The following is a 57,671-nucleotide window of genomic DNA, read 5'->3' on the forward strand; positions in this document are numbered from 1 at the left end:
CGGCGCGGCCGAACCGATGCCGGTACGGACCGTGCGGGTCTCGGGGTGCAGCGCCAGGCCGAACGCGCAGACGGCGATGACCATCGCGTTGCGGGTGCCGACCTTGGAGTACTGCTGGGGCCCGTCCGCCTTCTTCACGTGGACGGTCTTGATGAGCTCGTCGGCGGCCAGCGCGTTGCGCTTCACGCCCGTGTAGAACGCGTCGATCGGGATCAGCCGGGAGCCGCGCACGGACTCCACCTCGACCTCGGCGCCCGCCGCGAGCAGCGCGGGGTGCGCGTCACCGGCCGGGGACGCGCAGCCGAGGTTGCCGCCGACGCTGCCGCGGTTGCGGATCTGCGGGGAGGCGACCGTGTGGGAGGCGAGGGCGAGGCCGGGCAGTTCGGCGCGGAGGTTCTCCATGATCTGCGTGTACGGGACGGAGGCGCCCAGACGGACCACGTCCTCGCCGACCTCCCACTCCCGCAGGAGACCGATGCGGTTCAGATCGAGGAGCTGGTCGGGCCGGCGGTGGTCGAAGTTGATCTCGACCATCACGTCCGTTCCGCCCGCGATGGGGACGGCCGTGGGGTACTCGGCCTTCGCGGCGAGCGCCTCCTGCCAGCTGGCGGGGCGAAGGAAGTCCATGCGGGGCTCTCATTCGTCGTTCGAGTGGGGCACGTACGGCCCCGGGGCGAAGCGCCTGCACACACCGGTCCCATGAACCGTGGTGACCGGACCCAAACCGATTTCCGTGGAACGACCCCAACGTAGAGCCCGCCTGTGCGCTCCGCGCCGTCCGCCGGGCCGGCGTGGACGAGCGGTTCGCTCCTGAGCCGGCCGGAGGACGGCACGGACCTCGCCGCCGCCGTGCGGAGGGAGGGCGGGGGTGGCATCCCCCTGGCGGTTCCGGTCGGCGCAGAAGATCATCAGGGTTATGACGACGCGACACATCGAGTTCGAACGACTCCACAACTTCCGTGATCTCGGGGGCTATCGCACGGCCGGCGGCGCCACCGTCGCCTGGGGCGCGCTCTACCGGGCGGACTCGCTCGGCAAACTGCGCGGCGCGGACTGGGACCGGTTCCTCGGCCTCGGCATCCGCACCGTCATCGATCTGCGCTACCCGTGGGAGATCGAGGCCAAGGGCCGGATACCGGAGCCCGAGCGGTTCACGTACGCCAACCTCAGCATCGAACACCGGCCCTACGACCAGGCCGAGATCGACCCGGACCTCGACCCCTGGCGCTTCCTGGCCGACCGGTTCGCCGAGGTGGCGCAGGACGGCGTCCGGGAGATCCGCGCCGCGATCGAGCTGCTCGCCGAAGGCCCCGGGCCGGCGGTCTTCCACTGCACCTCGGGCAAGGACCGTACCGGGCTGATCGCCGCACTCGTCCTGACCCTCCTGGACGTGGACGAGGAGCAGATCCTCGCGGACTTCGCGCTGACGGAGCTGGCCACCGTCCGGCTGACGGCCGACTGGCACGCGGCCAACCCCGGCCGCACCATGCGCTGGCCCTCCTACGGGCGCGCCCCCGCCCAGGTGCTGCGCCTGACCCTCGCCGACCTCGCCACCCGCTACGGCTCCGTCGGCGCCTATCTCTCGGAGCAGGTCGGCGTCACCCCCGGGACCACGGCCCGGCTGCGCGCCCGCCTGCTGAACTGACCGGCGGCCACCGGGCGCGACGGGGCGGGGCGGGACGCCTCGCCCCGACGCGGCGGCGGGCGGCGTTCAGTGCGCCGTCAGGAGCCCGGCGGCCGCGAAGGCCTCGTACGTGGGCGGTGCGTCCAGTGCGCCGACCTCCGTGAAGTAGCGGGTGGTCGCCTGTGCGGCCCGGCCGATGGCCGTGGTGGTCACCTCGGCCGGATGGGCGTCGGCGATGATCTCCTGCGCCTCGGCGGCGGCGAATCCGGCGTCCCCGAGGGCGTCGGCGACGGCCAGGTAGTCCGGTTCCAGGAACGCCGTGATGAGCGAGGGGACCAGCGGGCCGATCCGCCCGCGCGCCGACCCGTCCAGCGCCTGCCAGAAGAACTCGAGGAGGCTGCGGAAGTAGGCGTGGTGCTTGCCCTCGTCCTCGGCGTGGTCCTGGACCAGGTCCCTGACCGCTTGCGGCAGCCGCTTGTCCCGGGGGAGGTCGGAGAGGATGGAGGAGATGAGGGTCTCGCTCACGATGGAGAAGACGAGGTCGGCCGCTCCGCGCAGGTCGTGGTCGAGCTCCGCGCGGATACGGTCCAGCCGCTCCATGAAGGCCGGCCGGTCGGGCAGGCAGGCGGCGAAGCCGGTGCGCGCCTCCACCTGGCGGGACAGGTCGTCGGAGAACTGCGCGTGCCAGGCCTCGTCCGTCGTGATCTTGAAGGCGTCCTCCCGCATGGCGGGCGGCAGGTGGAGTCCGCTGCGGCCCCGGCTGATGTCCATGGTCACGGGCATCACGGCGACTTGTTCCAGCTCGGTGGTGAAGTAGAGGTACTGGTGCAGCCGTTGGGTGAGGATCCGCTCGGCCACCTCGTCCGGCCGGGACCGTACGAGCGGATGCGCGACCACCGGCATCAGTTCGGGCGGGAAGTAGAGCCGGCCGGGCTCAGAGGGGTCCAGCACGCGCGGCGGCTTCACGCGCACGCTGGCGCGGGCGTCCCAGAGGGCGAACCTGCTGCGGTACCGGGCCGCCGGCGGCGATTCGGGGTCGGCCAGCTGGGTGAGGGCCTCGCGCAGGTGCGGGCGGGGCGCGGTCGTCTCCATGCCGGGCCTACGGGTTCGCGCTGATCGGATCGGCCTCTTCGCGGCCGGCCCGCTCCTGGACGGGCCGCAGGTGCCGGACCTCGGGGACGGCGAGCACGCCCAGGCAGGAGACGGCCATCAGCGCGGCCGCCCCGTAGAGCGCGGCCTCGGCTCCGACGGCGAGGGCCAGGGGTCCGGCCAGCGCCATGCCCAGGGGGCTGAGGGCGGTGGACAGCAGCCAGTCGTAGGCGGAGACCCGGGATATCCGGTCGGCGGGGACGTGCTGCTGGACGGTGGTGTCCCACAGGGTGCCCATCAGGCCGAGGGCGAAGGACATGACGGCGGCCCCCGCGGCGATGAACGCGGTGTGCGCGCCGAGCGCGATGAGGGCCAGCGGGATGGCTCCCAGCGCCAGGCAGAAGTTGGCCACCACCAGCGGCCGGGAGGTCTTGACGCGCAGGGAGAGCAGCGCGCCGGTGAGGGCGCCGACCGTCGCGCCCTGCGCGATGACGCCCCAGGCCACCTCGCCGCCGGCGCCGGTGATGACCGTCGCCGCTCCGACGGTGAAGTAGACGGTCCGGGAGAGGTTCCAGCAGCCGTGGGCGAGGAAGTTGCTCCACAGCCAGGTGCGCCCGCGGACCTCGCCCCATCCTTCGCGGAGGTCCTTGAGGAAGGTCCCGCGCGGCGGCGCCGCGTGCTGGATGCGCAGTCGGCTGAGCGTCAGGACGTTGACCGCGAAGGTCGCGCCGTCCAGCACCATGGCCCAGCCGGGGCCGACGGTGAGGGCGATGGTCGTGGCGGCCGCCGGCCCCACCAACATCGCGGTGCGGCGGGACACGGCCATCAACGCGTTGGCCCGCTGCAGGAGTTCGGGCTCGACCGTGGACGGGACCAGGCCGCTGGAGGCGGGCAGGAAGAAGCCCGTGGCCGCTCCGACGCAGCCGGCCGCGAGCATCAGTTCGCGGAGGCCGGCGTGGCCGGCGATCAGCTGGAGGCCGATGTAGACGTGCGCGACGCAGCGGATCACGTCCGCGGCCATCATCACCTTCTGCCGGGGCAGCCGGTCGGCCCAGACGCCGCCCACGAGGAGGAAGAGACCTTCGCCCACCGCGGCGCTGGCCAGGACCAGGCCCAGGTCGGTGGCCGATCCGATGTCCCGCACCAAGGCCAGGGTGAGTGCGACAGGAAATATGGCGCTGCCGGCGTAGGAAAGGGTCTGACCGAACCAGAGAAGACGGAATCTGTTATCACCCAAGGGGCCGCTCGGAGCCCGTGACTTGCGCAGATTCATGATCACGACTGTATCACTGCCACTCCGGGGAAACACGTGTTGATTTCGTGTCGACATGCCGGTAGGAGCGTGCCGGACGGCCCGGCATACCGTTCGGTTCCGGGCATGTCCGATTCTTCCGCGCCATCTCGTGTGATCTTCCCCGCACTCCCCGTCCCCGGCCAATGGGAACCGGTGGCCGAATTAAAGGAATGCCGCGCGCAACCCCCCTCGGGCCCCCCTCGGGGGGCCTCTCAGACCTCATCAGGTCAGCTGCAAACGGGGGTTGACGGATGATCTACCAGGCCGTAACAATGCTGTCGCCGGTCGAGACACGCCTTTGACGTGGGTAGATCTGGTTTGGGGGCACGTCGGCACAGGGTCGGCGAAGGCGACCGTCTCGGTTTGCGAACGGGGCGGTCGATGGGGGCGGCATTCGCGCCGGAATATTCCATTCCGACGTTGCTGCCCCACGGCGACCGCTTAGTCCTTGCGTCCTCTATTCCTTTTAAGAATGGAGGTGATTACGCATGAAGAAGTACATCAAGCCGTCGGCCAAGAAGGTCGACTTCGGCACGGTCATCGCGATGACCAAGTAAATGCCTTGCCGAGTACGCGTCACGCCCGTCCGGGCGTGACGCGTACCCGCTTTTCTCCCGGGTCACCGCCCGGGGCACGACGAAGGTGAATTACATGTGCGGAATCGCCGGTGTTGCCCGGATCGACGGCGGCATGCTGACCCCCGCTGCCGACGAGCTGCTGCGCGACGTGGCGTGCACGCTCGCCCACCGCGGCCCCGACGACGAGCGGCTGCTGCGCGAGGACCAGGTGGGCCTCGCCTTCACCCGGTTGTCCCTGGTGGACCCCGTGGGCGGAGGTCAGCCGCTGGTCAGTGAGGACGGCTCCGTCGTCCTGATCGCCAACGGCGAGGTCTACAACCACCGTGAGCTGGCGGCGTCCCTGCCCGCGGGCGCCCGTTTCAAGACGCAGTCGGACTGCGAGGTGCTGCTGCACCTCTACCAGCGCGACGGGCTGAACTTCCTCGACCGGGTCAACGGCATGATCGCCGTGGTCCTCTGGGACCGCAAGCGCGGCAAACTCCTCTTCGCCCGCGACCGGTTCGGCATCAAGCCGCTCTTCTACCACCGCAACCGCGAGCGGATCGTCTTCGCCTCCGAGATCAAGGCGCTCTTCGCCGACCCCGCCACACCGCGACGGCTGGACTGGAGCGGCGCGCTCGCCGACTACGGGATGAGCTCGGCGCCCGCCCTCGTGCACGAGCCCGTCAACACCTGGTTCGAGGACATCCACCTGGCCCCGGCGGCCACGGTGATGGAGATCGACCTCAAGGACGGCGCCACCCGCGAGCACCGCTACTGGTCGCTCCCCGGTGCGGCCGCCGATTCCGACGCCTCCGACGAGGAGTACATCGCGCGCTACCGGGACCTCCTCGCGGAGTCCGTACGCGACTGCGCCATGGCCGACGCCGAGCTCGGCCTCTTCCTCAGCGGCGGCGTCGACTCCTCCGCGGTGGCCGCGCTGGCCGGCCAGAGCGGGCTGCGGACCTTCAGCGTGCTCACCGGGTCGACCGTGCTCAACGGCGACGCCGAGTGGAGCCACCGCGCGGCGCGGCTGCTCGGCGTACCGAACGAGCAGATCCTCTTCGACCGCGACCGGGTGCCCGGGATCGAGGAGTGGAAGAACCTGCTCTGGCTCACCGAGACGCCCCTGTGCAGCCCCGAGCAGTTCTACAAGTACGAACTGCACCGCCACGCACGCCTGCGGCATCCCGAGATCAAGGGCATGCTGCTGGGCGCCGCGGCCGACGAGTTCAACGGCGGCTACGCCATCGGGTACGCCGGTGGCGGCGACTGGGACGACTTCCTCGCCAACATCGGCGCCATGGCCCGCCGCACCTCCCTGGACGAGCAGCCCCGGATGGCGGGCTGGTGGGAGGTCTCCGACCTGCCGCTGCTGAAGGACGCGGCCGTGCGCGGCACCCGGGACGACGGCTTCGCCGACCCCTACGACGCGTTCGTCGCCTGGAAGTACCGCAGCCTCCAGCAGTACAACGTCTGGCACGAGGACCGCACGGCCGCGGGCAACAGCGTCGAGGCCCGCGTGCCGTTCCTCGACCACCGCCTGGTCGAGCTCGTGACCTCGATCCCCGCCGCCCGGCGCGCGAACCTTCTCTGGGACAAGCGGATCCTGCGCGAGGCGATGGTCGGCATCCTCCCCGAGGAACTGATCCGCCGCCCCAAGGTCCCCTTCTTCCACGGCGAGGGGCAGCGGCACACCTACCGCACCTTCACCCGCATGCTGGCGCAGGGCGGCGACGCTCTCCTCGAGGAGGCGTTCTCCTCCGAGCGGGCCCGCGAGTTCATCCACCAGGACGGCGTCCGCGAGAGCCTGCGGCGCCTGGAGCGCGACCCCGAGAACGGCAGCGTCGAACACCTGCTGCGGCTGGTCAACCTCGGTCTGCTGGAACGCATGACCGCGGAGCTGCCCGTCCACCCGGCGGCCGCTTCCAAGGCCCCGCAGCCCGTGACCCATCCGTACGCGGACTGGGAGGACGCCGAGGAGCAGATCCGCGAACTCACCCTCCAGCGGACCCCGGTGGACCCGGAAGCCGTGTACGCGATGCGCTCCGACACCGTGCTCGCCTGCGCGCCGGCCCAGCCCGGCACCTGGTACCTGCTGGTCGACGGAACGTGCGAGTTCGTCCTCGACGAGGACGAGGAACCCGCCCTGACCGCGCTGCTGCGCTCCCTGGACGGAGAGACCTCCCTGGAGAAGGTGCTGGCCTCCGCCGGCCTGTCCCTGGACGGGCTGCGACCGCAGCTGGAAGACGTGCTCGACCTCGGCCTCGTCGTCGAGGCCGCCCCGAAGGGAGCCGTCCGTGTCCGATGACCACACGCACCAGGTGGAGGAGCTGCGCACGCTCGGCCTGCTGCCCGCCTCCTGGGTCTGCGTCTTCGAAGCCGGCTCGCTGGTCCGGGGCTGGGGCAACGCCTCCAGCGACGTGGACCTGTACGTGATCTCCGAGGAGCCGTGGACGGGCCGGGACGCCTCGCGCCATCCGGTACCGCTCACCCCCTCGGTCGTCCTGGGCGAGGAGACCTTCGTCGGCCCGATGCGCTGGGACGTCCGGTACTGGACCCGCGGCCAGGTGGAGCAGGTCCTGGCCAAGGTCGACTGGGCCGCCTTCGAGAAGGGCCCCGAGGAACTCTCGCTGCGCGAGGTCCAGCTGGTCGACCGGCTCGCCTTCGGCGTGCCGGCGGGCGGCCGGGAACTGCTGGCGCGGTGGCGCGCCGAGGCGGAGGCCTCCGCGTTCCGCTCCATCGTCGCGGCCCGCATCCTGAACATGGCCGACTCCCGCATCGAGGACGCGGTGGGCCAGCTGGAGGCCGGTGACCTGGACAGCGCCGTGCTCTCCGCACGGGCCGCGTTCCACTACACGGTCGACGCGCTCCTCGCCTCCGAGGGCGAGTGCGGCCCGGGCGAGAAGTGGCGGGCGCGCAAGCTGCGGGCCACCGCCCCGGCCGTCCTGCCGTTCGACACGTACTGGGCCCTGGAGACGATGCGGTCGTTCGACCCCGGCCGGCCCGGTCTCTGGATCAACGAGGTGCTCACGGTCTGCCGCGGCATCGCGATGGAAGTGGACATCTGATGAGTACGACCGGTCCGGTGACCCGCGCGTCCGTCCCCACCGTCCGCCCCGACATCCGGGTCCGCAAGATCCGCGGCGCCCTGGTGGTCGCGGTCCCCGAGCAGGCCTTCGAGCTCCCCGAGACGACGGCGTTCATCTGGAAGCGGATCGACGGGGTGCGCTCCGTGGGCCGCATCGGTGAACTGCTCGCCGAGGAGTACGAGATCGACGTGGAGACGGCCGTCGAGGACACCGTCGAGGTCCTCGCCGAGCTCGTCGCGTACGGGGCCGTCCGTGTCTGACGCACCGGACGCGTCGGCCGCGCCCTCCGTGCCGGATGCGCCGGACGCGTCCGCGGCGACGGCCGCGGACGTGGTCAGGGCCTGGCGCGACCCCCTGTTCCGAGCCTCCCTCGACGAGCTCGCACGCGCCGCGCTGCCCGCCCATCCGGCGGGCGACATCGAGGTACCGGGACTGGACCGGGACTAGCGGGGCGACGGGAACGGCACAACGAGCGGGAACAGAACGAAAGGCAAGACGGTGCTGGACGAATTCCTCGACGACGCGCGCTGGTGGGCGGGGCTCACCCCTGCGGAGCGCCGCCCGGCCGGGGGTCCGGAGCCGGATCCCGGGGAGCTCGAGCGCGGGACCGCTCGGGTCCGCCTGTGGCAGGAGGGCGTGCTCGTCCCCGGGCTGCGCACCGGGCCCGACGTGCTGGGCGCGCGGTGGAACGTCACGCCCGGCCAAGTCGCCCTGCTGGCGGCGGAGTCACCGCGGGAACTGAAGCTGCGGCTCCCCGGCACGCCGGACTGGGTACGCGTACTCGTCGACGCCTGGCAGCGGTTCGCCGGAGCGGACCTCGCCGCGCACCCCGTCCCCCCGGAGGGCGGCGACGTGGCCCCCGGCCGGCTGGACTGGCTGGGTCCGCTGACGGCCTGGGCGCGCGAGGAGCTCCGCGCCCGCCTCGCTCCCGCGCACCGGCTGCTGCCTCACGGGCACCCGCTGTTCGCCCCGGACACCACCACCCTGCGCGCCATGGTCCAGCGCACCATGGCGCTGGAGATCAACGCCGCCCGGCTGGAGGGCCGGCTCGACGGTGCGACCCCCGAAGCCCGCCACGAGGCCTTCGGCGCGCAGCTGCGGGAGCCCGCGCGGGCCCTGGACCTGCTGGCCCGGCATCCCGTACTGGCCCGCGGCCTCGTCGGCCACGTACGGCAGTGGATCGAGGTCCGGGCCGAGTTCGCCGAGCGTCTGAGCGCCGACTTCGCCGAGCTCCGCGCGCGGTTCGGGGTCCCCGGCGAGGGCCTCGGCGACGTCGCCGACATCACCTTCGGTGCCGGCGACGCCCACCGCGGCGGGCGCACGGTGGCCGTCGTCGGCTTCCGCGACGCGACCCGGTACGTCCGGCTCGTCCACAAGCCGCGCAGCCTCGCCGTCGACACCCACGTGAACCGGCTCCTGGACTGGATCAACGAGCGCGGTCCCCGCCACCCCTTGCGGACCTCGGAGCTCCTGGAACGTCCCGACCACGGCTGGAGCGCCTTCGTCGACGCCGCGCCCTGCGCGGACGCGGACGCCCTCGGCAGGTTCGCGTGGCGGCTGGGCGCCCATCTCGCGCTCTTCCACGTCCTGGGCTGCTCCGACCTGCACCTGGAGAACCTGATCGCGGCCGGTGAGCACCCGGCGTTCATCGACCTCGAGGCGATCTTCCACGCCGAGTCCGCGGATCCGGCCGAGGCCGACCCCGTGGACCTGCTGCTGCGCGCCTCGGTCCTCGCCGTGGGACTGCTGCCGCAGCGCGTGGTGCGGGCCGACGCGACCGGGCTGCACGCCATGGAGATCAGTGCCATGGCGGGCGGTCCCGTCCCCGGCGAGCTGGAGATCCGTCCCGAACTCGTCCTCGCCGGCGCCGGCACCGACCGGGTGCGGATCGTCCGCGAGCGGCTCCCCGTACCGGAGTCCGGCAACCGGCCCGTCCTGGACGGCCGGCCCGCCGACCCGTCGGCGATGTTCCCGCGGCTGAGCGAGGGCTTCGAGGACTGCTACCGGCTGCTGCTCGCCGGACGCGACGAACTGCTGCCCGCACTGGACGCGTTCGCCGACGACGAGGTCCGCACCGTCCTGCGCAACACCTCCGCCTACAAGGCGGTCCTGGAGGAGTCCTTCCACCCCGACCTGCTGCGGGACGGCCTGGACCGGGCCTACCTCATGGAGGCGCTGGATCCGGACGGGGAGGGCGATGCGGCGGTCCTGGCGAGCGAGCGCCGCCAGCTGGCCCGCGGTGACGTCCCCTCCTTCACCGCCAGGCCCGCCGGTACGGCGCTGTCCGACGACGACGGCGTGGTCGCGGAGGGCTTCTTCCGGCGCAGCGGACTGGAGACCGCCCGGCGGCGGCTGGCGGCACTGAGCGAGGAACACCTGCGGGAGCAGCTCTGGTTCGTGCGGGCCTCCCAGGCCACGCGCGAGCTCGGCGGGCACGCCCAGGAACGCGGACCGGCCGGCCCGCGCGGGCCGCGGGACACGGCCCCGGAGCCGGACCCGGACGCCGCGCTCGCCGCCGCGTCCCGCATCGGGGACCGGCTGCTCGCGTCCGTCCGGCGCGGCGGGGACGGCGTCGTGGAGTGGGCCAACCTCAACCTGGTCGGCGAGCGGTACTGGGTGGTCGGGTCCAGCGGGCTCGGGCTCTACTCCGGCGTGAGCGGCATCGCCCTGTTCCTGGCGGAACTGGCCGCCGCCACCGGCGTCGACCGCTACGGGCACGTGGCGCGCGAGGTCGTGGACGCCCTGGCCGATCCCGAGGGCATGCCCGAACCGGAGGACCTCCGGGGGATGCCCGTCGGAGGGTACGAGGACCTGTGCGGGGTGCTGCTCCTCCTCGCCCGGGCCGGGCGGCTGTGGGAGGATCCCGCACTCCTCGGCGCGGCCCGCTCCCTCGTGCCCGCGGTACGGCAGAACCTCGAGGACGGCGCGCCCTTCGACCCCTGCGACATCGTGGCCGGAGCCGCCGGAGCCGCGCTCGCCCTGATCGCCCTGGACGCCGCCGGGCCCGGGCAGGCGACCCGCGAGGCCGTGCGCCGGGCGGGCGAGATCCTCCTGGACGGCGACCCGCTGCCCATGGGGGCCCCGGGATTCGGGCACGGACGGGCCGGCCGGGCCTACGCGCTGTCCGCGATCGCGGACCTGACCGGTGAGCCCCGCTTCGCCGCGGCCGCCTCCCGCGCCCTGGCCGAGGCCTGCCCCACGGCCGGCACGGACCCCGGCGCGGGCACGGACACCGGCCCCGGCACGGACGCCGGCGTCATCGCCTGGTGCCGGGGCGCCGCCGGCACGCTGCTGGCCACCGCGCGGCGCGGCGGGGCCGGGCTCGCCGGCCGCCCGGAGCTCTCCGCCGTACGGGATGCCCTGCGGACGGGGGTCGGCAACGACTCGCTGTGCCACGGCACCCTCGGCCTGGCGGAAGCTCTGCGCACCGCCGGTGAGAGCTGCGGCGACCAGGCCCTCGTCGACGAGGCCCGCCGGGCGGCGACGTCAGTGGCGCACCGCGTCCTCGCGGACGACGTGCGCACGGGCGTTCCGCACCGCCTGTGGGTGCCGGGCCTGATGAACGGCGCGGCGGGAATCGGCTACGGCCTGCTCCGCACCGCACTGCCCGGACGCGCGGTGCCCGACGTCCTCCTGCTGGGGACCTGAGGCCGAACCCTCCGAAGGCTCCCGCTCCCCCACCGTGAGAAATGGAAAGAACATGCTCGAACTGCCCGTCATCCGCGAGCTCGTCGCCCGCTGCCTGATCGAGGACCTCGGCCGCGGCGACACCACCACGGACGCGTGCGTCCCGCCCGAGGCCGAGGGCCGCGCGGTCGTGGCGGCCCGGGAGGACCTCGTCTTCTGCGGCGGGGCCCTGGTCCGGGAGGTCTTCGCCCAACTCGACCCGCGGGTCGAGGTGGAGCAGCTGTGCCGGGAGGGCGAGCTGCTCACGGCCGGCAAGGCGGCCGTGGCGCTGGCGGGGCCCGCGCAGTCGCTCCTGAAGGGCGAGCGGCTGGCGCTCAACTTCGTCCAGCGGATGAGCGGGGTCGCGACCTTGACCCGTTCGTTCGTCGACGCCCTGACCCCGGGCTCCGCCACCCGCATCACCGACACCCGCAAGACCACTCCGGGCCTTCGGATCGTGGAGCGGTACGCGGTCCGCTGCGGCGGCGGGTACAGCCACCGGTCCGACCTCGGCGCGGCGGTCCTGATCAAGGACAACCACGTGGCGGCCGCCGGGGGCATCACCGCGGCGGTGACCCGTTCCCGGGCCGCCGCCACCCACGCGACCCGCATCACCTGCGAGGTCGACACCCTGGAGCAGCTGCGCGAGGCGATCGAGGTCGGGGTCGACATCGTGATCCTCGACAACTTCACCGACGAGCAGATCGCCACCGCCGTGGAGTTCACCGGCGGGCTGGCCGTCATCGAGGTCTCGGGTTCCGTCTCCCGGGAGCGGATCAGGGACATCTCCGCCCTCGGCGTCGACGTCGTGAGCATCGGCGCGCTGACCCACTCGGCGCGCGCCGTGGACCTCGGCCTCGACTGGACCGCGTAACCCCGCCCCTTCGTTTCGTTCCACCCGAGTAGGAGGTGCCCGTGCCCAAGGCAGTTCTCGATGTCAGCGTGCGATATCTGGACCAGGACCTCCGGGAGGAATACCTGCAGAGCCTCAGCCTGAGCGACTATCTCTACCAGGAGCCTCCGACCGGCCTTCCGCGCCTGATCGAACGCGACTACGTGAAGCCGGAGTTCTTCGACTGGGCCAACCTCAAGATCGAGGAGGCCGGGTTCGACCCGAAGGAGATCGATCTCCGCTACGCGTCGATCGACGTCCGGCTGGCCCCCCTCCGGGAGTCGGGCCGGCCCCTCTCCTTCCCCTTCATGATCAACTCGGCTTTCACCTACAACGGCCTCAACCTGCACGGACCCTTCGTCGCCGGGCACCAGGCCGGCATCTCCATGGTGCAGTCGCTCTCCGAGGTGAAGTACGCCCGGTTCAACCTCCCGCCGCACCTCGACGGGGTGTTCACCAGCGACGACCAGACCTCGGTCATCGCCCACAGCATCCACGGCATCCGGACGGCCCCGGGCGTGGACGGACTGATAGCCGCCCTGCCCGACCGCGGCCGCGACCCCGAGATGTTCCAGAAGTCGAACATCGCCCGCGTGCTGACCGGAGGCCACATCACGGACGCCGCGCACGACCGGGAGCCGGGCACCACCTGGCCCGGGAACCCGCTGCGCGGCGTACCGTTCAAGATCACGCCCGAGGTGTACGGAGGTCGCATGCCGCTCTACGCGAACGACTTCACGTACTACTCCTTCCTCCGCTCCGGCGTCCACGACGAGCTGCTCCGCGACGCGCGGTTCCTGAGGCTCATCGACCTGATCCGGCGGCTGGGCCCCTCCTTCAAGGCCAACCGGCCCAACGCGTCCGAAGGGCTGCTCTTCAACCCTCAGCGCAACATGCAATTCATCACGGAACTCATCACCCGGAGCGCACAGTGATCAGCATTCCCGTCCCCCTCGCGACCGGCCCCCGGCCCGAGCGGGGGCTGCTCGTCAGCTTCTCCGGAGTCGACGGGTCCGGGAAGACGACGAGCATCAGGCGCCTCAAGGGGACCCTGCGCAGGAACGGCTACCGGGTCCGCGTGTTCAAGCTGCCGAGCAACGAGGCCAAGACGCTCCGTCTGTTCACGGAGTACAAGAAGGACCCGCTGACCGCGGAGTCCGAGGGCCGGGTCGACATCTTCTCGATGTTCCTGGCGGTGACCGGCGACCGGCTCAACACCATCAGGACCAGGATCCTCCCGCTGCTCGACGCGGGGTACGCGGTCATCGTCGACCGCTACCTCTACTCGGCGATCTGCGAGGCGGTCATCTCCTCCAGCGGGTTCACGCCCACCCAGTGGCGCGTCATCTCGGACATCATCTCCGAGTTCCCCACCCCGCACGTGGCGTTCTTCACCCGGGTGAGCTTCATCGAGGCCCGCAAGCGGATCAATTCCCGCGAGGCGGAGCGCGACGATTTCGTCGACCCCGTGCTCTTCAACGAGCGGATCGACGCCTTCGAGATCGTCCGGAGCAAGTTCGAGGGCGTGCTCGTGGACACCGCCCTGGACGAGCACTCCTGCTTCAAGATCGTCTCGCGCGAGGTCGGCCGGCACATGGAGAACGCGCCCGCGCGCCCCTGAGCCGGGGCGCCGCCCGGCGCCGCCGGCCGGCGCCCGCGTCGGCCGGCGCCCCGCTCAGCCGTCCTCGCGGATCGACTCCCGCTCCCAGTCCTCCCGATGGCGCACGTAGAGGGGGGAAGGGGCGACGATCGACCGGGTCTCGGCCGAGCCCTGCCGCAGGCGCCAGCGGACGGTTCCGGTGACCCGTGCGGCGCAGGAGTCGATGAAGCACTGGCTCGCCCTGCGCAGTTCACCGAACCAGCGCCCCTCCAGCGCCTCGCGCACCCACACCTGCTCGAGGTGCATCTTCTCCCGGATGGTCTCCGCGTCCAGCGTCGCCGTCTCCAGGTGGCGGTAGGTCTTCAGCAGGATCTCCGCGGCCGGCATCTCGCGCAGCTCCATGACCTTGCGGCCGCCGGGGAGGTGTTCGAGCCCGCTGTAGCGGCCGATCCCGTGGGCGCCCACCCGGTGGTTGAGGTGCTCGACGAGCATGCGCAGCGGGAGGCGGACCCCGTTGACCAGGACGGGCACGCCGGCCTCGAAGCCGATCTCCACGCCCTCCTCCGGCGTCCCCTCCCCGCGCACGCTCCAGGCGTACAGGTGCTCGGGGACGGTGTGCTCCTCGGGGTCGTCGAGGATCCCGGACTCGAACTCCCGGCACCACAGGTTCGCGTCGATGCTGGCGATCCGCTTGCTCATGTGGACGAGCCCGATCGACTCCAGCTCCCGGGCCTTCTCCTCCCGGTCCACCGGGTCGAGGTCGTAGGGCGTGCCGTACTGGCCCCCGTAGCCCAGCAGGCGGAACGCGCCGTTGAGCCGGCGCAGGGTGTTCTGCGAGCGGTTGGCCGTGTGCAGGACGCCCGACGCGCCGAGGCCGTCCGCCACGTCCATGGCCAGCTCGGCGATCAGCGGCCTGCTCAGTGAGGAGCTGATCGGGTGGGTGCCGAGGTACACGGCCTGCGCGGCGATCGCCGGGCGCACGTACTCCTCGGCGAACCTGGTGCGTCCGTCGACGACGTGCAGGCCGACCCCGAGCTGGTCGGTGACGAGCCGCAGCTCGTCCATGTCCTCGCCGGCGCCCAGGTCGACGCTGACGGCGTGGATGTCGGTGAACCCGGCCGTCGTCAGCCGGTGGAGGAGGTAGCTGCTGTCCAGGCCCCCGCTGAAGAGCGTGACCAGGGGACGCGCGCGGTCGAACCGCTGCGGGGAGAGGTCGGCGAACGACCGGACGAGGGGTCTGGGTACGGAAGCCTTCACCGTGCGGTCTCCTGTTCCATGATGCGCCGCAGCTCCTCGGTGAACTCCGTGAAGACCGGCGCGGTCAGCAGAGCCGCCAGCGGAATGCCGGCGACGCCCAGCCGCTCCCGGAGCCTCCCGACGACGTGGACGACCTTGAAGGAGTCGCCTCCGAGGTCGAAGAAGTCCTCGTCGGGACCGACGGCGGCCACCTCGAGCACCTCGCACCACACCTGGGACACCACGGAGGCCAGCGCCTGGGCCGACGCCGCGGGAGCGACGGACCGCGGGCCGTCCGGCGGGACCCCCTCCGCGACCCGTTCCGGGCGGGCGGCGGCCGCGTCGGCCGCGCGCTTCGCGGCCCACTCCTCCAGCAGGAGGCGGTCCGTCTTGCCGTTCGCCGTCAGCGGCAGCTCGCCGACGGTCTCGATGGCCGTGGGCACCATGTGGTGCGGCAGCCAGGCGCGCAGCAGTTCCCGGACGGCCGGGGCCAGGTCCTGGGTCCGTGCGTCCTCCTCGGGCACCACGAACGCCGTGAGCCTCTTGCCGCTGCCCGTGCCGTGCGCGACGACCGCCGTCTGCCGGACGCCCCGGCACCGGGTGGCGGTGGCCTCGATCTCGCCGAGCTCCACGCGGATCCCCCGGATCTTCACCTGTCCGTCGACGCGGCCCAGGAATTCGAGGACCCCGTCGGGACGGGACCGGACCAGGTCGCCGGAGCGGTAGAGGCGGCCGCCGGGACGCACCGGCGGGCCCTCGAGGAACCGCTGCGCGGTGAGCTCGGGCCGGTTGAGGTATCCGAGGGCGAGGCCGGCGCCGCCGATGTGGAGCTCGCCCGGCTCCCCCTCGGGAACCGGGGCGCCGCTCTCGTCGAGGATCCACAGCTCGGTGTCGCGGATGGCCGCGCCGATGAACACCGTCTCGGGGTCCGGATCGCGCGGGCACACCCAGGCCGTGCAGTAGAGGGTGCACTCGCTGGGGCCGTAGAGGTTGGTGAGCGTGGCCGTGGAGCGTGCGTGGAAGCGCTTGACCAGCTCGGGTGCGAGCGGCTCGCCGCCCGTCAGGACCTGGCGCAGTCCGTCGTAGCGCTCGGCCGGATCGCGGGTCAGCAGGAACAGTTCGAGCAGGGACACCACGCAGTAGAACGTGGTGATCCGGTGGTCGCGGATCAGCGCCGCGAGGTGGTCGGCGTCGCGCTGGCGGCCCGGCGCGGCGATCACGACGGTGGCCCCGGCCAGGAGCGGCCAGTAGAGCTCGCAGAGGTACATGTCGAAGGTGCACACGGTGTGGTGGATCATCCGGTCGCGCTCGTCCATGCGGTGCGTGTCCTGCAGGGCCCGGAGCCGGGAGACCAGGGCCCGGTGGCTGATCAGCGAGGCCTTCGGGCGGCCCGTGGAGCCGGAGGTGTAGATGACCACGGCGGGATCGTCCGCGGACCCGGGGAGGGCTCGCGCATCCGGTCCCGGTACCGGCTCCCGGTCGGACGGGGCCGCGTACTCCTCGTCCGTCAGCACGAGGAGGCCGGGGACCCCGGCGAGGCGGGACCGCAGCGCGGAGGCGGTCAGCAGCACCCGGGGAGCGCAGTCCTCGAGGGTCCCGAGGGTCCGCCGCAGCGGCTCGTTCACGTCGAAGGCCGCGTGGGCGGCACCCGCGAACACCGAGCCGAGCACGGCCACCACGAACTCCACGGACCGCTCGTGGTACACCGCGACCCGGTCCCCGGGACGGACGCCCCGCGCACGCAGCGCGTCGGCGGCCCGCAGGACCCGGTCCCTCAGCTCGCCCGCGGTGAGCACGGTGTCTTCGAAGATCAGCGCGGGGAGCTCGGGGCGGCTGTTCCACCGTTCGAGCAGGAGGACGTCGATCCGGTGTCCGGGATCGGCTGCGGCGGTCGTCATGGAGTGAACCTCACGTCGGGCGGAGCGGTGAGCACGAGAAGGGGGCTGCCGGTGCGGGCCGGCCCCTAGCGGCGGACGGCGGCGAAGTGGTCGAGGCTGCCCGCGAGGGCGTCCACCAGGACCTCGGGATCCTCCGCCAGCAGCATGTGCCCGCCCGGGACCAGGACGCTGCGGACGTCCTGGCTGAACAGGGACCAGTCGGCGGTCCGCTCGTCGGGGCACAGCGCGTCCCCGTCGCCGAACACGGTCAGCAGCGGGCACGCGAGGAGCGGGTCCGGTCCGGACACGTAGCCCTCGACGGCCCGCATGTCCGCCACGACGGCCGGCAGCACCAGCGCGAGCACCTCCGCGTCGCCGCGGAGCGCGGCGGGGACCCCGCCGAACTCCTCGAGGACCTCCAGGACGCGGGCGGGCTCGTCCGTGTCCCGCAGGGAGGGCCGGCCGGGATCCGGCTCCTGCGTCACCGCCCACTGCGAGACGGCCACCAGGCCCGCGACCGGACCGGGGACACGCTCCCCGTCCTCGCGCTGCACGGTCCGTACGGCCTCCAGCCCGATGACGGCCCCCGAGCACACTCCTACGACGATCAGCGGGGCCGTGCCGGGCAGCGAGCGGAGGGTGGCCACGATGTCGTCGACCAGCCCGGGCAGTCCGGGCACCTCCTCCCGGAGCCGCGACTCGCGGCCCGGCATGCGGGCCGTGGCGACGAGCCAGTCGGCCGGCGCGTGGCGCGCGAAGGCCAGACCGCTCGCGGCGCCGCCGCCGGCGTGCGGAACGATCAGGACGCGCAGTGCGGCCTCCTGCGGGGCGGCGCCCCTGATGACGACGTTTCTCGCGGACACGCTCTGTCTCTCCTGGAAGGGGTGTGGACCCTGCGCGCGGGACGCGGAACGCGCCGCGCCCCCGCGCCGGGGTGGTGCCGGCCCGTGGATCAGCCCGTCATGACGAACTCGGTGAGGGCCCGGGTCAGATGGCCGGGGTCCCGGGCCCCGGCCAGCTCGCGCGCCGAGTGCATCGACAGGCCGGCCACGCCCACGTCGACGGTGGTCACGCCCAGCCGGGCCGCGGTGATCGGCCCGATCGACGTGCCGCAGCCCATCGCGTTGTGGGACACGAACCGCTGCCACGGCACGCCGGCGCGCTCGCACGCGGCCGCGAAGGCGGCGATGCCGGTGCCGTCGGTGGCGTAGCGCTGGTTGACGTTGACCTTGATCACGGGACCGCCGTTGGGCAGCGGGTGGGTGTCCGGGTCGTGCCGCTCACTGAAGTTGGGGTGGACCGCGTGCGACATGTCGGACGAGACGCAGAACGAGCCGGCCATGGCCCGCGAGAAGTCCTGGCTCCCGCCCCCGCGGGCATCGACGGAGCGGCTCAGCACCCGCTCCAGCAGCGGGCTCATGGCGCCGGTCTCGGAGCCGCTGCCGCACTCCTCGTGGTCGAAGGCCGCGAGCACGGGGATGCGCGGGGGGCCGTCCGGCCCGGGGTTCGCGGACCGGGCCCCGGCGGCGGCCGCCGTGAGGACGCCGACGCCCGCGTGCACGGACAGCAGGTTGTCCAGGCGCGAGGACACCAGGAACTCCCGCTCCGCGCCCAGGAACCCGGGGGGCTGTACGTCGTGCAGCATCAGGTCCCAGCCGAGGATCTGCTCGGCGTCAAGCTCGGCCGCGCCGGCGACCCGGCGCAGCAGGGCGCCCCGCTCGGTGGCGCCCAGGGACCAGATCGGCTTTGTGTGGCGCTGCCGGTCGAGGGCGAGCCCGTCGTTGACCGTGCGGTCCAGGTGGATGGCCAGCTGCGGTACCCGGAAGAGCGGTTCGTCGATCCTGACGAGGGCGGAGGTGCCGTCGCGCAGGGTGACCCGTCCGGAGATGCCCAGGTCCCGGTCGAGCCAGGTGTTGAGCGGGACCCCTCCGTAGATCTCCACGGCGATCTGGCGCCAGCCCGCGGATCCGGTGTCGGGCGTCGGCTTGACCCGGAGGTTCGGGGAGTCCGTGTGGGCGCCGATGATGCGGAACGGCGCGTGGGCCGGGGCGCCCTCGGGGACGTACCAGGCGACGAGGGCGCCGGCGCGGGCGATGAAGCTGCCGCCGCTGCGGCCGCTCCACTCGTCGCGCTCTCCGAGCTCCGTGAATCCGGCCTTCTCCAGGCGGCGGGCCGACTCGGCGACCGCGTGGTACGGCGAGGTTCCCTCCCGCAGGAAGGCGAGCAGGTCCTCGGCGTGGCCGCGATCGCCGTCGTCGCCCTGGAGGGCGCCGGCGGGCGCGGGGCCGCGGTCGCGGCCGGTGCCGGTGCCGGTGCCGGTGCCGTGGATGGTGTCGGTGTCGGTGTCGTGACTGGTGTCGGTGGCCGCTGTCATTCGGCTTCCGCCTCTCGGGGCGTCGGGTGGGCGCCGTCGGCGGCGAGCAGCGCCGCCATCGGACGGTCGGGGTCGGCGCTCAGATCGGCGAGCAGCGCGGCGTAGGAGGACAGGAGGCCCTCGGCGGTCTCCCGCTCCCACAGGTCGGCCGAGTACTCCAGGAAGGTGCTGTAGCCCAGGTCCGGGTCCCGCCGCGGCGAGAGGCCGAAGGCCAGCTCCGCCCGGCTCACGGGCGGTGCCAGGTCCTCGACGTCCACCCGGAGGCCGGGGATCTCGATGTCGGTGTCGGGGTAGTTCTGGAACGCCAGGACGTACGGGACCCGGTCGGGGACCTCGGTGGCCCCCGCTTCGCGCATCGCCCGCATGATGCGCGCGGTCGGCAGGACGTTGGCCATGACGGCCAGGGCCTCCGCACCCGTCCGGCCGACCAGTTCGGCGAAGGTCTCGTCCGGATCGATGCGCACCCGGACCATGACGGCCGTGGTGGTCAGCGCCACGAGCGATTCGAACTCGGCTCCCTCGCGGTTCGCGTACGGGACGCTCATCAGGACGTCCCGCTCCCCCGACAGCCGCGCCAGGTGTACGCCGAGCGCCGCCGCGCAGACCGCGAACGGGGTCACCCGGCGGGCGGCCGCGAGCGCTTCGACTGCCGTGCGCGCGGCCGCGGGGAGCTGCCCGCGCACGGTGTCGCCGTCGCCGCTGAGCTTCTCGGGCCGGGGGAGGTCCGTGGGGACGTCGACCCGGACCGGCGCGCCGTGCAGGTACGCGGCGCAGTGCGCGGCCCGCCGGGCCTCGACGGCGGCGCTCTTCTCCCTCCGCTGGTGGCGGGCGTAGTCCGTCGGCTGGGAGGCGGGCGCGTCCAGCGCGGGCGCCCGGCCCGCCGCGGCCGCCGCGTACAGCTCGGCGAGTTCGGAGACGAGCAACGAGTGGGACCAGCCGTCGGCGCAGATGTGGTGCAGCGTGAACATCAGCAGCCACTCGTCCTCGGCGACCCGCAGCAGCCTGAGCGGGGCGAGCGTGGTGCGGGTGATGTCGATGGGGGTCTCGGCCTGCCGAAGGCACACCTCGTCGGCCCGGGCGGTGCGCCGGGCGGGCCCGAGGCGGGTGAGGTCGTCGGTCCGGAGCGGCGCCGGTCCGGCCGCGAGCACCTCCTGCCACCAGTCCCCCTTCTCGTCCTGGACGAAGCGCAGGCGCAGGGCGCTGTGGCGGGCGACCAGTGCGGTGAGCGCCGTGCGCAGGGCGTCGGGGTCCAGGGCGCCCCGGAACCGGATCCTGGTCGGCACGTTCCAGATCTGCGGCTGGGGAAAGGAGTAGTGCCCGGCGATCATCCGGTCCTGCTGGTCGCTGACCCTGGCCCGGTCGACGACGGCTCCGTCCGCTCCGTCGCCGGGAGCGGCGGGAACGGCGGGGGCGGCGGGAACGGGAGCGGGAGCGGCGGGAACGGGAGCGGGAGCGGGGCCGACTGACTCGGCCGGCTCGGTGCGACCGGGTGCCCCGGGCGGTGCGGGCCGCTCCTGCGCCGCGCCGGAGGCCAGTTGGCGGGCCATCGCGTCCAGGCGGGGGTCCGCGAAGAAGTCGGCCAGGGAGAAGTCGACGTCCAGCGCCTCCCGGACGCGGTTGACGAGGCGGATCGCCGTGATCGAGTTCCCGCCGAGATCGAAGAAGTCGGCGTCGTCGGCCACCTCTTCCGCCGTGAGGACGGCCTTCCACAGGCCGCGCAGCTCCTCCGTGACGACCGGCTCGGCGCCCCGCCCGGCGTCCCCTCCCCCGGCCCGCGACGCCGCACGCGCCGGAGCCACCCGTGCGGTGTCCCGGACCAGTTCGGCCGCTCCGTCCGTCATGGCCGTGAGGACGCGGTCGAGGTCGTCCAGGTAGCCCGCGGCCGTCCCGGCGTCGAAGAGGTCCGCGTCGTAGCGGATGCGCAGGCGCAGGCCCGAGCGGGTGCGGACGGCCATCAGGGCCATCTCGAGCGGCGCCGACTCCGTCCCGCCGTCGACCTCCCGCGCGCGCAGTCCGGGCAGGTTCACCCGGGTCAGCGGGGCCGTGTCCAGATCGGCCGACACGGTGATCAGCGGCCGCGGGTTGCCCCGGTCCGGGTTGACGGCCGCCAGCAGCGCGTCGAGGTCGACGTACTGGTGGGCGTCCGCGTCGAACAGGGCGTCGCGCGTGGCCCGCACGGCGTCCGTCAGAGCCGTCGTGTCCGTCAGCGCGGCGCGCAGCGGCAGTACGCAGGCGTGGAAACCGACCGTGCCGGCGGTCTGCGGCGTGCGCCGGCCGAAGGTGGAGCCGACGACGAACTCGTCCTGCCCGGACCGTTCGCGCAGGACGAGCTGCCAGGCCGTCAGCAGCGTGGAGAAGAGGGTGACGCCGCGCCGTCCGCTCCATTCCTGGAGCCCGGTGGTGCGGCCGCCGTCCAGCCGGATCTCCGCGGCCGCCCCGCTCCCGGCCACCCGGCGGCCGCGCGGCCGGTCGGTGGGCAGGGCGGGCACGGGCGGCAACGGGGCGAGGTGGTCCCGCCACCACCGCAGGTCGGCCGGGTCCCCGTCGGGTTCCGCGGCGCCGAGCGTGGTGCCGGCGGGCCCGTCGAACCGTGCGGCGCGGCCCTCGACGGCCGCGGAGTAGAACTCCTCGAGGTCGGCTGCGAGCAGGGTGGCGGAGTGCCCGTCGGTGACGATGTGGTGCATGCCGAACACCAGGACGTGCTCCTCGTCGCCGAGGGTCAGCAGGCGCGGGGTGAACAGCGGTCCCTCGGCCAGGTCGTACGGCCGGGTGCTCTCCTCCCGGATGACGGCGGCGACGGCCGCGTCGGCGTCCTCCCCGGTCCGGCCGCGCAGGTCGGTCGGCCGCAGCGCGATGTCCGGCGAGGCCCGGACGACCTGTTGGACCGTCTCCTCCCCGGTGCCCGCCCGGAACACGGTGCGCAGCGCAGCGTGCCGCTCCACGAGGCCCGCGACGGCGGCGCCGAGGGCGCCCTCGTCCAGCACGCCGTGCAGCCGGACCGCCTGGACCTCGTTGTACGCGGCGCGGTCGCCGATCAGCTGGGCGGCGAGCCAGAGCCGGCGTTGGGCGTCGGTCGCGGGCGCGGACGAGTCGGCGGCCGGCCGGGCGTCCTCGTGGTGCCGTGCGCGCAGCGCGTCGAGGTGTTCGAGCCCGGCGCGCATCAGGTCGGCCGGCATCCCGAAGTCGACCAGCGCGGCGATCTCGTCCACGCCCGCGGCGCGCAGGGCCTCCACGATCGGGGTGCAGGTCTCGGGCGTGCCGATCAGGGCGCGTTCGTCGCAGTAGCGGTCGTACGCGCGGCGGAAGAGGTAGTCCAGGTCCTCGTCGCTCGCCGCGGCCACGTCCTGCGGGCCGCCGCCGGCGGCGCCGGCCGCGGAGCGCATCTGGAGCGAGGACCGCAGGTAGCGGATCATCGGCTCCAGCGCCTGCGCGCGGGCGCTCGCGTGATCGTCTCCGAGGTAGGTGTGCAGGAGTACGGTCACCCGGCCCGCGTCGGGATCGAGGCCGTGCCGCTCGCGCACCTCGCGGTAGTGGGCGATGTTCTCGGCGAGCTCCGCGACCGTCTGGTTCATCAGGTTGGTGACGATGCCCAGACCGCGCTCCGCGGCCCGTTCGTAGGAGTCCCGGCGCCCCGAGGTGGCCAGGAACATGGGGGGCTCGTCCTGTACGGGGCGGGGGTGGATCCGGATCCCGGTCTCCCGGCCGTCGCCGCCCGTGCGGCGCAGGGGGCCGCCCCGCCACAGCGTCCGTACGTCGTCGAGGTGGGCGAAGCCGATCTCCTCGCGGCGCGCGAACCGGTCCGGGTGGAGGGCGAAGTCCTGGGCGTGCCAGCCGGTGGCGCAGCCGATGCCGACCCTTCCGCCGGACAGGTTGTCGACGACCGACCACTCCTCGGCGACCCGGACCGGGTCGTGCAGCGGCAGGACCACGGAGCCGGCGTTGAGCCGGATCCGGCTGGTCTCCCGGGCCAGCGCGGACGCCAGTACGGACGGGTTGGGGAAGAGCCCGCCGAAGGAGTGGAAGTGGCGCTCCGGCACCCACAGCGAGCTGAAGCCGCGCTCGTCGGCGAAGCGGGCCGTCCGCACGATCTGCTCGTACGCGCCGGTGGGGCCCGCCCCTTCGGCGTCCGGGTGGTCGCCGAAGAAGTACAGGCCGAAGTCGGGGGCCGGCCGGGGCCGCGCGGGCTGCGGCCGCGGCTGCGGCCGCGGCCGGGAACGCGGGCGGGTGACGGGGAAGAAGCCGCCCTCGCGCAGGGCGCGCAGCGAGTCCTTCACCGCGTCGGACACCCGCTCGACGTCGCCGTCGGTGTGCGCGGTCGACAGGTAGAAGCTGCGCCACTCCCACACGTAGATCCCGCGCAGCAGCAGGTGCTGGTAGAGCAGCTCCATGTCGGCGCGGTGGGTGAAGCGGAACATGGATCCGAAGTGCGCGAGTTCCAGGGGGAATTCCTCGTCGCGGAAGAACGCGTTCAGGTCGTCGGCGAAGGCGCCGGTCCGCGCGTTCAGCCGCTCCTGGAGGCCGGGGCCCTCGGCGGTGAGGTGGGTGAGGACCGCCTTGGCCGCCGCCATGGAGAGCGGGTGCTGCATGTACGTGCCGCCGAAGAACGTGGTCTCGGCCTCGGGGCGGCTGTCGTCGCCGTACCGCCAGAAGCCGCCGTCCACCCCGTCCATGATGTCCGCGCGGCCCGCGACGGCGCCGATGGGGAAGCCGCTGCCGAGCGCCTTGCCGTAGGTGGCGAGGTCGGGGACGACGCCGTAGTGGTGCTGCGCGCCGCGCGGGTGCGGACGCAGGCCGGTGAGCATCTCGTCGAAGAGCAGCACGATGCCGCGGCGCCGGGTCAGTGCGCGCAGGGTGCGCAGGAACTCGGCCGGGCGCAGGCCGGGGTTGCGGCACTGGACCGGTTCGACGATGACGGCGGCGATGGTGTCGCCGAGCGCGTCGATGGTCTCCAGGGCCTCCTGGCTGCCGTACTCCAGCACGAGGAGCTCTGCGACGGCGCTGTCCGGGATACCGCGGGTGACGGGCACGGCGCGGCCGGAGTCCGGGCCGGGGCGGCCCAGTACGGAGTCGATGTGGCCGTGGTAGGAGCCGCGGAACATGACGACGCGGTCGCGCCCGGTGGCGGCCCGGGCGAGGCGCAGGGCGGCCGAGTTGGCCTCCGTACCGGAGTTGGCGAACGCGACGCGCTCCAGGCCGGTGAGGTCGGCGAGCAGCTGGGCCGTCTCGCCGGCCTCGACGGGCCGGGGTCCGAAGCGCAGACCGGAGTCGAGGTGCTCCCGTACGGCGCGGGTGACGAACTCGGGCTCGTGGCCGAAGAGGAGGGCCCCGAAGCCCATCGTGATGTCGGTGTAGTCGTTGCCGTCGACGTCCGTGATCCGCGCGCCGTGCGCCGAGCGGGCCGCGAGCGGGTACAGCGTCTCCTTGGTGGAGCGGCGGAACCCGACGACGGCCCGGCTGTCGGCGAGGACGGCGCGCCGGCTCTGCGCCAGCTCCTTCGAGGTCGGCGTGCGCTCGGTCAGGCGGCGGGCGAGGCCGGCGGCGTGGGCGCGCTGGGCGGCGTCGGCGCCGTCGCCGGCCATGCCGGAGCCCGGGAGGAGCGTGACGCGCGGACCGTGCGGCTCGGGTGCCTGACCGGCGGCCGGGGACGGCCGCGGGGCGGGGGCGGGAGCGGGGGCGGGGGCCGGAGCGGGCCGGGCGGCGGGGGCCGCGAGGCGCTCCTTGGCCGCCGCGAGCTGCGCCGTGAGGTGCCGGGAGAGTTCCGCGGCCCGGTCCGCCGCGCTCGTGGTCATCGGGCGCGCTCGGCGCCGAGCAGGGCGACCGCCTCGGAGAGCTGGACCAGCATGGCGGCCTGCGTCTGGGCCAGTACGTCGATCTGGCGGCGGAGCTCGGCCAGCTCGGACCGGTACGCGGCCACGGACGCGGACTCCGCCGTGAGCGCGGGCACGGGCACGGCTGCCGCTGCCGGTGCCGGAGCCGGTGCCGGAGCGGAGACGGCCACGGGCACCGCGGGAGCCGGCGCTGGCGCGGGCGCGGGCTCCGTGGCCCCCGGCACCGCGACGGACCGCGCCGCGGTCACGAAGGGCGCGGCGGCGGTGAGCGGGGCGGGGCGCGGGGCGGACGCGGGGGCCGCGGGAGCCGCCGCGCCCCTGCGCGAGGCGATCAGGCGGGCGGTCAGCTCCGGCGTCCCCGCGTCCTCCAGTACGTCGCGGACCGCGATCCGTACCCCGAACTCGCCCTCCAGCTGCCTCAGCAGGCCGATGAGCTGCAGCGAGTCCGCGCCGAGGCCGATGAAGGTCTGCCCGGCACCGACCTCGTCGACCGCGTAGCCGAGGTGACGCGCGGTGAGTTCGCGTACCCGCTCGAGTACGTCCTGTTCGGTCATGCCGTCCTCCATGGAGCCTTCGTTCTCGTGTGCGGGGTCCGCGGTGCTGCCGGAGCGGGCCGCGGGACCGGGATGCGGTGGGGGGCCGGTCCAGTACGACCGGTGCTGGAACGGGTAGGTGGGCAGAGGGATCCGCCGTCCCGCACAGCCGTCCAGGAGCGCCGTCCAGTCGATCCCGGCTCCGGCGCAGTGCAGCCCGGCCACGGCGGCCCACAGGCCGTCCGGGCCGCTGCCCTGCTGCTGGGTCGGGAGGCAGGGGGTGCCGGGCACGGCCCGGTGGGCCAGGGCGGACAGGGGCGCGCCGTGTCCGAGTTCGACCAGGACGGGCCGGGCTGCCAGCGTGCGCAGGACGGCGTGGAAGTCGGCCGTCCGCCGGGCCTGGCGCACGAGGTAGCCGGCGTCGGGCAGCCATCCGGGCGGATGCGCCGTACCGTCGAGCCCGCTGACGAACTCGGTCCGGACCGGCCTGAGTTCGGTCTTCTCGGCGGCGGCGCGCCATGCGTCCAGCATCGGGTCGAGCAGGGCGGTGTGGAAGGCGCGGTCCACGGGTAGCGGCTCGCTCGCCTCCCCGCGCACGGCGAGCCAGGCGCGGGCGGCCTCCACCGCCTGCGGACGGCCGGCGACCACGTGCTGGGCGGGCCCGTTGGACACGGCCAGTTCGAGCCGCCCGTACGCCGGTTCCCCGCCCTCGGGCCGGCCGAGGGTGTCGAGGAGTTCGCGCACGCGCTCCAGGGGACTGAAGACGGCCAGCATCGCGCCGGGCTCGGTGTCCTGCATGAGCCGGCCCCTGACGCACAGCAGCCGCATGCCGTCCTCGGCGGACAGGGCGCCCGCGGCGTACAGGGCCGCGTACTCCCCGACGCTGTGCCCGGCGACGGCGGAGGGCTCCACGCCCAGCTGCCTCCAGAGCCGGACCTGGGCGACCTGGAGCGCGAAGATGGCCGGCTGGGCGAAGGCGGTGTCCCACTGCCGGGGGCCCGCACCGTCGACCAGCCGCTCGAGGAAGGTGTCCTCGCCGGTCTCCTCCCGGTGCACGCGGGCGCACTCCCGCAAGGTCTCGGCCACCACGGGGAAACGGCCGGCGAGCGCGGCGGCCATCCCCGGGCGGCCGCTGCCCTGACCGCTGAAGACGAAGGCGGGCACGACCACCCGGTCCGCCTCCACCGTTCCGGTGCGGTAGGCGGCGTTCCCCGTGCTCGCGCCGGCGCGGGAACCGGTACGGGCGGAGTCCGTCAGGAACGCGTCGAGCGCCCCGGCCACGTCCCCGCGGGGCGCGGTGACGACGAGCCGGTGGCGCAGATGGCGGCGGCCGAGCCCCAGGGTCGTCAGCACGTCGGCCGGGTCGAGGTCCGGGCGGCGGCGCAGGGTGTCCCGCAGTGCGCGGGCGCTGTCCTCCAGGGCCCGGGGGCTCTGCGCCGACAGCGGCAGCAGGCCGGGCACCGGGGCGCCCGGGGTCCTGGCCGGGGCGGGCGGGGCCTCCTCCAGGATGACGTGTGCGTTGGTGCCGCCCATGCCGATGGAGTGCACGCCGGCGCGGCGCGGGCCGTCCGCCGCCCAGGGCGAGGCGCGGCGCGGCAGCACGAAGGGGCTGTCCTCGACGCCGAGCAGCGGATGGGGCCGGGTGAGGTTCACCAGCGGGGGCACGGTCGCGTGCCGCAGGACGAGGACGGCCTTGATGAGCCCGGCGAGGCCCGCGGCGCTGTCCAGGTGCCCGATGGCGGGTTTGGTGGAGCCGAGGGCGCAGAAGCCGGTGCGGCCGGTGTGCCGGCGGAACGCCTCGGTGAGCGCGGAGAACTCGATGGGATCGCCCTTGTAGGTGCCGGTCCCGTGCGCCTCCAGGTATCCGATGGTGTCGGCCCCGACCCCCGCGCGGTCCAGGGCGCCGAGCACCGCGTCCCGCTGGCCCGCGACGCCGGGCGCCGCGAAACCGGCCTTGCCCGCGCCGTCGTTGGTCACGGCGGAGCCCAGCAGGACGGCGTGCACGGTGTCCCCGTCGGCCAGTGCCTTCGCCAGCGGCTTGAGCAGGACGGCCGCCACCCCGTTGCCGCCGACCGTGCCGTCCGCCGCCGCGTCGAAGGCCCGTACGGCGCCGGTCGGGGAGATCGTCGATCCCCGGACGTGCCGGTGCCCGGTGACCTGCGGCAGGTGCAGGGCGGCGGAGCCCACCACCATCAGGTCCGCGTCGCCCGCGAGCAGCGCCTGGGCGGCCAGGTGGACGGAGACCAGCCCGCTGGAGCAGGCGGTCGCGACGTTCACCGCCGGGCCTTCGAGGCCGAGCCGGTAGGCCGCCCGGTTGGCGGTGAAGTCGGCGTAGTTGCCGACCTGGATCTGCTTGACCTCGGCCCAGTCCGCGCCGCTTCCCGGCGCGCCGATCTGGGCGGCCAGGTAGCTGTGCAGCGAGTACAGGCGGTAGCCGGTGCTCGCGTACACGCCGACCCTGTCCGCGGTACCCGCGTACCCGCCGTCCTCGAGGACGTGGTGGCAGCACTCCAGGAAGAGCCGCTGCTGGGGGTCGGTCAGGGTGGCCTCGCGGCCGCTCATCCCGAAGAAGGCGGCGTCGAAGCCGTCGATGCCGTGCAGGAGCGCGCTGGATCCCGTGAAACCGGGCTCCCGGTAGAGCTCCTCGGGCAGGCCCGCCGCCTCGAACTCGGCGTCCGTGAAGGGCCGTACGTGCGAGGTGCCGCTGACGATGTCGCGCCAGTACTGCTCGGGCGTGTCAGCGCCCGGAAACCTCAGCGCCATCCCGATGACTGCCACGCGCCGGTCCTGCATTGCCGTTCCCCTCCCCTTCGCTCCCCGCGGCCCTGCGCGACGCACCGCGCTGCCACAGCACCTGGGCCACGAAGACCAGGGCGACGGCGATGGCGGCGCCGTGCGCGACGGCGACCACCGACAGGGGCGTGAAAGAATCGAGCGCCGTGGCGACCACGATCATGCCGATGCCGAAGCCGAGGTTCTCCACGGTGGCCGAGAGGCCGAAGGCGTGGGTGCGCAGCCCGCTCGGCAACGTCTGCAGGTGGGAGGTGTACGCGACCTCGGTGAGCCCGTCCGCCGCCCCCGCGAGCACGGCGACCACGATGGTCGCGGCCCAGGGGAACCCGGCGAAGGCCAGGACGAAGGTGGCCGACATCGCGATGGTGCCGAGCCCGAAGCCGAGGGCGCCGACCGAGCGTTGCGTGCGCCGCGTGTAGCGGCGCAGCACCTGCTGGACGAGGACGTTGCCGACGGCCCACACGCACCAGAAGACGCTGACGAAGACGGCCGGGTCGTCGGTGTCCAGCCGGGTGGAGTACACGGGCAGCGCCGCGTTGTGCGAGGAGGAGCCCAGTGCGTCGACTCCGCGCAGCGCCACCATGAGCAGCAGGGCGGGGGCCGTGGCCAGTGCGGCGAGCGCGGCGGAGGAGCGGACCTTGCCCTTCGCGTTCCCCGTCCCGCCGGCCCGGCCGGCCCCCTTTCCGCCGCTCCCCGCGTCCTGCGCGCCGCCCTCGCCGTCCTCGCCGTCCTCGTCCTCGCCGTCCTCGCCGTCCGGCCGGCCCCGGCCGGTGGGGAGCAGGGCGACGGCGAGGGCGCAGACCAGGAAGGTGACCATGTCCGCGAGGAAGGCCGCGGTGTAGCCCAGCAGGGAGACCACCAGGCCCGAGGAGGCGAAGCCCGCCACCATGGCGAGCGAACGCCAGCTGACCATCAGCGAGTTCGCCCACGTGGTGCGGCCCTCGCCGACCATGTGCGGGACCGAGCTGCGGAACGCGACCATGAACAGGGTTCCGGCGCCGCCGACCGCGGCCGAGACGGTGAACAGCGCGGCCGTGCGGTACCCGTCCGGGGCCGCCACCAGGAGCACCATCGCCGCTGCCTGGAACAGGTTGGCCCAGAGCATGGCGCTCTTCGCGGACCAGCGGGCGAGCAGGGGGCCGCACACCAGGCCGGTCAGGAACCCGGCGGCGAAGCGGACGATGAGGAACACGCCGACGGCCAGGGCCCGGTCGGTCACCGCGTACACGTACAGGTTCAGCGCGATCAGGTTGAGGAAGGTGCCGTACGAGGAGATCGCGTAGCCGCCGACCAGGAGCCGGTAGCGACGCTCCTTCAGTGCCGTGCCGGACGTCGTGCCGGACGTCACGAACGGACCCGCACCGAGAGGGCGTCGGCTCGAACCGAGTCGGACATGAGTGACTTCCCCTTCGAACACGCGCACGGAGTACCGGGCCAACATAGGCAGCCGGCCGCGCCGGACGCATGCGCACGGGGGGATGCACAAATGTAATGTGCACAGTTGTGAAGCGAGGTCATGTCGGCACAGCCGGAGACGATTGCGGCGAATCACCCGCGGACCCCCGCCCCTGCGGGACGGGTCTGGCCGTCTACCGCACCGCGCTGCGCGAGGGCCGCGTACCCCGCGAGGACGTGCCGGCCTGTCTGTGGCGGCTCCACCTCGTCGTGGAGGAGGCCGGGGACCCCGCGCACGCCGTCCCCCTCACGCCCGCCGCCGCGACGTTCGCGACGATGGCGCCGTTGGAGGACCTGCTCGCGGAGCAGGTCAGGGCCATGGACTCCGCCAGGGCCACGCTGTCCGCTTTCGAGGCCGTGTACGCGCGGGAACAGCACGCGGCGCGGCCCTCGTTGGTGCGGCTCGTCGGCAAGAACGTCGTCGACTCGGCGCTGGAGGCGGCCGTGGGCGGCTGCCGACAGGAACTGCGCACGGTGCAACCCGGCGGCGGGCGGCCGGAATCGGCGCTGGCGGCGGCCCTGGACCGGGACCTGCGGGCGCTCCGGCGGGGAGTGCGCCAGCGCACCGTCTACCAGCACACCGTCCACACCCACCGGCCGACCATGGGGTACATCGAGCGGATCGCCGCGGCGGGCGGCGAGGTGCGCAGTCAGGCGGAGGTCCTCGAGCGCGTCATCATCTGCGACCAGGAACACGCCTTCGTGCCGCTGTCCGACGAGCCGGGCGGGGGCGCCCTGCACATCAGCGAGCCTTCGCTGGTGCGGTTCCTGACCCGCTACTTCGAGCAGGTCTGGGAACGCTCCACGCCGGTCCCCCACGGGGGGCCGGCGCCGCGCAGCCCGATCGTCACCACCGACCTCCAGCAGACCATCCTGCGCGCGGTGGTCGGCGGCGAGACGGACAGCACGATCGCCCGGCGCCTGGGCATGAGCCGGCGCAGCGTGGCCGAGCACATCCGCAAGGTCTCCGTGGAACTGGGCAGCGGCAGCCGGGCCCAACTGGGCTACCTGCTGGCCGGTTCCGGGCTCCTGGAACCGTCGGGCTGAGATCCGTGCCCGGTTCCCCCGGCGGCGCGGCGCCCCCGCTCACCCCGGCAGCGGCTCCCCGAGGCCGTCCAGCCACGCCTGCCAGGCGGCGGCCCGCACCGGTTCGCCGGCCGGGAGGGAGCCGCCCGTCCAGGCCGTGACGGGGCGCAGTCCGTGCAGGGCGTTGACCACCCAGACCTCCCGTCCGGCCAGGGCGGACAGCCGGCGCCGGCAGGGACGTACCTCCACGCCCGTCCGCGCGGCGTGCTCCAGCAGCAGCGAGGCGGTGACCCCGGGCAGGACGGGCAGCTCGGCGGCCGGGTGGCACAGCGCGTCGCCCTCCCACCACAGGAGCGAGGAGTTGGCGGCTTCGAGCACCACCCCGTCGGCGGTGACGAGGAGCGCCTCGTCCGCGCCCGCGGCCGCCGCCCTTCCCCGTACGGCGGCCAGCGCGTCCAGGTCCGGCCCCTTGTGCCGGGGTGCCCGGCGGGGATCGCAGACGGCCAGGCCCCAGACCCGGGCGGACGTGCCGCGTGCGGGGGCGGGGCGCAGCCGGCAGAGCAGCCGGTGGCCCCCGGGCAGGACCGTGTCCGGGTGCGCGTCCGCGGGCGCCCGCTCGAGCTCGACGCGCGGGAACCACGGGCCGGGATCGCGGGGCAGCAGGGCCGTCATGGCGGTCCAGAAGGATTCCAGGAGCTCCTCGGGGACGCCCTCGGTCCCGGCGCAGGTGGCGGTGAAGCGACGCCGGTGCCGGTCCAGGGCGCGGACCCGGTCGTCGGCGACCAGCCAGGAGTCCGCGGCGAGGAGCTCGCCGCGGGCCCGCGTGGCGCGGACCTCGCGCAGGGACCCGGACGGGGTGAGGGCGAAGAGCCGTTCGCCGCGGGGCGCCGCCCCCGGCCCGGGCGCCCCGCCCCGCTCGGTCGGGCCGGTCGGGCCCGTCGGTCCCGTCGCCTCGGTCGCCCCGCCCTGCCGGATCCGCACGCTCATCGGTCCACCGTAGCCCCGGCGGCCGCCTCCGGGGCTTGGCCGGGGTCGCTTCCGGGGAAGCCCGTGCCGAGCAGGCGGAGCAGCGGGGTGGTCTTGGTGATCGTCTCCTCGTATTCGTCGTCCGGGTCGGAGAGGGCGACGATGGCTCCCCCGACCCCGTAACGGATGCCCTGCGGGGTCACGACGGCGGTGCGGATGACGATGCTGAGGTCGGCGCCGCCGCACAGGGAGAAGTAGCCGATCGCTCCGGAGTAGACGCCGCGCGGCCCTTCCTCCAGGTCGTCGATGATCTGCATGGTGCGGATCTTGGGGGCGCCGGTCATGGAGCCTCCCGGGAACGCCGTACGGACGCACTCCACCGCGCTCACGCCGGGGCGCAACCGGGCCCGTACGGTGCTGACGAGCTGGTGGACCGTGGCGAAGGTCTCCACGTCGAACAGCTTGGGCACGTGGACCGAGCCGACCTCCGCGCACCGGCCGAGGTCGTTGCGGACCAGGTCGACGATCATGAGGTTCTCCGAGCGGTCCTTCTCGTTGCTCCGCAGGTCGGCCCGCAGGGCCTCGTCCTCCTGCGGGGTGGCGCCGCGCGGCCGGGTGCCCTTGATCGGCTTGGACTCGGCCAGCCCGTCGGCCGTGACGCGCAGGAACCGCTCCGGCGAGGTGCTGAGGACGGCCAGGTCCTCGAAGAGGAGCAGCGAGGCGAACGGCGCCGGGCTGGTGCGGCGCAGGAAGCGGTACCCCTCCCAGGGGTCCACCTTCGCCTCGCTGCGCAGCTCGTTGGTGAGGCAGACCTCGTAGGTCTCGCCGGCCGCGATGTCCTCCTGGCTGCGCCGGATGCGCTCCAGATAGGCGTCCCGGTCGTGCCGCAGGCTCAGGTCGCCGGCGTCCACGGGCTGCGCGGGCACGTCGGCGTCCGCCGTCCTCCCGGCGAGGGCGCGCAGCCGACCGGCGGTGGTGCGCAGCCATGCGCGGGCGGACGCGTCGAGGGCGACCGCTTCGGGGCCCTGGGCTGCGGGATCCGCGGGAGCCAGGGCGAGGAGGTGCGTGGTGCCGGTCAGGTGGTCGAAGGCCAGGGCTCGGGCGGCGAACACCATCGTGGCGTCGGGCTCCTGCGCGCGGTGGACGACCGGGCCCGCGCCGCACTGCGCCTTGAGTTCGTACCCCAGGTAGCCGACCCAGCCGAGGGCGAAGTTGCAGGGGTTCTCGGAGCGTTCGGGCAGCTCCACCCGCAGGGACTTCAGGTCCTCGTCGATCCAGTCGAAGAAGGGGCGCCGGGCCACCTGCGCGCTGCGGACGCCGTCCCGCTCGGACACGACCGTGACCGTGCCCGCCGAGACGTCGGCCGTGGCCACGCGGGCCAGGTCGCCCGAGGCGTCCCCCATGATCGAGAACCGGCCCACGGCGCCGTCGCTGCGGCTGCTGTCGAGCCAGAAGGCGTGGTTCCCGCCGCGCAGCAGCTCGTCGAAGACGATCTCGGCGTCCCAGTCGGTCGCCAGCCGCTCGGTGAGGACGCGCAGGTGCCGGCCCGGGGCGGGGCGGGCGGGCGCGATGTCCGAAGCGGCCGGTACGACGGCACGCGTCGCGGGGTGGTCCTCCTGCCAACGGGCGGTGAGGTCGCGGAAGTTCCGCATCATCCGCAGCCCGTGCTCGCTGCTGATGGACTCCGGGTGGAACTGGACGCCCCACAGCGGGCGTTCACGGTGCCGCAGGCCCATGAGCAGGCCGCCCGGCGCCCACGCGGTGGCTTCGAGGACGTCCTCGGGCAGGTCGGCCACGGTGAGCGAGTGGTAGCGCACGACGTCGAAGGGCGAGGGTATGCCCGCGAAGAGGCCCGTCCCGGTGTGCTCCACGGGGGAGACCCGGCCGTGGCGGGGCTCGGGGGCCCGCAGGACGGAGGCGCCGCTCAGGTGGGCGATGCCCTGATGGCCGAGGCAGACGCCGAGGACCGGGCGGTCCGCCGCGCGGACGATCTCGCCGCAGATCCCGAAGTCCTCGGGGCGTTCGGGTGTTCCGGGACCGGGGGACAGGACGACGTTGTCGAATCCCTCGAGGTCGCCGATATTCCACCCGGGCTCGTCATTGCGGATGACGACGGGTTCCTGCCCGTTCGCCTCCGCCAGGAGGTGGAACAGATTGAAGGTGAAGGAGTCGTAATTATCCACCAGGAGCGTGCGCATACTCACCTCACGAGGTCATGGAGGGACGGATTCGATCAGGTTGTCGAATCCGACCAGGCCAGGGCGGCAAGGTATTGCGCGCACCGAGAACAGCCGGGGTTCGACCGAGAGATTCGGACGCTTGGATTTCAGGCGGACGAAGCGGTCCGGTCGGACCGCTCGATGGAGATGCCGCCGCAGGCCACCGGGCCGGCCGGCAGGTGCCGGCTCCAGCCGGCCCGGAAGGTCCGCCCACTTCTGGGCGGGCGAATACCGGGCCTCGCCCCGCGCCACGTTCCGGACATCTCCCGATTCCCCGTACGAGAAACCCGGGAGCAAATGCTCTCCCCGTTCAACACTGGGAGACCGTACAGGGAGTTCCCGCCCTGTCAAACACAATCCGGCCAGTCAGGCGCTCTCCGCGAGGGAACTCGGGAGTAGGAATTCGCAATTCCGCAATCCCTCTGTCGCGTATGGACAATGAAACTTGACAGCCCCCGAGCGGCCGTTTCTATTATGCGTTGCCGCTGAACCATTCGGGGTGAATCAGCAGGTCAACGGGGGGTGTGCGTTCGTGAGCAGGGATTCCGGAGGTCCTCGGCCCGAGACGGCCGGGCTGGAACACCACGCGGGAAACTGGGTCGACGGCCTGCTCCTGCATACCGGGGTCGAGGACACCGCTCCCGCCGTGCACATGGGCGAGCGGCTGGATCGCGCCACCCTCCGCCGCCGGGTCCACGCACGGCACGCGGAGCTCACGCGCAGCGGATTGCGCGACGGCGGCACGGTCGCCCTGCGACTGCCGCCCTCCCTGGCGCTGTTGACGGACCTGCTCGCCGCATGGCGGACCGGAGCCCAGGTGGTCCTGCTCGACCACCGGCTGACCGTCCACGAGACCGACCGGGCGCTGCGCCGGGTCACCCCGCAGTTCGTCATCCGTCCGGCCGGTCCGGTACGGAGCGGCGCCCTGCGCGGTTTCCACGCCGTCGACGCCGTCGTGGAGCCGTACGCCGAGGGCCGTCCGGCCGCCACCGGCCACGCGCTCGTCCAGCTCAGTTCCGGTTCGACCGGCCCCTCCAAGGTCATCGGACGCACGGCCGAGGACCTCGTCGCCGAGGTCCGGCGCTACACGCGGATCCCCGGCATGCCCCGGGAGGGGGCGCGCATGGTGGTGCTCAACTCGCTCGTGCACGCCATGGGGTTGATGGCGGGACTGCTGCACAGCCTGCACGCGGGCGTGGAGATCGTGCTCCCGGAGCGGATGACCGCCGACGGCATCCTCACCGCCGTGGCCGCGCGCACCGCGCCGACCGTCGTCACGGGCGTGCCGTTCCACGCCCAGCTGCTGGCCTCCGTCTCCGCTCCCCCTCCGCTGCCCCACCTCGTCGGGGCGATCAGCGCCGGCGAATCCGTCCGTCCGGGGGTCGCCGAGGCCTTCACGGCCCGGTACGCGGTGCCGCTGGGCGAGGTGTACGGGATGACGGAAACGGGGGTCGTCGCGGCCGACCTGTCCGGGGCCAACCGCCCGGCCACCGGCTGGCCGGCGCCCGGCATCGACGTGAAGACCGTGGACGGCGAACTCCTCGTACGCCGGCCGGCGAGCCCCTACCTCGGGGCCGCCGACCCGGACCGCTGGAGCGACGGCTGGCTACGCACCCGCGACGCCGGAGCGCTCGACCCCGAGACAGGCCTGCTCAGCATCCTGGGGCGACTGGACTCCCAGGTGTCGGTCGGCGGCCTCAAGGTCGACCTCACCGAAGTCGAGTGGACGCTGTCCGGACTTCCCGGCGTACGCGAGGCGGTGGTCGTCCACGACGGGGCCATCGAGGCCTACGCGGTCCTCGACGAGGACGTCACCGCGCGCACCGTGGAGAGCCTGCTCGCCGAGCGCGTGGCCGGCTTCAAACTGCCGCGCCGCATCCACGCGCTGCCGGCGCTGCCCCGGACCACGACCGGCAAGCCCGTACGGGACCCGGCCGCACTGCGTGCGGCCGCTCTGGAGCAGGTGTGATCGGCGGGGCGTCGCGCGGGAGCCGGGCCCTCCACCCGCGCGACGCGCCGCGTGCCTCAGCCGTCCACGCGGGTCACGGACACCGGGACTCCCTCGGTCCCCGGACCGCCCGCCACACACAGGACGTAGCCCTCCGGCGCCTCGGGGAAGGCACTGGTCAGGCCCGCACCCGGGAAGATCTCCCGCAGGGCCACGGGACGCCCGGCGGGCTCCGGCGGCAGACCCCCGGCGGGCAGCGGAACCGGCCCCAGCCGGCCGCCGCGGGCCAGCCCGGTGCCGCGCGCCTTGCCCAGCGCCTCCTTGTGCGTCCAGACCCACAGCAGGGCGCGGTCGCGCAGCGCGGCGTCGTGGCCCTCGATCCAGCGCGCGTCCTGCTCGCCGAACCAGCGGCGGGCGAGGGCCACCGCCGGCAACGCGCGGACCGGCTCCACGTCCACGCCCACGTCGCCGCCGGTGCAGACCGCGACCGCCGTCAGACCACGGGTGTGGCTCACGCTCACGTTCACGCGGACGGACCGTGAGACCACGTAGGGCCGCCCGCCCGGCTCCCGGGCCACGTCCAGCTCGTACGCCCCGACGCCCAGCACGGCGGCCGCGGCCCGGCGCAGCAGCGCCTTCGCGTGGCGCCGCTGGTCTCCGACCGGAACCGCGAGCCACACCTCGACCCGGGACGCCGCCACCGACACCGTCACCACCACCCCGTTCGTCCTCGCCGTCCGACGCCCCGCCCGCCTGCACACCCGCACCCGCACACCCGCACACCCGCACACCCGCACACCCGCACGAACACCGATACAAGGAGCCCCTTCATGAGCACCTCCGTGCGCGCATTCGTAGTGAACACCCTCGAGACGATGAACCTCGACACCGCCGGTCTCACCGACGACACCCCGATCGGCGACGACGGCCTGGAGCTGGAGTCGCTCACCACCGCCGAACTCGTCATGCAGGTCGAGGAGGAGTTCGGGGTCAAGTTCTCCGACGAGGACGTGGAGGCGCTGCAGACCATGACGTTCGGCGAGTTCATCGCCCAGGTCGAGCAGCGCAGGGCGCAGGCCCCGGTCGAGGCGGGCTCGGTATGAGCGGCCAGGCCCTGGCTCCCGGCCGCGAGGAGGTGATCGCCCTCCTCGCCCAGCACGACGGGTGCGCTCCCGACGCCGTGGGCGAGCGCATCGACTCCCTCCAGCTGGCATGGCTGGTGCACGTCGTCGAGGAGCGGTACGGCATCCGGCTCGACCTCGACGAGGACCTGGAGGCCATGGACACGGTCGACGGCGCCGTCGCGGTCCTGGGTAGCGCCCCGGCCACCGCGCCCGCGCCGGGCGGGAGCGCGTCGTGAGCGGGGCGGACCGGGACGTCGTCATCACGGGGCTCGGCGTCACCAGCGCCTTCGGGCGCGGCGCCGAGGCCCTGCGGCAGGGACTGGCCGCCTCCCGGGCGGCGTTCGCCCCGCTCGACCGCTTCGCGACGGACCGCTACCGCACGGGCATCGCGGCCGCGCTGCCGGGCGCGCCCGACCTCGACGAGGAACTGCGCCGCGTCGTGGACGAGGCCTGCGACCGGGCCGGGCTGCTGCCGGCGCAGCGGGCTCAGGCGCCGCTGCTGCTCGGCCGGCACGCCGACCCCGCCGTCGCCCGCCTGCCCCTGGCCGCCCAGGGCAAGAGCGCCGTCTCGGACACCACGGCCGCGCTGGCGCGGGCCTGCGGGCTGCGCGGGGCGGCGCGGACCTACACCAACGCGTGTGTCGCCGCCAGCACCGCGCTCTTCGAGGCGGCCGTACGGATCCGCACCGGCCGCGAGGACCGGATCGTGGTGTCCGCCGGCTACCTCGTCGACGAGGACAACTTCGCGCTGTTCTCGGCCGGCCGGGCGCTCTCCCCGGAGGGCGTCCTGCGTTCCTTCAGCGCCGGCCGGCGCGGGCTGCTGCTCGGCGACGGCGTCGGCGCGGTGGTCCTGGAGTCCGCGGCCGCCGCCGGTGCCCGCGGGGCCCGGCCCCTCGCCGTCCTGTCCGGCTGGGGCCTGGCCGGCGACGCCCATCACGTGTGCCGGCCGCACCCCGAGGGCCTGGGCATGGCGCGGGCCATCGGCTTCGCCCTGGACCGGGCCGGGCTGGCGCCCGAGGACATCGGCTACGTCAACGCCCACGGCACCGGCACGCCCGCCAACGACTCGGCGGAGAGCGCCGCCCTGCGCCGGGCCCTCGGCGACGCGGTCGACAGCACGCCCGTGAGCTCCACGAAGTCGCTGCACGGGCACTGTCTGGAGGCGTCCGGAATGCTCGAACTCGTCGTGAGCACGCTCGTCCTCCAGCACGGAGAACTGCCCGTCAACGCGGGCTACGCGGGCCCCGACGACGAGTGCCGCCTGGACCTCGTACTCGGTGAGCCCCGCCGGGTCCTGCCCCGGCACGTCCTCAGCCTGAACGCCGCCTTCGGCGGAGCCAACACCGCATTGGTGGTGAGCACGCCATGACCTCCCCCTCCCCCTCCCTCTCCCCCTCCCTCGGCGCGGCAGCCGTGGAGATCCTCGCCGAGGCCGCCTGGCCCGGTCCGGGCGACGGCGAACTGCCGCCTCCGCTGGCCGGGTTCGTCGTATCGGCCTTCAGCCCCATGGCCTCGGTGGCTGCCGACCGCTGTCTGGAGCAGGTGCACGGAGTGCCCGAGACGCCGGCGCCGACGGCGCAGGGGGCCGGAGCGGACGACGGACGGCCGGGTCCGGGCCACCGGGCCGCCCGGGCCGCCCGTACCGCCCGTACCGCCCGTACCGCGATCGTGCTCGCCACCCGCGGCGGCGACCTGGAGACCCACACCGCGACCGCGCTCGCCGTGGACGCCGGCAAGTCCGCCGCGCCCCTGCTCTTCTTCCAGTCCGTACCCAACGCGGTGGTCGGACACGTCGCCAAGCGCTGGGAGCTCACCGGTCCGGTGATCTGCTTCAGCCCCGACGACGCCACCGGCGACGCGCTGGGCGAGGCCCTGGACGTCTCCGGGTCCCTGTTCGCCGGCGCGGACGCCGACGAGGCGCTCGTCCTGTTGGTGGAGCAGGTCGGGCCGGACGGCGGCCCGGGAAGCGCCCGCGCCCTGCTCGTACGGCCCGCGCCCGGCGCCGGGGAGGGCTCGTGAGGAGCGGCCCGCGCGAGCGGGACGACGTCTGGGTCACCGGGATCGGACTGGTCACCCCGCTGGGGCTCGGCGTACCCGCCTTCGTCGACGGGCTGGCGGCCGGGCGCTCCGGACTGCGCCGCCTGGAAGGGCCCGAATGGGCCGCGACCGGCGCCGACGTGGCCGGCGTCGCCCCCGGCCTCTCGGCCCTGGACTTCCTGCCGCGCGCCGAGGCGCGGTCGGTCGACCGGTTCGTCCTGATGGCGCTGGCGGCCGCGGACGAGGCGCTCGGCGACAGCGGGCTGACCGTCGGCCGGGACGTGCCCGCGGACCGCGTGGCCGTCGTGGTGTCCACGGGCGCCGGCGGCCTCGCGACGTACGAGGAGCAGGCCGTCGCCCGCTCCGTCCGCGGCCGGGCGGCGGTCAGCCCGTACCTGCTTCCCGGCGTGCTGCCCAACATGGCGGCGGCCCGCATCGCCATCCGGCACGGCGTCCGCGGACTCAGCAGCTCCCTCGCGACCGCCTGCGCGGCGGGCGCGATGTCGGTGGCCGAAGGCCTGCGGCTGATCCGCGAGGGCACCGCCGACGTCGTGATCTGCGGGGGCACGGACACCGCCCTCGCCCCCTCCGTGGCCACGTCCTTCGGCAACGCCAGGGCGCTGGCGCGGGCCGGGGAGGGCGATCCGGCCGCGGCCAGCCGCCCCTTCGACCTGGACCGCGGCGGCTTCGTGCTGGCCGAGGGCGCGGGGATCCTCGTCCTGGAGCGGGCGGCCCACGCCCGTGCCCGCTCGGCGGCCGCCTACGGCCGGGTGCTCGGGTGGGGCGCGACCAGCGACGCCCACCACCCGACCTCGCCCCGGCCCGACGGGGCGGGCGCCGCCGACGCCATGCGCCTCGCGCTGGCCGACGCGGGCCTGGCCCCCCGGGACATCGGCTACGTCAACGCCCACGGCACCGGCACCAAGGTCGGCGACCTCGCCGAGGCGCGGGCCCTGCGCTCGGTCTTCGGCGACGACGGGCCGCCGGTCAGCTCGGTCAAGGGCGCCATCGGCCATCTCCTGGGCGCGGCGGGCGCGGTGGAGGCGGCGGCGACCGTACTCGCCCTGCACCACGGCAGCCTCCCGGCGACGGCCAACCTCGACCGGCCGGACCCCGAGTGCGCGCTCGACCACGTCCGCGGCGCCCCCCGCGCCGCGACGCCCGGGGCGGCGCTGTCCAACTCCTTCGCCTTCGGCGGCCACAACGTGAGCCTCGTGCTCGGCCGGGCCACGGGAGCGGCCTGAGCCCACCGGCCCCTGCGGCTCCCACCGACACGTCCGCCCCCTCCCTCCACCCCCTCCACCCCCTCCACCCCCTCCACCCGAAGGACGAGGACACCGTGACCAGTTCCGCATCCCAGGCCCCGGGACCGGCCGACGCCGGCGGGTCCACCGCCGACCTGCTGCGCCAGTTCTGGTGGCTGCACGACGCCCGCTGGTACCAGGGGGTCGCGCGCCGGTTCGGCCAGGACGCGGCCAACGAGATCAACGCGGAGGCGATGCAGTTCGTCACCCGCCGGATCGCCTCCGTCTACGCACGCGACGAGGGGCTGCGGCCGGGGCTCTCCGCCGCCGGCCTGGCCACCGCGCTCACCGGCATCTCCGAGCTGATGACCGGGGACAGCGTGGAGGCCGCCAACAAGGTCACCGGCGAGGAGTCCTTCGAGACGGCGGTGACCCGCAACTTCGCCCTGGAGATGCTGGCGCGCGCCGGAACCCTGGAGGGCTACGACTGCCCGTGCCCGCAGATGCGGGCGGGCTGGTTCGAGGGGCTGAAGACCGAGGTCGACGACCACCGCGTCGAGTGCCTGCGCACCGGCGGCGCCGCCTGCCGCTTCCAGTCCAGCACGTCGGCCCCCGCGGCGACCCCGGACGCCGCGTCCGGTGTCACCACCACTACCGCCACCGCCACCGGCACCGCCACCACGGAAACCGACGCGGTCCCTGGGAAGGAAACCCCGTGACCACCCCCGACGCCGACGCGCCCGCCGCGTACGTCACCAGCGCCGTCGCGCAGTTCACCTCCCGGGGCGGGCTGACCGCGCTGGTCCACGGCGAGCGGCGCATGAGCTTCGCGGAGCTGCTCTCGCTGGCCTACCGCACGGCCCGGGTCCTGCGGGACCACGGCCTGGGCCGCGGCGACCGGCTCGTCCTGCTGGCCGCCAACCCCCTCGAGATGTCGGCCGTGGGCCTCGCCGCCCACCTCCTCGGCATCAGCTACACCCCGGTGTACGCGGCCGGCGGCGAACAGGTCGCCGACCACATCCTGCGCGACGCGGCCCCCGCCGCCGTGGTCCTCGCCTGCGCCGGGCCGATCCTGCCGGCGCACCGCATGATCGCCCTCGCGCGGGCGGCCGGGGTGAAGCTCCTCTTCGGCCTGGGCCCCGGCCCGGACCCGGACGTGACCGACCTCCTCGCCGAGGCCGCCCGCCGCTCGGACGAGCCCCTCCCCGTGGCGGCCCGGGAGGGCGACATAGCCCGGGTGCTGTACACGGGCGGCACCACCGGACTGCCCAAGGGAGTCGTGTACACCTTCGGCGCGCTGACCGCTGCCGCCGGCGCCTGGGCGGGCGCCGCTCCCCCGCCGGGGCTGCGCTTCCTGGCCATGACCCCGATGGCGCACGCGGCGGGCGCCATCGCCTGCGGTCTGCTGCGCCACCACGTGAGCGTCGAGCTGTTCGACGCCTTCGACGCCGATCTGCTGCTGCGGCGGATCGCCGAGGCATCCGCCGAGGGCCGGCCCGTCACCACGTACCTCTACCCGCCGTTCCTCCAGCGGCTCCTGGACCACCCCGGCCTGGCCGCCACCGACCTCTCCGGGCTCGCGGCCGTCACCTACGGCAGCGCGCCCGTGACCCCGCACCTCCTCGCCCGGGCGGTCCGCGCCCTCGGCCCCCGGCTGCGGCAGAGCTACGCCCTGACCGAGGCCATCGCGATCACCAGCCTGGGTCCCGAGGACCACGCGGCGGCCGCCGCGGCGCGGCCCGAGCTGTTCGGCTCCGTGGGGCGCGCGGTTCCCGGCGTGTCCCTCCGGGTCACCGGACCGGACGGCCGCACGCTGGCGCCCCGTACCGAAGGCGCGGTCGAGGTCTCGGGCCCCACCGTCATGGCGGGCTACTGGCAGCGGCCCGACCTGACCGGAGAGGTGCTGCGGGACGGCTGGCTGAGCACCGGCGACCTGGGGCACATCGACGACGAGGGCTACCTGTACCTGACCGGCCGGGCGAAGGACCTCGTCATCGTCGACGGGACCAACTGCTATCCGCGGGCCGTCGAGAACGTGCTGACGGCCCACCCGGCCGTCGGGCGGTCCGCCGTCTTCGGAGTGCCCGACGCGCGGACGGGCGAGGCCCTGATCGCCGTCTGCACGGCCGCCCCGGACGGGCCGGCCGCCCCCTCCGGCGGGCTGCCCGACGTCGTGGAGGAGCTGCGCGCCTCGGTGCGGGAGGCCCTCGGCGCGGCGCACGTGCCCGTACGGATCGAGTTCACCCGGGACCTTCCCACGGCCTCGTACGGAAAGCCCGACAAGGCGGCACTGCGCGCCCTGTTCGCCCCCACGAACCTGACGTCCACCGGGAGCAACGGATGAACATCGAACCCAAGCCGTGGAACCGGCCGGCCGGGCCGCGGGGCCTGGACGGCTGGCTGGACTCCCTCCGGGACCTCCTGGTGATCCCGCCGGAGCTGCGCGACGCATGGGTGGCGCGGGACGCCGCCCTCGAGATGCTCCAGTGCGGGCCGGACGTCCTCGACGAGCTCCTGCGCAACGGCCTGCCGCACGAAGGGACACCGGGCGCCGAGCGCTTCGACCGCTTCGACCTGGTCAACCTCGCGCTCTACTCCGGCTCCGGCAACTCCGTCCCCGAGAAGACGATGCGCTACGCGCTGCGCTGGATGCACGCCGACCCGCGGTCCCTGTTCCGCCCGCTGCGCTGGGACTACTCCGTCGCCCTGTCGCCGCCGGAGGCCCACGCGGACGCCGACCCGGGCCGGATGGACTGGAACCTGGCCACGCCCCACCCCGAACTGAGCGGCGGCTGGACCGAGTCCCTGTCGATCGGGCCGGGCGCCGCACTCGGCGAGAAGGACGTCACGGCACGCGCCGCGTCCGGACTCGAGGTGTCCGGGGTGCTGGTGACCTCGGGCGAACGGCGCGAGATCCGCTCGGAGCGGCTGCGCGAGATCGTCACCTCCTTCGGGCCCGACCGGTTCCGCTGGGGGCGCATGCCCGAGGAACTCCAGTGGCGCAAGGACGACGTCCTGTCCCAGGGCTACGCCCCCTGCATCTCGGTGTGCCTGGAGCTCGCCGAGCGGTGCCGGGAGGCCGGCTTCGAGGCCCGTACCCGGCGCGGCTGGATCATGGGCATGCTCGACCTCGCCCACTCGTGGCTCGAGGTCGTGGACGAGGACGGCCTGGTCAAGAACGTCGACCCCGCCTTCGTCATCCTGGCCGACCACCACGCCGAGTCGCCGCACCCGGCGATCGCGCAGGCGTTCACGGGCTCGCTGCTGAACCGCCTGCTGCCCACGGAACACCACGCGGACGAACCGGTGAACGGCTACCGCCGCGACGGCCTGTTCGCCCACCCGCGCCACCGGACCAACATCCAGCTCTCGGCCGAGCAGCCCGCTCCGCGCGAGGGCGTCGGGGCCGGCAACGGCTCCGACAGTTAAGAGAGGAAGCAGATCCATGACCGCGCCCGTGCCCGTCCTGCAGGCCGACGAGCAGCTGCAGTCCATACTCGACCGGCTCGTCGCCATGTCCGAGCGGGACCACTACGACCCCTACACGATGTTCGACTGGCCGGAGACCCTGCCGGAGAACGAGTACTGGATGACCCCGGAGCTGCTCTCCATCCACGGGACGAAGGTGGCGGAGTCGTTCACCGAGGAGCAGAAGTGGGCGATCAGCAAGTGGGAGAGCGTCAACTTCTACAGCCTGAACGTCGACGGCATCCGTGAGCTGATCACCGAGATCATCGCGCGGATCCACACGAAGGACTTCGCGCTCTCCTCCGAGTACTTCCACCACATGATCGGCGAGGAGAACGCCCACATGTGGTTCTTCGCCCGCTTCTGCCTGCTGTACGGCGGCAAGGTCTACCCGGACAAGGGCGTCCAGCTCGAGATGAAGTCCGAGGGCGAGTCCGCCCACTTCCTCGTCTTCGCGCGGCTCCTCCTCTTCGAAGAGGTCGTCGACTTCTTCAACAAGCGGATGGGTGACGACGAGCGGCTGCACCCGACCATCCGCAAGATCAACGCGATCCACCACCAGGACGAGTCGCGGCACGTCGCCTTCGGGCGGCAGATCGTCTCGCACCTCCACCGTCAGCTGCGCCAGAAGCTCAGCACGGAGGAGCTGGCCGAGCTCGAGCTGTACCTCAAGCGCTACCTGCGCAAGTCGGTGGACGGCCTGGTGAACCCGGCGGCCTTCAAGGACGCGGGCATCCCGAACCCGTACCGGGTGCGGACGGAGATCCTGGCCGACCCGGCCTTCCACGAGCTGGAGCGCAAGATGCTGAAGCGTTCCATGAGCTTCCTGGTGAACGAGGGCATCTTCACCGACGACGTTCTGCCGCGCTCATGAGCGGGGTCGCGGAGCAGACGACGCAGCAGGCCACTCAGCAGGCGGGGCAGCCGGCCGCGCAGCAGGCACCGACCGGTTTCGACGCGGTGATCCACTACCTGCTGGGCAAGCGTCCGGATCTCACCTCGATCGACCCGGAGCTCGACCTGGTCGAGAACCGGATCCTCGACTCGCTCGGATTCGTCAACTTCCTCTACGTACTGGAGGAGCAGACGGGCGAAGAGATCTTGATGGAGAACGTCACCCCTTCGGACTTCCGCACGATCAACGCCATTCGAAAGAGGTTCTTCCATGAGTCCGACCAGTCCGGCTCCTGAAGCGGCTCGCGGCCCCGCGACCCGCGGCGGCCTCGCCACGCTGGGACCGGGAGCCCTGAAGCTGCGGGCCGCGCTCGACGGGGTGTTCACCCAGTGGGGTGTCGAAGCCGGCGCCGACCCGGTCCAGTACCCGCCGCTGATGCGGGTCGAGGACCTGCACCGGCTCGACTACTTCCAGAACTTCCCGCACCTGGCGATCCTGGGCGCGGCCCTCACGGAGGAGGCCGCGCCCGAGTACGCCGCGGGCGGACCGCGCCGGCCGGTCCTGCCGGCCGGCCACCTCACCGAGGCGGCGTACGCACTGCCTTCGGCGGCCTGCTACAACGTCTACCTCGACCTGGCGGGCCGCACGCTGACGGACGGACCGCACACGGTGACCACGGTCGCCACGTGCTTCCGCCGCGAGACCCACTACGAGGGCCTGCGCCGGCTGCTGGGCTTCAGCATGCGCGAGATCGTCTGCGTCGGCGAGAAGGACGAAGTCCTGGAGCACCTCCAGGTGTTCCGCAAGAAGGTGTCGGGCTACCTGAACGAGCTCGGCCTGCCGGTCGAGATCCAGGCCGCCACCGACCCGTTCTTCGACGCGAGCGCGGGACGCGCGCTGATGGCCCAGCTCTTCCCGGTGAAGGAGGAGTTCGTCTTCGACGGGTCCCTGGCCATCGGCTCGCTCAACTTCCACCGCAACTTCTTCGGCGAGCGCTGCGACATCCGCACCGCGGACGGCGAGCCCGCGTTCACCGGCTGCGTGGCGTTCGGCCTGGAGCGCTGGATCAGCGCACTCACCACGCACCTCGGCCTGACCGAGGAGCAGCTGGCCGACCGGGTCCTGGCGGTCGGCCGGCCGTGACCCGGGACGGATCGGGGACGGCGCCGGATCTCAAGGCTCCGGCGCCGGTGCGACCGGTGCGGCCGGTCCCGGCGGCTCCGGCGGCTCCGGCGGCTCCGGCGGCTCCGGCGGCCCGGGTGCCTGCGGGTTCCGGCCTGGTGCGCGCCTGGTGGGCCGACGGGCGCGGCCTGTCGGCCCGCGCCGTGGCGGAGCTGGCGGCCGCCGTGCTGCCGCCGCGGGAGCGCCTGAGGTACGACGCCGTCTCCGATCCGCGCGGCCGGGCCGAGTTCGTCCTCGCCCGGTTCCTCCTGCGCAGCGCGCTGGGCCGGACGCTCGGTCGCCCGCCGGGCCGCGTACGACTCGCCGCCGACCGCGCCGGCCGCCCGTGGGTGGCCGGCGCGCCGGGCGTGGACGTGAGCATCGCGCACGCCGCCGGCCTGGTCGCCGTCGCCGTGGGTACGGGGCTCGCGCCCGGTACCCGGATCGGTGTCGACATCGAGGCGGTCCGTACGGTGCCCGGCGCCGGGGAGCTGGCCCTGCGCCTGTTCTCCCCCGCCGAACGGGCCCGCCTGGCCACGGCCGCGGACGGGGCCGGGGACCGGCTGTGGCTCGACGTCTGGACCAGGCGGGAGGCGTACGTGAAGGCCCTCGGCACCGGGGTGCGCGCCCTGGCCCGCGCTCCGGACCAGGACGTCGGCCACCTCTGGCACCCGCTGCGGCTGCCGCGCGGCTTCACCGGGGGCCTGGTGGTCGTGCCTCCGGCCTGACCGGCCGGGCCCCTTCCCTTTCCCACACCCTCCCCACCCCTTCGACTTCCGAGGAGCAGTTCCATGAGTTCACAGAACACCGCCGCAGAGTTCGCCGTCACCCTGGTGGGCGGTCCCACCGTGGTCATCGACCTGGGCGGGCTGCGGTTCGTGACGGACCCGACCTTCGACACCGCCGACTCGTCCTACGAGATGGGCCCGGTGGCCCTGCGCAAGCTCGCGGACCCGGCGCTCTCCGTCGACGAGCTCGGCGAGGTCGCGGCCGTCCTGCTGTCGCACGACCAGCACCCCGACAACCTGGACGGGGCCGGGCGCGCCTTCCTCAAGGAGGTTCCGCTGGTCCTCACCACGGAGCAGTCCGCCGAGCGCGTCGGCGGTACGGGGCTGGCGCCGTGGGCCGAGCACGTCCTGGAGCGCCCGGACGGCGGCCGGCTCGTCGTCACCGCCGTCCCCGCGCAGCACGGGCCGGCCGGGACCGAGGGGATGCTGGGCTCCGTCACCGGGTTCCTGCTGACCGGTGAGGATCTGCCCACCGTGTACGTCAGTGGCGACAACGTCTCCCTCGACCCGGTGCGCGAGCTCGCCGAGCGCGTCGGCGGGAACGGCGTCGACCTGGCGGTACTGCACGTGGGCGCCGCACAGCTCGCCCCGTTCGGCCCGACGCTGCTCTCGATGACCGCCGAGCAGGCGGCTGAGACGGCGGACCTGCTGGGCGCCCGCAAGGTGCTCGCGGTGCACCAGGACGGCTGGGAGCACTTCACGCAGGGCCAGGACGCCGTCACCGCGTCGTTCGCGCGGGCGGGCGGCACCGAGCGGCTGGTCGTTCCGGAGGCCGGCAACCGCTTCGCCCTGTGACGCGCGGGGTCGCCACGACCCCCGCGTGACGGTGGAACAGCTGGTGCCCCGGGCCGCTCGCGCGGCCCGGGGCACTCTTCCTTCCGTAGGCCGGTCGCTCCGGTCGCGCCGGTCGGGCCGGTCAGGCGCCCATCGCGTGGTGTCCGCCGTCGACGTGGACGATCTCGCCCGTGGTCGCCGGGAACCAGTCCGAGAGCAGCGCGGCGCAGGCCCGTGCCGTGGACTGCGTCTCGGTGACGTCCCAGCCCAGCGGCGCCCTGGCCGCCCAGTCGTCCTGGGTGCGGGCGAGGCCCGGGATGGCCTTCCCGGCGGTGGTCCGCAGGGGTCCGGCCGCCACGAGGTTGGACCTGATGCCGTGCGGCCCCAGTTCCCGTGCGAGGTACCGGTTGGTGGATTCCAGGGCGGCCTTGGCCACACCCATCCAGTCGTAGCCGGACCAGGCCTTCGTGGCGTCGAAGGTGAGGCCGACCACCGAGCCGCCCCTGCCCATGAGGGGCAGCAGGGACGTGGCGAGCGACATGTAGGAGTAGGCGGAGGTGTGGACGGCGGTGGCCACGTCCTCCCAGGGCGCGGTCGTGAATCCGCCGAGGCAGCTCGGCGGGGCGAAGGCGATGGAGTGCAGTACGCCGTCGACGCCGCCGAGGTGTTCGCCCACGGTGTCCGGCAGCCGCTCGAGGTGGCGCGGATCGGTGACGTCCAGCTCCACGACCGGCGGCTTCTCGGGCAGCCGGCGGGAGACCAGCTCGACCAGGGACATCCGGCCGTAGCCGGTGAGGACGATCCGGGCCCCCTGTTCCTGGGCGACCTTGGCCGCGGCGAACGCGATCGAACGTTCGGTGATCACACCGGTGACGACGATGCGCTTGCCGGCGAGCAGACCGCCGCCGGGGGCGAGCGGCGGCGTCGCGGTGCCGGGCGGGGTGGTGACGGCCGCCGAAACGGCGGATGCGGATGCGGATGCGGTGACGGTCATGGGATCAGTGCCCCATTCCCAGGCCGCCGTCGACCGGCACCACCGCGCCGGTGACGTAACCGGCCCGCTCGCCCGCGAGCCACGCCACCGTGTCGGCGACGTCCTCGGGACGGCCCGCCCGCCCTGCCGGGATCTCCGCCAGGTGCGCGGCCCTGCGGGCTCCGGCCATGGCCGCGGTCATGTCCGTCTCGATCAGACCGGGCGCGACCACGTTCACGGTGATCCCGGACGCGGCGCACTCGCGGGCCAGGGAACGCGCCATGCCGACCATGCCGGCCTTGCTGGCCGCGTAGTTGACCTGGCCCTGGTTCCCCCGCAGCCCGGCGACGGACGAGACGAAGACGATGCGCCCCCACCGGCCGCGGAGCATTTTGGGCAGCGCCCGTTTGGCACAGCGCCAGCCACCGGTGAGATTGGTGTCGACGACGCGGGAGAAGTGCTCCTCCTGCATCCGCAGCATCGGCCGGTCGTCGGTGATCCCGGCGTTGGAGACGAGCACCTCCACCGGCCCGAGTTCCGCCTCGACCGCCGTGAACGCGGCGTCGATCTGTTCCGGATCGGCGACATCGCACCGCACGGCGAAGAACTTCCCGTCCGGCGGATCACTGCGATAGGTGACGGCGACCCGGTCGCCCTGCGCGAGGAATTCCTCGGCAATGGCCCGGCCGATCCCTCTGTTTCCTCCCGTGACCAGCACCGTGCGTGGCAACGAAATACTCCGTTCCTTTTCGATTCCTCGCATACCCAGCCCGGCGATCAGCCCTGGATGGAAGTGCTCTGGAATTCCTTCATGTAGTAGGTGTTGCCGACCCGCACGGCCGTCCAGGAGACGATGATGCGCTGCCCGATCGGCACCTGGTCCGGGTCGGTGTAGGTGTCGCCGGGCTTGAGCAGGCCGCCGAGACCGTCGATCACCGCGGTGGTGGAGGACAGGCAGCGCACCGTGAGGGGCCTGCCGATCATGCGGGTGTCCTTGAGCGGGCCGGCGAAGGCCGAGGTGTAGAAGCTCGCGATCGCGGTCCGGCTGGTGAGGTAGGAGCCGTTGCTCGGAATCATGTGCCCGTCGGTCGTGAACTGCGCGGCGACACCGGCCGCGTCACCACGGTTCCAGGCGTCGAACAGCCGGTGCGGCACATCGGTGATGGCGGTCTGCGTGGGAGAACACGACAGGCCGGCCAGGTCTTCGGACTCACCGGAGGCATTCGCCGCGGTGGCCGCCCCGGCGAGGACCACGAGCGAAACAGCAGGAATCATGATGCGACGGACGAGATTCACGAAATCTCCCATTGACTGGCGATTGGTCTCACCCGCACAGCCTAGAGGCGTCAGGAATGGAAGAACAGTTTTCGCCGTATCCCATCAGGAATTCGAATAGCGGAATACGATTACTCGGAATCCGGCTTTCCGCTTCCTGTCACGGGCGTGTCCCCGGCCACCCTTTCCACGCGCACGGGCACCCCGTTGAAAACGGCCGTTCCCGACAGCGGGTCGACGACCGAGCTGTCGGTGACCGCGTTCATGCTCACGCCCGGCTGGGTGGCCGCGTGCGAGAGCCGGCTGCCCCCGCGGCCGTGCCCCCAGCCGTACGGCAGGCTCACCACGCCTGCGCGCAGCCGGTCGGTGGGCTCCGCCGGCACCACCACCTCACCGCCCCGGCCCCGGACCCGTACCCGGTCTCCGGAGGCGACGCCCAGCCGCTCGGCATCCTCCGTACTGATCTCCAGGGCGCAGCGGTTGGTCCCGCCCGACAGCGACGGGATGTTGTGGGACCAGCTGTTGACGGACTTGAGCTGACGGCGGGAGATGAGCACCAGCTCGCCGGAACGCAGGTCGCGCAGCCGTCCGTACAGCCGGTGCAGGTCCTCGGTGACGGCGGGCGGGCACAGTTCCACCAGGCCCGAGGCGGTCATCACGACCTCTTCGCGGCGGGGCCGCAGCGGCCCGAGGTCGATCCCGTTCGGGGTCTCCTTGAGCAGGCCCAGGTTCAGGCCGTCCGCGCGGATGCCGAACAGGTCGCCGGCGGGTCCCAGCCGGATCATCGCGTCGAGTCGCCGTTCCAGGGCGTTGTCCCCGGTCAACCGGGCCTTCAGCTCGGCCGGGTCACGGCCGCGCAGCGGCGAGCCCGGCCGGCCGACGGCCGCCCGCAGGGTCAGGTCGGTCAGCGACTCGTCCACGCTCTGCGGATCCCCGGCCGCGCTCTTGCCGGAGGCGATGAGGACCAGCCGGGCGATGATCTCCGCCTCGCTGGGACGGCCCGGCGCGAGGGCGCGCACGGGCGGCGAGAAGCGCGCGTTGCGGCGGACGGAACGGCCGGCCAGGACCACGTCGTAGTGCGGCGACTCCATCGCGCTCGGCGGCGGAAGGATCACCGACGCGTGGCGGGTGGTCTCGTTGAGGTACGGGTCCACGCAGACCATGAAGTCCAGGCCGGGCAGGGCCCGGTCGAGCCGTTCGCCCTGCGGAGCGGCGAGGACCAGGTTCCCGGCCACGCACAGCAGCGCCCGCACCTGCCCTTCGCCGGGGGTGTCGATCTCGTCGGCCAGGGTCGCGGTGGGGAGCTCCCCGTTGACCTCCGGCAGGCCCCGGACCCTGCTGTGCCAGCGCCCGGTGCGAAACGGCTCGGCGGGGCGGCGCGTGGCGTGCGGCGCCTCGCCGAAGAGCACGCCGCCGGGGCGGTCGAAGTTGCCGGTGACGATGTTGACGACGTCCACCAGCCAGCTGGTGAGCGTGCCGAACTCCGTGGTGGAGGTGCCGAGGCGCCCGTACACGGCGGCCGTGGGCGCCGCGGCCAGATCGCGAGCGAGCCGGCGGATCGTCGGTGCCGGGACGCCGCAGGCCTCGGCGACCTCCTCGGCGGCGAACGGCTCGGTGTGGGCGGACAGTTCCGCGAAGCCGGCGAAGCCCGCCCCGGGATCCGTCGCCAGGCCCTCGTCGAAGAGGGTGTGGACGATCCCGAGCAGCAGCAGCGCGTCGGTACCGGGGCGGACCGGGACGTGTTCGTCCGCGAGGTCCGCGGTACGGGTCCGGCGCGGATCGACGACGACCAGCCGCCCTCCCCGCGCCCGCAGCGCCTTCAGGCGTCCCGGCAGGTCGGCGACCGTCCACAGGCTTCCGTTGGACTCCATGGGGTTGGCGCCCAGGATCAGCAGGTGCTCGGTGCGGTCGATGTCCGGGAGGGGGAAGGCGAGCGGGTCCCCGTACATGAGGCCGCAGGCCACGCTCTTGGGCATGGTGTCGAGCGTGGTGGAGGAGTAGACGTTGCGGGTGCCGAGGCGTTCTCGCAGCACCAGCATGTAGAGCGGCAGGGCCAGGGTGTGGATGACGGGGTTGCCCATGTAGACGGCGACGGCGTCACGGCCGTGGCGCCGGGTCACCGCCCGCAGGCCGCGCTCGACGGCCTCGAACGCCTCCGCCCAGCCCACCTCGTCGAACCCGCCGTCGGGCCGGCGTACCAACGGTGCGCTCAGGCGGTCCGGATCACTGTCGAAGCGGCCCAGCGACGCGCCCTTGGGGCAGAGGTATCCCTTGCTGAAGACGTCGTCCGGGTTGCCGCGGACACGGGTGACCGCTCCGTCCGACAGCGTGATGCTCAGACCGCACGTCGCCTCGCACAACGGACACACGCGCGTCGCGGTTCGATCCAAGACTGGCCCCCGTACCCGTTGATCAAGTGCGCGCAGTGTAGGCAGCGTCGATCGGGCCGCTCGCCGGTGTTCCGCTACGCGAGAACGCCACGCCGCGATGTTGGCGCGCATCTGCAAGAACGGGCCATCGGACCCTGAGAACCGGGGAGTTGGCCGAACGCTCCCGCTCCCCCACCCCGGCGGCCCTCCCACGGGTTCGATCCGTGCCGACGGGACGCTCCCGCGCATCCGCGAAAGGGCTGTTCAGAGATCCCCCGGGCGGGCAACAATGCGGACGGCTGATCGCGTGATCAGCGAAAGCGGGGGAGCTCATGACCGGGACCATCGTGGTGCGCGCGGAACAGCCGGGTCTCGGCCGGGCAGGGACGTTCAGCGTGGTCGTCGGCGAAGAGACGGTCGGCCGCGTCGACCAGGGGACCACCGCACGCTTCCCCGTGGCCGTCGGCACGCACACGATCCGGGTCGTCGGCAAGGACCGCTCCCGCTCCAACACCGCGACGGTGGAGGTGGCCGAGGGACAGGACGTCCTGGTCACGGCCCAGGGCACCGGCCTGAAGGCCGCCGTCCTGCTTCCGCTCCTGGCCGGCGTCTCGGTCCCCCCGATCTACGTGGTGGCCTCCATCGCCCTGATCGGCGCACTCTTCTACGCCGTTCCCGGCCTGCTGTTCCGAGTACGGGCCGCCGTCGGCGACGCCGCACCCCCGGCCACCCGGGGCCCCCACACCCCCGAGGAGGAACACAGCGGAACGTCCCTGTGGTGGGAAACGGACCCGGCCCTGGCCAAGCGGTTCCGCAAGGACGCCACCTCCTGACCGCCGCGCCCCGGGCACGGCGACGGGCCGCCCGGGGAGGGTCGGCTGGCTGGAGTCCGTGCGGCGGCCGGTCACGCCGCACGGCACGCCCGCGGGCACGCGCGCTGCACCGCCAGGTCGGGGCCCGCCCGCACCGCGCCCCGACCGCCACGGCAATCCATGCGACCGCTCCCAGCACGATCCGCTAGGCTGTCAGCGGTCAGACGGCTACCAGGCACGTGCCCGGGAGGGTGTCCTCGAGGGCATCTCCCCACCTCATGTGCACGCCACCTGACGAGTATGTTTGTCGAGCGGTGCCGCGCGATCCCCCAGGGATTTCCGGCAGGGCTTCCGACAAGCCCCCGCCTTCGTAGCTCAGGGGATAGAGCACCGCTCTCCTAAAGCGGGTGTCGCAGGTTCGAATCCTGCCGAGGGCACAAGGGAAAAGGGCACCTACCGATTTCGGTAGGTGCCCTTTGACATCCACGGCTGACATCAACGGCACCGTTCAGGGGCGACCCGGACGCCTCTTGAACAGGCGGTCCATGTGGCTGATCGCTTCACGCTGGGTGTCCTGGACCACGTGCGTGTAGACGGCCCGTTCAGCACATGGCTCTGGAAGCGCCTCGACATGACGTACCCGAGCACACTCGGCTGGGCAGTCGAGATCGAGCGGGCAGCTGACCAGCCGGGCACGCCCGCCATGGAGCTGTTCTTCGACCTCCTGGACGAGTTCCGCACCGAGCACTACGGCACCACCCGAGGCCCCGCGCGGTAAGAGTGTCCCTACTTCATCAAGCACCCGGCTGCGCTCCGCGCGCGCTGCGCCGACGCCCGCCCCTACGGCTGGGATAGGCCCAAGGACATGAGTCGAGCCCAACGGCCGCCGATTCCATCACTCACCCGAAATGCCTCCGGGGGCCTCAGGCTCTGGGATGGCGGGGGCGCCGTGCGCGGGTGCCGGCCGTGGAGGGGTTGAGGTGGGGAACTCCCATCCCGTCCACCGTCGCCCCCAGGGCAAGCCGAGCAGACACGGCGCCGGGCGTCCGCTCCACATACGTGTGGGTCGACGGTGGACGGGATGGGAGTTAGGGCGGGGCAGTCGGCAGTGCAGGAAGCCGCCCGGCTAACTCGTTACTGGACTGAACCTCGCGGGACAACCCATTCCATCGACTGGCCTGTAAGTTCTGCGATACGGTCGAAGTCAGAATCGAAATGAAGCAACGTGAGTTCATACCGAAAAGCAACGGCCGCAATAACCAGATCGGGGATCTTGGGGCCCCGATGCATTGATTTCGCAGCCAAGGAGCGCTGCACGTCGAGCGCTTGACTCCAGTCTTCTTCACTGGTGTCGAGGTACGTAAAGATTGAGGCCCGCGTAGCCCGAAGCTTTTCATACTCCGCAGGATTTCGTGCAGAGTAGAGCGCTTCCACATCCAGTGCCGCACAGGTGGCAACGAGTCCGGCCGCAATGATTGGCCCCAACCGCTTCTGTACGGGCACATGCCTCATGCGGTTCATGGCGCTACTATCTACAAGATACTGTGGACTTACTTCCATGCTTCGGCGCTCAGCCTCTCCAGCTCTTCCGGATCGCGTTCACTCATCATCTCGATGAATTCCTGAACCAGTTTCTGCCGCACCACTTCCTTCAAAGCAGCGTTCACCGTGTCGCGATTGCTGGATGTCCCTAGGACCCGTTGCGCTTCGGCCAAGCTCGGCTCATCGACGTTTTCGACCGTTCTTCCCACGTCGCTTCCCCTTCTTTCCCCGAGGCGGTCTCTGGATGGACTTGACTGGCTGCTGGCTCTCAGCAGAGCACTGGGAACACATCCCACCCACGATGTAGAAATTATCGACCCGAATCATCACGGGCTCAAGCGGGGGAGCGAACAAGCGGCAGCGGTCGCAAGTGTGCTCCTCCTCATAGGAGAGTAACGCTTCACCCTTCCTGACTAGATCCTGGTAGTACGCAAAGCACTCATCGCACTTCCAAGATCGGTCCCCCGTTGACATGTTCCACGTCTGAGCCACATCACCCTTAAGGTGGCCACAGGCGGACGAGTCCTTCAATCTTGCATCAATGAACTCGGAAGCCCATTTTTCGAAACCGGCATTCTTAATAGATATTCTATTTTCCTCCGGCATGGACTGCATCTTCAGGCGCGTTTGCTTGGTCGCGCTCTTCAGCTGCTGCTCCAAAGTCTGCCCGGACCTATCCCTATAATGCTGCATCAGCTGAGGGGTAATATTCGCATCCAATGCCGGACAGTTGTTCCGGTGCGGAATGGAGCTATGACTGAATGGCGTGTTTCCCCTGCCGAAAGTCAGAGTTCCCACAGTTGCGCCACAGGCGGAGCAGTTTCCGGTGAACGTGGCTTCACGGCGCACTCTCAACGCGTATTCCAGCAGCGCAGGTGCACCTGTAGGGATCGCGGGAACAATGAAAAGGGCATCCCCTATCGCCCAAGCCTCATCTAATCCAGTGTCTGAAACGGATACGAGCCGTGGCTCTTTTCCTTGTGAGTAAACACCTGCCAGAGCCGCTTTGCTCTCCGCTTCCCCCATGATCACCTCCGCGCAGCCTCCCGGTGGCCATGCTCCCATGTCCCCCCGCAATGTCTCTAGCGGTAGGGCTGTTGGAACGGTTGAGGAGCAGCCGACCACTGGGCCTGTCAGCTGGCCGCTACTGTCACCGAAGATCGTCAGGCCAGTGCTGCTGTGGGGGTATACGTGGGTGGTCAGTTGCGTGTTGGTCAGGTGTATCGCTACGCGACCGGCAAGGCTCCGGTGCCGGAGGAGTTGCAGGGATACCCCAACTTCCACCATGTGACTCACTCGCCGGACCTAGCCCGGGCCCTGCTGGAGGCCGAGATCAACGGCATGTCGAAGGTACGGACGCCCGACGGGGAGCGGCGGCCGGTGATTCTCATCCGGTCGAGTCCCTGGAAGGCCGGCACCGAGCAGATGCCCTGACATGACGTGTTCGACGTGGACAACGGGCACGTCCGCTACTTCGGCGACCACAAGGCCACCACCACCGTCGCGCCGGGGAAGACCAACGGCAATGCGGCCCTGCTTGATGCCTTCACTGGGCACCAGGGGCACGCCCGAGGAGCGGGTCGGCGCCATTCCGTTGCTACTGTTCCGGGCGGTCTCGCGCAACGGCAAGGTCAAGGGGCACGTCGAGTTCTGCGGTCTGGGGATCATCGAGCGTGCCGAGCGGCTGGTGCAGTGGGGCGGCAGCGACCACACGACGTTCACGAACTATGTCTACGACATCGCTCTCATCGACCTCACAGACGAGGACGACAAGGTCTCATGGGAGTGGATCGGCGCCCGCAGGGACAAGACCGTGCCCGACACGGACACCTCTCGAACTCGTCCCGCGGGCATGGCGTGAGCGGGTCAAGCACGCGTGAGACGCACGGGCCTCCGGAGCCGTGTGCGCGGGGCGGCATGATGGCTCCATGACCTCTGATTCCAGCAGGGCCCCCGTTGAGAGCACCCGGCTTACAGACGTGACCGATGCTGTCGCGCAAGTCTTCACCTGGGAGGCGGACGCGCGGATCGAGGTGCGGGGCCTGGGAGGAGAGGTCGTGATCGAGGCGAACGCTGCGGGCCTCAGGACGCTTGCTGGCCATCTGCTGGTGCTCGCCGGGGAGGGTGTTACCGATGGGAGTCACCTACACCTCGAAGACAGCAACGGTCTGGAGGACGGTTCCCTCAGCTTGGTCCTGGAGCGGTGCGACGAGGAGTGAGGGCAGCCGGCGGTCGTAGTGCTGCTGGGGGGTGGAGTTGACATCCACGGCTGACATCAACGATCGCGAATAGCAGTAGTTGTCTGCGTCTCCCCAGGGGGCGTGGCCGTGGGACCTCAGGGCAGGACGAATGTCCGGGCGAACTCCTAAAGCGGGTGTCGCAGGTTCGAATCGTGCCCGACATCAACGTCGCCTGGCACGGACGCCCTTGCCCGCCCCCGTCCCAGGCGCCGGGTGGGCGGGCCGGGCCGGGTCAGGCGGCGAGGAAGGACTCCGTGGTCGTCACGAAGTGGGTGGCGTCGTCGAGCCAGGGGTAGTGGCCCGCTCCCGGCTGGATCGCGAGCGTGGCGTCCCGGAAGGCCTTCGCGAACTCGGCCACCGCGACGGGCGGGCTGTTCAGGTCGAACTCTCCCGTGAGGAGCAGGACCGGAGCACCGCAGGCGGCGAGGGCCGCGCGCGTGGGCTCCGGGGTGAAGGCGCCGTCGGCCGCGAAGAGGGCGACGGCCTCCTGGTTGCCGGGCCGGGCAGCCGCCTGGTGCGCGCGTGCCGCGGCGTCCCACCGGCCGGAGAGGAAGGGGGCGACGGCTTCCCAGTCGCCGCCCGTGCCCTCGGTGATGGCCTCCAGGGCGGCGAACGCCGCCGGGAACCACGGCTCGTCCGCGCGGAGCCGCGCGAGCTCGCGTCGCGTCGCCCCGGCGATCGGGATGCCGACGGCTCGGACACCGGGGCCGATGAGCGCCAGCTTGTGGACGCGCTCCGGGTAACGGGCCGCGTACTGCGTCGCGATGTTCGCGCCGGCGGAATGGGCGAGCAGGTCCACCCTGGGAAGTCCGAGGTGTTCGCGCAGCGCCTCGACGTCCTCGACCAGGCGGTCGCAGCGGTAGGAGGCGGTGTCCTCGGGGACCGCGGACCGGCCGGTGC

48 protein-coding genes, 1 tRNA gene and 2 pseudogenes (1 of these 51 running past the window's edge) are annotated in these 57,671 nt (G+C 72.9%); 30 read left to right on the forward strand and 21 right to left on the reverse strand.

Going from position 1 to position 57,671, the window contains the following annotated elements; translation table 11 throughout:
- Positions 1-627 (reverse strand): FAD binding domain-containing protein (locus ABZY44_RS18430; protein ID WP_356654982.1); only part of this gene is annotated, 627 nt, incomplete at its 3' end.
- A 289-nt stretch (positions 628-916) separates the two neighbouring features.
- Here ABZY44_RS18430 and ABZY44_RS18435 point away from each other — a divergent pair.
- Positions 917-1,645, forward strand: a complete 729-nt coding sequence (locus tag ABZY44_RS18435; RefSeq protein ID WP_356654984.1) for a tyrosine-protein phosphatase — start codon at positions 917-919, stop codon at positions 1,643-1,645.
- Between the two features lie 66 nt (positions 1,646-1,711).
- Here ABZY44_RS18435 and ABZY44_RS18440 read toward each other — a convergent pair whose 3' ends face one another.
- Complete coding sequence (locus ABZY44_RS18440; RefSeq protein WP_356654986.1) at positions 1,712-2,716, reverse strand: diiron oxygenase; 1,005 nt, start codon at positions 2,714-2,716, stop codon at positions 1,712-1,714.
- A 7-nt stretch (positions 2,717-2,723) separates the two neighbouring features.
- On the reverse strand, positions 2,724-4,043 hold the full coding sequence (locus tag ABZY44_RS18445; protein WP_356654988.1) for an MFS transporter: 1,320 nt from the start codon (positions 4,041-4,043) through the stop codon (positions 2,724-2,726).
- Between the two features lie 615 nt (positions 4,044-4,658).
- Between ABZY44_RS18445 and asnB the strand changes: the two genes are divergently transcribed.
- Genes asnB through ABZY44_RS18485 form a run of 8 tightly spaced genes read left to right on the forward strand, consistent with a single transcriptional unit; the run spans position 4,659 to position 13,835 of the window.
- Positions 4,659-6,875, forward strand: coding sequence for an asparagine synthase (glutamine-hydrolyzing) (gene asnB / locus ABZY44_RS18450; RefSeq protein WP_356654990.1), 2,217 nt, complete (start codon positions 4,659-4,661; stop codon positions 6,873-6,875).
- Positions 6,865-7,635, forward strand: coding sequence for a hypothetical protein (locus tag ABZY44_RS18455; protein ID WP_356654992.1), 771 nt, complete (start codon positions 6,865-6,867; stop codon positions 7,633-7,635). The genes asnB and ABZY44_RS18455 overlap by 11 nt, the downstream gene beginning before the upstream one ends.
- Positions 7,635-7,916: a PqqD family protein gene (locus ABZY44_RS18460; protein ID WP_356654994.1), complete on the forward strand. Its 282-nt coding sequence runs from the start codon at positions 7,635-7,637 to the stop codon at positions 7,914-7,916. The genes ABZY44_RS18455 and ABZY44_RS18460 overlap by 1 nt, the downstream gene beginning before the upstream one ends.
- Entirely contained in the window at positions 7,909-8,103 is a 195-nt protein-coding gene (locus ABZY44_RS18465) for a mersacidin/lichenicidin family type 2 lantibiotic (RefSeq protein WP_356654996.1), read from the forward strand. The genes ABZY44_RS18460 and ABZY44_RS18465 overlap by 8 nt, the downstream gene beginning before the upstream one ends.
- A gap of 51 nt (positions 8,104-8,154) precedes the next feature.
- Positions 8,155-11,304 (forward strand): type 2 lanthipeptide synthetase LanM family protein, encoded by a 3,150-nt coding sequence (locus ABZY44_RS18470; RefSeq protein WP_356654998.1) that lies wholly within the window; start codon positions 8,155-8,157, stop codon positions 11,302-11,304.
- Between the two features lie 52 nt (positions 11,305-11,356).
- Positions 11,357-12,196 (forward strand): carboxylating nicotinate-nucleotide diphosphorylase, encoded by an 840-nt coding sequence (gene nadC / locus ABZY44_RS18475; RefSeq protein WP_356655000.1) that lies wholly within the window; start codon positions 11,357-11,359, stop codon positions 12,194-12,196.
- 41 nt (positions 12,197-12,237) lie between these two features.
- The gene (locus ABZY44_RS18480) at positions 12,238-13,149 is read left to right on the forward strand and encodes a hypothetical protein (RefSeq protein ID WP_356655002.1); all 912 of its coding nucleotides are present in this window, start codon (positions 12,238-12,240) and stop codon (positions 13,147-13,149) included.
- A complete protein-coding gene (locus tag ABZY44_RS18485; RefSeq protein WP_356655004.1) occupies positions 13,146-13,835 on the forward strand; it encodes a hypothetical protein in 690 nt (229 codons plus the stop codon). Before ABZY44_RS18480 ends, ABZY44_RS18485 begins: the two co-directional genes overlap by 4 nt.
- 54 nt (positions 13,836-13,889) lie before the next feature.
- Here ABZY44_RS18485 and ABZY44_RS18490 read toward each other — a convergent pair whose 3' ends face one another.
- The 7 genes from ABZY44_RS18490 to ABZY44_RS18520 all read right to left on the reverse strand — a co-directional run bounded on the left by ABZY44_RS18490 (position 13,890) and on the right by ABZY44_RS18520 (position 29,803).
- The gene (locus ABZY44_RS18490) at positions 13,890-15,071 is read right to left on the reverse strand and encodes an argininosuccinate synthase-related protein (protein WP_356655006.1); all 1,182 of its coding nucleotides are present in this window, start codon (positions 15,069-15,071) and stop codon (positions 13,890-13,892) included.
- Positions 15,068-16,948 carry a non-ribosomal peptide synthetase gene (locus ABZY44_RS18495; protein WP_356655008.1) on the reverse strand — a complete coding sequence of 627 codons (1,881 nt, stop codon included), beginning with the start codon at positions 16,946-16,948 and terminating at the stop codon, positions 15,068-15,070. Before ABZY44_RS18495 ends, ABZY44_RS18490 begins: the two co-directional genes overlap by 4 nt.
- A gap of 65 nt (positions 16,949-17,013) precedes the next feature.
- Positions 17,014-17,790, reverse strand: coding sequence for a thioesterase domain-containing protein (locus ABZY44_RS18500; protein WP_356655010.1), 777 nt, complete (start codon positions 17,788-17,790; stop codon positions 17,014-17,016).
- A gap of 89 nt (positions 17,791-17,879) precedes the next feature.
- Positions 17,880-19,301: a M18 family aminopeptidase gene (locus ABZY44_RS18505; protein ID WP_356655012.1), complete on the reverse strand. Its 1,422-nt coding sequence runs from the start codon at positions 19,299-19,301 to the stop codon at positions 17,880-17,882.
- Positions 19,298-25,090 carry a MupA/Atu3671 family FMN-dependent luciferase-like monooxygenase gene (locus ABZY44_RS18510; protein ID WP_356655014.1) on the reverse strand — a complete coding sequence of 1,931 codons (5,793 nt, stop codon included), beginning with the start codon at positions 25,088-25,090 and terminating at the stop codon, positions 19,298-19,300. Before ABZY44_RS18510 ends, ABZY44_RS18505 begins: the two co-directional genes overlap by 4 nt.
- Complete coding sequence (locus tag ABZY44_RS18515) at positions 25,087-28,440, reverse strand: beta-ketoacyl synthase N-terminal-like domain-containing protein (RefSeq protein ID WP_356655016.1); 3,354 nt, start codon at positions 28,438-28,440, stop codon at positions 25,087-25,089. The genes ABZY44_RS18510 and ABZY44_RS18515 overlap by 4 nt, the downstream gene beginning before the upstream one ends.
- The gene (locus tag ABZY44_RS18520) at positions 28,400-29,803 is read right to left on the reverse strand and encodes an MFS transporter (RefSeq protein ID WP_356655018.1); all 1,404 of its coding nucleotides are present in this window, start codon (positions 29,801-29,803) and stop codon (positions 28,400-28,402) included. Before ABZY44_RS18520 ends, ABZY44_RS18515 begins: the two co-directional genes overlap by 41 nt.
- Before the next feature lie 155 nt (positions 29,804-29,958).
- Here ABZY44_RS18520 and ABZY44_RS18525 point away from each other — a divergent pair, with 155 nt between their 5' ends.
- Positions 29,959-30,957, forward strand: coding sequence for a LuxR family transcriptional regulator (locus tag ABZY44_RS18525; protein ID WP_356655020.1), 999 nt, complete (start codon positions 29,959-29,961; stop codon positions 30,955-30,957).
- Between the two features lie 39 nt (positions 30,958-30,996).
- Here the strand turns inward: ABZY44_RS18525 and ABZY44_RS18530 are convergent, their stop codons facing one another.
- Both ABZY44_RS18530 and pabB read right to left on the reverse strand, forming a co-directional pair.
- Positions 30,997-31,923: an aminotransferase class IV gene (locus ABZY44_RS18530; RefSeq protein ID WP_356655022.1), complete on the reverse strand. Its 927-nt coding sequence runs from the start codon at positions 31,921-31,923 to the stop codon at positions 30,997-30,999.
- Entirely contained in the window at positions 31,920-34,100 is a 2,181-nt protein-coding gene (pabB, locus tag ABZY44_RS18535; RefSeq protein WP_356655094.1) for an aminodeoxychorismate synthase component I, read from the reverse strand. The genes ABZY44_RS18530 and pabB overlap by 4 nt, the downstream gene beginning before the upstream one ends.
- 553 nt (positions 34,101-34,653) lie before the next feature.
- On the opposite strand from pabB, the gene ABZY44_RS18540 reads away from it, so the two are divergent.
- The gene (locus tag ABZY44_RS18540; protein ID WP_356655024.1) at positions 34,654-36,090 is read left to right on the forward strand and encodes a fatty acid--CoA ligase family protein; all 1,437 of its coding nucleotides are present in this window, start codon (positions 34,654-34,656) and stop codon (positions 36,088-36,090) included.
- Between the two features lie 56 nt (positions 36,091-36,146).
- On the opposite strand, the gene ABZY44_RS18545 is transcribed toward ABZY44_RS18540, so the two are convergent.
- Positions 36,147-36,788 carry a 4'-phosphopantetheinyl transferase superfamily protein gene (locus ABZY44_RS18545; protein ID WP_356655026.1) on the reverse strand — a complete coding sequence of 214 codons (642 nt, stop codon included), beginning with the start codon at positions 36,786-36,788 and terminating at the stop codon, positions 36,147-36,149.
- 111 nt (positions 36,789-36,899) lie between these two features.
- Here ABZY44_RS18545 and ABZY44_RS18550 point away from each other — a divergent pair, with 111 nt between their 5' ends.
- The 13 genes from ABZY44_RS18550 to ABZY44_RS18610 all read left to right on the forward strand — a co-directional run bounded on the left by ABZY44_RS18550 (position 36,900) and on the right by ABZY44_RS18610 (position 47,581).
- On the forward strand, positions 36,900-37,172 hold the full coding sequence (locus tag ABZY44_RS18550; RefSeq protein ID WP_356655028.1) for a phosphopantetheine-binding protein: 273 nt from the start codon (positions 36,900-36,902) through the stop codon (positions 37,170-37,172).
- Positions 37,169-37,429 carry an acyl carrier protein gene (locus ABZY44_RS18555; RefSeq protein ID WP_356655030.1) on the forward strand — a complete coding sequence of 87 codons (261 nt, stop codon included), beginning with the start codon at positions 37,169-37,171 and terminating at the stop codon, positions 37,427-37,429. Before ABZY44_RS18550 ends, ABZY44_RS18555 begins: the two co-directional genes overlap by 4 nt.
- Entirely contained in the window at positions 37,426-38,562 is a 1,137-nt protein-coding gene (locus tag ABZY44_RS18560; RefSeq protein WP_356655032.1) for a beta-ketoacyl synthase N-terminal-like domain-containing protein, read from the forward strand. The genes ABZY44_RS18555 and ABZY44_RS18560 overlap by 4 nt, the downstream gene beginning before the upstream one ends.
- On the forward strand, positions 38,559-39,212 hold the full coding sequence (locus ABZY44_RS18565) for a hypothetical protein (protein ID WP_356655034.1): 654 nt from the start codon (positions 38,559-38,561) through the stop codon (positions 39,210-39,212). Before ABZY44_RS18560 ends, ABZY44_RS18565 begins: the two co-directional genes overlap by 4 nt.
- A complete protein-coding gene (locus ABZY44_RS18570) occupies positions 39,209-40,474 on the forward strand; it encodes a beta-ketoacyl-[acyl-carrier-protein] synthase family protein (RefSeq protein ID WP_356655036.1) in 1,266 nt (421 codons plus the stop codon). The genes ABZY44_RS18565 and ABZY44_RS18570 overlap by 4 nt, the downstream gene beginning before the upstream one ends.
- A 95-nt stretch (positions 40,475-40,569) precedes the next feature.
- Positions 40,570-41,193 (forward strand): hypothetical protein, encoded by a 624-nt coding sequence (locus ABZY44_RS18575; protein WP_356655038.1) that lies wholly within the window; start codon positions 40,570-40,572, stop codon positions 41,191-41,193.
- On the forward strand, positions 41,190-42,818 hold the full coding sequence (locus ABZY44_RS18580; RefSeq protein ID WP_356655040.1) for an AMP-binding protein: 1,629 nt from the start codon (positions 41,190-41,192) through the stop codon (positions 42,816-42,818). The genes ABZY44_RS18575 and ABZY44_RS18580 overlap by 4 nt, the downstream gene beginning before the upstream one ends.
- Entirely contained in the window at positions 42,815-43,903 is a 1,089-nt protein-coding gene (locus tag ABZY44_RS18585; RefSeq protein ID WP_356655042.1) for a hypothetical protein, read from the forward strand. The genes ABZY44_RS18580 and ABZY44_RS18585 overlap by 4 nt, the downstream gene beginning before the upstream one ends.
- Positions 43,904-43,919: 16 nt before the next feature.
- Positions 43,920-44,816 carry a diiron oxygenase gene (locus ABZY44_RS18590; RefSeq protein WP_356655044.1) on the forward strand — a complete coding sequence of 299 codons (897 nt, stop codon included), beginning with the start codon at positions 43,920-43,922 and terminating at the stop codon, positions 44,814-44,816.
- Positions 44,813-45,133 (forward strand): acyl carrier protein, encoded by a 321-nt coding sequence (locus ABZY44_RS18595; protein ID WP_356655046.1) that lies wholly within the window; start codon positions 44,813-44,815, stop codon positions 45,131-45,133. The genes ABZY44_RS18590 and ABZY44_RS18595 overlap by 4 nt, the downstream gene beginning before the upstream one ends.
- Positions 45,108-45,980, forward strand: coding sequence for an aminoacyl--tRNA ligase-related protein (locus ABZY44_RS18600; protein WP_356655048.1), 873 nt, complete (start codon positions 45,108-45,110; stop codon positions 45,978-45,980). The genes ABZY44_RS18595 and ABZY44_RS18600 overlap by 26 nt, the downstream gene beginning before the upstream one ends.
- Before the next feature lie 116 nt (positions 45,981-46,096).
- On the forward strand, positions 46,097-46,726 hold the full coding sequence (locus tag ABZY44_RS18605; protein ID WP_356655050.1) for a 4'-phosphopantetheinyl transferase superfamily protein: 630 nt from the start codon (positions 46,097-46,099) through the stop codon (positions 46,724-46,726).
- Between the two features lie 63 nt (positions 46,727-46,789).
- Positions 46,790-47,581: an MBL fold metallo-hydrolase gene (locus ABZY44_RS18610; RefSeq protein WP_356655052.1), complete on the forward strand. Its 792-nt coding sequence runs from the start codon at positions 46,790-46,792 to the stop codon at positions 47,579-47,581.
- A 121-nt stretch (positions 47,582-47,702) separates the two neighbouring features.
- Here the strand turns inward: ABZY44_RS18610 and fabI are convergent, their stop codons facing one another.
- The 4 genes from fabI to ABZY44_RS18630 all read right to left on the reverse strand — a co-directional run bounded on the left by fabI (position 47,703) and on the right by ABZY44_RS18630 (position 52,198).
- A complete protein-coding gene (gene fabI, locus ABZY44_RS18615) occupies positions 47,703-48,554 on the reverse strand; it encodes an enoyl-ACP reductase FabI (RefSeq protein WP_356655054.1) in 852 nt (283 codons plus the stop codon).
- Positions 48,555-48,558: 4 nt separating this feature from the next.
- Complete coding sequence (gene fabG / locus ABZY44_RS18620; RefSeq protein ID WP_356655056.1) at positions 48,559-49,263, reverse strand: 3-oxoacyl-ACP reductase FabG; 705 nt, start codon at positions 49,261-49,263, stop codon at positions 48,559-48,561.
- Positions 49,264-49,310: 47 nt separating this feature from the next.
- A complete protein-coding gene (locus ABZY44_RS18625) occupies positions 49,311-49,808 on the reverse strand; it encodes an SgcJ/EcaC family oxidoreductase (protein WP_356655058.1) in 498 nt (165 codons plus the stop codon).
- Between the two features lie 131 nt (positions 49,809-49,939).
- Positions 49,940-52,198 carry a molybdopterin-dependent oxidoreductase gene (locus tag ABZY44_RS18630; RefSeq protein ID WP_356655060.1) on the reverse strand — a complete coding sequence of 753 codons (2,259 nt, stop codon included), beginning with the start codon at positions 52,196-52,198 and terminating at the stop codon, positions 49,940-49,942.
- 311 nt (positions 52,199-52,509) lie between these two features.
- Between ABZY44_RS18630 and ABZY44_RS18635 the strand changes: the two genes are divergently transcribed.
- Both ABZY44_RS18635 and ABZY44_RS18640 read left to right on the forward strand, forming a co-directional pair.
- The gene (locus ABZY44_RS18635) at positions 52,510-53,010 is read left to right on the forward strand and encodes a hypothetical protein (RefSeq protein ID WP_356655062.1); all 501 of its coding nucleotides are present in this window, start codon (positions 52,510-52,512) and stop codon (positions 53,008-53,010) included.
- 343 nt (positions 53,011-53,353) lie between these two features.
- Positions 53,354-53,426 (forward strand) — tRNA-Arg (locus tag ABZY44_RS18640).
- Positions 53,427-53,497: 71 nt separating this feature from the next.
- Here the strand turns inward: ABZY44_RS18640 and ABZY44_RS18645 are convergent.
- The 3 genes and pseudogenes from ABZY44_RS18645 to ABZY44_RS18655 form a co-directional block, all read right to left on the reverse strand.
- Positions 53,498-53,584: pseudogene (locus ABZY44_RS18645) on the reverse strand (integrase); the annotation flags it as partial.
- Between the two features lie 539 nt (positions 53,585-54,123).
- The gene (locus tag ABZY44_RS18650) at positions 54,124-54,510 is read right to left on the reverse strand and encodes a PIN domain nuclease (protein WP_356655064.1); all 387 of its coding nucleotides are present in this window, start codon (positions 54,508-54,510) and stop codon (positions 54,124-54,126) included.
- Between the two features lie 29 nt (positions 54,511-54,539).
- Positions 54,540-54,740, reverse strand: a complete 201-nt coding sequence (locus ABZY44_RS18655; protein ID WP_356655066.1) for a type II toxin-antitoxin system VapB family antitoxin — start codon at positions 54,738-54,740, stop codon at positions 54,540-54,542.
- 982 nt (positions 54,741-55,722) lie between these two features.
- Between ABZY44_RS18655 and ABZY44_RS18660 the strand changes: the two genes are divergently transcribed.
- The 4 genes and pseudogenes from ABZY44_RS18660 to ABZY44_RS18675 all read left to right on the forward strand — a co-directional run bounded on the left by ABZY44_RS18660 (position 55,723) and on the right by ABZY44_RS18675 (position 56,750).
- Complete coding sequence (locus ABZY44_RS18660) at positions 55,723-55,965, forward strand: hypothetical protein (protein ID WP_356655068.1); 243 nt, start codon at positions 55,723-55,725, stop codon at positions 55,963-55,965.
- 15 nt (positions 55,966-55,980) lie between these two features.
- Positions 55,981-56,037: pseudogene (locus tag ABZY44_RS18665) on the forward strand (hypothetical protein); the annotation flags it as partial.
- A 34-nt stretch (positions 56,038-56,071) separates the two neighbouring features.
- Positions 56,072-56,392: a hypothetical protein gene (locus ABZY44_RS18670; protein WP_356655070.1), complete on the forward strand. Its 321-nt coding sequence runs from the start codon at positions 56,072-56,074 to the stop codon at positions 56,390-56,392.
- A 67-nt stretch (positions 56,393-56,459) separates the two neighbouring features.
- Positions 56,460-56,750 carry a hypothetical protein gene (locus ABZY44_RS18675; RefSeq protein WP_356655072.1) on the forward strand — a complete coding sequence of 97 codons (291 nt, stop codon included), beginning with the start codon at positions 56,460-56,462 and terminating at the stop codon, positions 56,748-56,750.
- Between the two features lie 253 nt (positions 56,751-57,003).
- Here ABZY44_RS18675 and ABZY44_RS18680 read toward each other — a convergent pair whose 3' ends face one another.
- Positions 57,004-57,671: the 3' portion of an alpha/beta hydrolase gene (locus tag ABZY44_RS18680; RefSeq protein WP_356655074.1), read on the reverse strand. 163 nt of this gene lie beyond the right edge of the window; the window shows 668 of its 831 coding nt (coding positions 164-831); its start codon lies beyond the right edge, outside the window — the gene reads right to left on this strand; its stop codon occupies positions 57,004-57,006.

Origin of the sequence: Streptomyces sp. NPDC006544, assembly GCF_040611715.1 — a bacterium.
Taxonomy (GTDB): Bacteria; Actinomycetota; Actinomycetes; order Streptomycetales; family Streptomycetaceae; genus Streptomyces.

Bases quoted from the DNA above. Each gene is read 5' to 3' on its own strand.
- ABZY44_RS18650 (WP_356655064.1), bottom strand. From the start codon at position 54,510: ATGAACCGCATGAGGCATGTGCCCGTACAGAAGCGGTTGGGGCCAATC.
- ABZY44_RS18635 (WP_356655062.1), top strand. From the start codon at position 52,510: ATGACCGGGACCATCGTGGTGCGCGCGGAACAGCCGGGTCTCGGCCGG.
- ABZY44_RS18505 (WP_356655012.1), bottom strand. From the start codon at position 19,301: ATGACAGCGGCCACCGACACCAGTCACGACACCGACACCGACACCATC.
- ABZY44_RS18510 (WP_356655014.1), bottom strand. From the start codon at position 25,090: ATGACCACGAGCGCGGCGGACCGGGCCGCGGAACTCTCCCGGCACCTC.
- ABZY44_RS18595 (WP_356655046.1), top strand. From the start codon at position 44,813: ATGAGCGGGGTCGCGGAGCAGACGACGCAGCAGGCCACTCAGCAGGCG.
- ABZY44_RS18555 (WP_356655030.1), top strand. From the start codon at position 37,169: ATGAGCGGCCAGGCCCTGGCTCCCGGCCGCGAGGAGGTGATCGCCCTC.
- nadC (WP_356655000.1), top strand. From the start codon at position 11,357: ATGCTCGAACTGCCCGTCATCCGCGAGCTCGTCGCCCGCTGCCTGATC.
- ABZY44_RS18550 (WP_356655028.1), top strand. From the start codon at position 36,900: ATGAGCACCTCCGTGCGCGCATTCGTAGTGAACACCCTCGAGACGATG.
- ABZY44_RS18610 (WP_356655052.1), top strand. From the start codon at position 46,790: ATGAGTTCACAGAACACCGCCGCAGAGTTCGCCGTCACCCTGGTGGGC.
- ABZY44_RS18460 (WP_356654994.1), top strand. From the start codon at position 7,635: ATGAGTACGACCGGTCCGGTGACCCGCGCGTCCGTCCCCACCGTCCGC.
- ABZY44_RS18445 (WP_356654988.1), bottom strand. From the start codon at position 4,043: ATGTCGACACGAAATCAACACGTGTTTCCCCGGAGTGGCAGTGATACA.
- ABZY44_RS18625 (WP_356655058.1), bottom strand. From the start codon at position 49,808: ATGATTCCTGCTGTTTCGCTCGTGGTCCTCGCCGGGGCGGCCACCGCG.
- ABZY44_RS18585 (WP_356655042.1), top strand. From the start codon at position 42,815: ATGAACATCGAACCCAAGCCGTGGAACCGGCCGGCCGGGCCGCGGGGC.
- ABZY44_RS18495 (WP_356655008.1), bottom strand. From the start codon at position 16,948: ATGACGACCGCCGCAGCCGATCCCGGACACCGGATCGACGTCCTCCTG.
- ABZY44_RS18670 (WP_356655070.1), top strand. From the start codon at position 56,072: ATGCCTTCACTGGGCACCAGGGGCACGCCCGAGGAGCGGGTCGGCGCC.
- ABZY44_RS18440 (WP_356654986.1), bottom strand. From the start codon at position 2,716: ATGGAGACGACCGCGCCCCGCCCGCACCTGCGCGAGGCCCTCACCCAG.
- asnB (WP_356654990.1), top strand. From the start codon at position 4,659: ATGTGCGGAATCGCCGGTGTTGCCCGGATCGACGGCGGCATGCTGACC.
- ABZY44_RS18675 (WP_356655072.1), top strand. From the start codon at position 56,460: ATGACCTCTGATTCCAGCAGGGCCCCCGTTGAGAGCACCCGGCTTACA.
- pabB (WP_356655094.1), bottom strand. From the start codon at position 34,100: ATGCGCACGCTCCTGGTGGATAATTACGACTCCTTCACCTTCAATCTG.
- ABZY44_RS18590 (WP_356655044.1), top strand. From the start codon at position 43,920: ATGACCGCGCCCGTGCCCGTCCTGCAGGCCGACGAGCAGCTGCAGTCC.
- ABZY44_RS18530 (WP_356655022.1), bottom strand. From the start codon at position 31,923: ATGAGCGTGCGGATCCGGCAGGGCGGGGCGACCGAGGCGACGGGACCG.
- ABZY44_RS18565 (WP_356655034.1), top strand. From the start codon at position 38,559: ATGACCTCCCCCTCCCCCTCCCTCTCCCCCTCCCTCGGCGCGGCAGCC.
- fabI (WP_356655054.1), bottom strand. From the start codon at position 48,554: ATGACCGTCACCGCATCCGCATCCGCATCCGCCGTTTCGGCGGCCGTC.
- ABZY44_RS18435 (WP_356654984.1), top strand. From the start codon at position 917: ATGACGACGCGACACATCGAGTTCGAACGACTCCACAACTTCCGTGAT.
- ABZY44_RS18600 (WP_356655048.1), top strand. From the start codon at position 45,108: ATGAGTCCGACCAGTCCGGCTCCTGAAGCGGCTCGCGGCCCCGCGACC.